This is a genomic window from Rahnella aceris, from assembly GCF_011684115.1.
Lineage (GTDB): Bacteria > Pseudomonadota > Gammaproteobacteria > Enterobacterales > Enterobacteriaceae > Rahnella > Rahnella aceris.
Genome location: NZ_JAADJV010000002.1, coordinates 1 through 57,671 on the forward strand (window position 1 = coordinate 1; position 57,671 = coordinate 57,671).

The window sequence follows — 57,671 nt, forward strand, 5'->3', positions numbered from 1 at the left end:
TTATGCGCTCACAATAATATAAACATGCGTAACCGGAGAGAGTAAGTAAAGTGCGGGGATGCGGGAAAGGGACGCGGATCACAAATTCCGCGTCAGTCAGTTCTTAAAAAAGATTTACAGCGCGCTGAGCTGACGTGCGATGCGGATCAGTTCCTGCGATAAAGTTTCCTGCGACACAGTGTCTGTACCCGGTCTGGCGGTTGTATGGCGTTCAACTAAAGAAGTGGGCAGTAACAATGAGGACTGCGGGTGATCGCCATGCGTATGCAGATGCTCTACCAGCCGGTTAATGCTCTCGTGACCGAGCAGGCGGAAATCCTGTTTGATGGTGGTCAGCGGCGGGAAGAAAAATGCGCTGTCTTCAGTATCGTCATAGCCCATCACCGAGATTTGCTCCGGCACCCGCAGGCCAAACTCATGGACAGCGCGCAGTACGCCCAGCGCCATCTGATCATTGGCGACCAGGATCGCCGTAGGGCGTGCGGGCTGATTGAGCAACAATAATGCCTGCTGGTAACCCGAAGCCGCGCTCCAGTCGCCATGCTGAACCGCGCACGGCGTAATATCGTGCAATGCCAGCGTATTCAGCCAGCCTTCATAACGTAAGCGTGCAGATATGGATTCGAGCGGGCCGGTCAGTACGGCGATCTGCTGATGTCCGAGCGCCAGCAGATGTTCGACGCCCTGCTCTGCCCCGCAGTGAGGATCGAACAGAATTTTAAACACATCGGCCTGCGGATCGACATCCAGAAACAGCGCCGGTAAATTGCCGCAAAGCTGTGCGATCGCGTCTGCGTCCTCATTCGACAACGGCACGTTAATCAGCACGCCATCGACACGCTGTGACATCAGTTCATTCACCGCCGTACGACACGCGGCAAGGCTCAGGTTATCAATCATCGATATCACGACGTTGAAACCTAGCTGATTTGCGCGGGTTTTCATTGCCGACGCGATTTGTGAAGGGGCGTGTAGCGCCAGCTCGGTGGTCGCCAGCCCAAGGGTGTAACTTTGTTTGCCCGCCAGTTGCTGGGCGACACGGTTCGGGACGTAATTCAGCGCAGCCATTGCCTGTTCGACTTTGTTGCGCGTTCTGACCGAGACGTGTGCAGCCTGATTCAGGACGCGCGAAACGGTCTGATAAGACACACCGGCGTGGCGCGCGACATCATCGAGGGTGACAGATTTTGGCTTCATGGCTCTCTCTTCGGGGATTCTGGCGAAACACGGATAACGGGCTATTGTGGCCGGAAAGCAGGCAATAAAAAAGGGGCCGAAGCCCCTTTGACGATTATCCTCACATTCCGGTGGTCAAGCACCGGAAGCGTAAGAATTACAGTACGTCGATTGCGTTCAGTTCTTTGAATGCCAGTTCCAGGCGAGTCACCATGGAAGACTGTGCAGAACGCAGCCATACGCGCGGGTCATAGAATTTCTTGTTAGGTTTGTCCGCGCCTTCCGGGTTACCCAACTGACCTTGCAGGTAAGCTTCGTTTTTCTTGTAGAACTGCAGGATACCGTCCCAGTTAGCCCACTGAGTGTCGGTATCGATGTTCATTTTGATAACACCGTAACCTACAGATTCTTTGATTTCTGCTGCAGTAGAACCGGAACCGCCGTGGAATACGAAGTTCAGGCTGTTGTGTGGCAGGTTATGTTTCTTGCACACGTATTCCTGAGAATCACGCAGGATAGTTGGAGTCAGTTTAACGTTACCTGGTTTGTAAACACCGTGTACGTTACCGAATGACGCAGCGATAGTGAAACGCGGGCTGATGGCGTTCAGTTTTTCGTATGCATAATCAACGTCTTGCGGTTGAGTGTACAGTGCAGACGCGTCCATATGGCTGTTGTCTACGCCATCTTCTTCACCGCCGGTACAACCCAGTTCGATTTCCAGAGTCATGTCGATTTTTGCCATGCGAGCTAAATACTTGCTGCAAATTTCGATGTTTTCTTCCAGAGACTCTTCAGACAGGTCGATCATGTGAGAAGAGAACAGTGGTTTACCGGTTTTCGCGTAGTGAGCTTCACCCGCGTCCAGCAGTCCGTCGATCCATGGCAGCAGTTTTTTCGCGCAGTGGTCGGTGTGCAGGATAACTGGCACGCCGTAATGTTCTGCCATCTGATGCACATGGTGTGCGCCAGAGATTGCACCCAGGATTGCCGCGCCTTGTGGCACGTCAGTTTTCAGGCCTTTACCGGCGATAAACGCAGCGCCACCGTTAGAGAACTGAACGATAACCGGTGAACGGACTTTCGCAGCAGCTTCGAGAACGGCGTTGATAGAGTCGGTGCCTACGCAGTTAACCGCTGGCAGAGCAAATTTGTTTTCTTTAGCAATAGCGAAAACTTTCTGTACATCATCACCAGTGATAACGCCTGGTTTTACGAAATCAAAAATTTTAGACATAGTTCTTTGTCCTGTATTCGTCGGCCGTAGATGGATTGAATCGGTTTGCTATGTCGCGCGGGCTCCACTGTGCAGCCCCCCGCGCGGCAAAGAAGAACGGACAGCATTATGCTCCCCGTTCAGGGTTCATTACTTCTTAGCACGCTCTTCCAGCATCACAACCGCTGGCAGTGCTTTCCCTTCAACGAATTCCAGGAATGCGCCACCGCCAGTGGAGATATAGGAAATTTTGTCAGCGATACCGAACAAATCGATAGCTGCCAGTGTGTCGCCGCCGCCTGCGATAGAGAATGCATCGCTGTCAGCAATAGCCTGCGCCACAATTTCGGTCCCTTTACGGAAGTTAGGGAACTCGAACACGCCTACAGGACCATTCCACAGAATGGTTTTAGCGTTTTTAATGATCTCAGCCAGGCGGTATGCAGACTCATCGCCCATGTCGAGAATTTGTTCGTCATCTTTGATGTCTTTAACAGACTTCACCGTTGCAACGGCTGTTTCAGAGAACTCAGTCGCCACGCGAACATCGGTAGGAACAGGAATGTCGCAGGTTTCCAGCAATTTGCTTGCGGTGCCGACCAGGTCTGCTTCGTACAGGGATTTACCGACGTTGTTGCCTTGAGCAGCCACGAAGGTGTTCGCGATACCACCGCCAACGATCAGCTGGTCAGCGATTTTAGACAGGGAATCCAGAACGGTCAGTTTGGTAGAAACTTTAGAACCGCCAACGATAGCCACCATCGGACGTGCCGGGTTACCCAGCGCTTTACCCAGTGCTTCCAGTTCTGCAGACAGCAGCGGACCGGCACAGGCGATCGGAGCAAATTTGCCCACGCCGTGAGTAGAAGCTTGCGCGCGGTGCGCGGTACCAAATGCGTCCATCACATAGATGTCACACAGGGCAGCATATTTTTTGGACAGGGCTTCGTCGTCTTTCTTTTCGCCTTTGTTAAAGCGAACGTTTTCCAGAACCACCAGCTCACCTTCGGCAACTTCAACACCATCAAGGTAATCTTTCGCCAGACGTACTGGGGATTTCAGATGCTCTTTCAGGTAATTAACAACCGGCAGCAGAGAAAACTCTTCGTTATATTCGCCTTCAGTCGGACGACCCAGATGCGAGGTAACCATCACGCGTGCGCCTTGTTTCAGGGCAATTTCGATGGTTGGTAAAGAAGCGCGGATACGTGCATCTGACGTTACTTTGCCATCTTTAACTGGCACGTTCAGATCGGCACGGATTAGTACGCGTTTACCCGCTAAATCCAGATCGCTCATCTTAATAACAGACATGGTGAATCCTCTCGTTGATTCTCTTTAAAGTTGCTTGAAGGCCGTTTCGGTCGGGAGACCGGAACAGCCGTACTAGAAACCGCTAGCGGACATTGCCAATGTTGTATCCAACATTCGGTTGGCAAAACCCCACTCGTTATCGCACCAGACCAGTGTCTTAATCAGGTGCTGTCCACTTACCCGCGTCTGCGTTCCATCTACGATGGCGCTATGGGGATCATGGTTAAAATCTGTCGAGACTAATGGTAGTTCGGTATAGTCAACAATACCACGAAAAGCACCTGTTGCAGCCTTTTGCAGCAACTGGTTAACCTCGCCTACCGTCACAGAACCCTCGACAAATACACTCAGATCAATGGCTGTGACATTGATTGTCGGCACACGCACCGAGATCGCTTCAAAGCGATCGCAGAATTTGGGCATGATGCGTGTGATCCCTGCGGCCAGCTTGGTATCGACCGGGATAATGGACTGGCTGGCGGCGCGCGTACGGCGTAAATCCGCATGGTACGCATCGATAACCGGTTGGTCATTCATTGAGGAATGGATGGTCGTTACCGTGCCGGACTCAATGCCAAAAGCATCGTCGAGCAGTTTGATCACAGGGATAATACAGTTGGTGGTGCAGGACGCATTGGACACAATGCGGTGCTGACGTTCGAGCAACTGGTGGTTCACACCGTAAACCACCGTGGCGTCAAGATCATGAGCGCCCGGATGCGCGAACAGAATTTTTTTGGCGCCAGCCGCAAGCTGGGCTTCACCGTCTGCACGGCTGCCATAAACGCCAGTGCAATCAAGCACGACGTCAATGCTCAGTTCGCCCCACGGCAACTGGCTGGCATCAGACTGATGAAGTAAACGGATGGAGTCATCGCCGACGTAAAGGTTTTCACCTTCCTGGCGGACATCCCAGGCAAAGCGCCCGTGGCTGGAGTCGTATTTAAGCAGATGTGCCATGCCTTCAGGACTGGCGATTTCATTGATGGCAATGACGGAGATTTCCGCCCGACGCCCGGATTCGTATAACGCGCGCAATACGCTACGGCCAATGCGACCAAAGCCATTAATTGCAATACGTATTGGCATACATCTCCCTGTTACACGGTTGTTACTCAATATCAGTAACACCTATAGTAATGCAGCGTGCGTTTACGGTGAATCACCATCATCATCTGTCCGCACAATGCATGCGGCAGAAAAGTTTCAGTTTCAGGCACGATAACAACCTGGTGACGATGTTAAGCTCAAATAGCCTGACTGAAACGGTTCAGCTGAGAATAAACCAAACGATGAATAAAAGGAATAATTCGTAGAACAACCCCGCATTAATCGCGCCGATCGCTGAAAAAAACACCAGTCAATTCTGTGTATTCACAGTGATTTTACTTTTTCGTCACCTTTTCGACAGTGATTTTTCGCAAAAAATGACCGAATGAAACATTTTCAGAATGCAGGCAGTGTAACCGAGTCCGCATCAGAAGGGTTTGACCTGCGTCATTTCGTACGAAACTGAGAACCGGCGCATGAAAATGCAGGCGAAAAAAAAGCACCCGAAGGTGCTTTTAAGCGGCTCTAAGAATGCGGGATTACTTCAGTAACGCCTGTGCCTGAGCAACAACGTTATCAACAGTGAAACCGAATTCTTTGAACAACAGTTCTGCTGGCGCAGATTCGCCGAAGCTGTGCATTCCGACGATAGCACCATTCAGGCCAACGTATTTGAACCAGTAATCAGCAATACCGGCTTCAACCGCAACGCGCGCAGAAACGGCTTTCGGCAGGACAGATTCACGGTAAGCCGCGTCCTGTTTGTCGAAGGCATCCGTGGACGGCATAGAAACCACGCGCACTTTAGTGCCCGCTGCAGCCAGTTTGTCTGCCGCTTCTACCGTGATACCGACTTCAGAGCCGGTCGCGATCAGGATCACTTCCGGCGTACCGTCGCAATCTTTCAGCACGTAACCCCCGCGCGCCACGTTGGCCAGCTGTTCAGCGGTACGTGGTTGCTGGGTCAGGTTTTGACGGGAGAAGATCAGGGTAACCGGACCGTCATTACGCTCGATGGCGTATTTCCATGCCACGGCAGATTCAACCTGATCCGCAGGACGCCAGGTGCTCATGTTTGGCGTAACGCGCAGGCTGGCGATTTGCTCAACCGGCTGGTGTGTCGGGCCATCTTCGCCCAGACCGATGGAGTCATGGGTGTACACGAACACGTTGCGGATCTTCATCAGTGCGGCCATACGCACGGCATTACGCGCATATTCCACGAACATCAGGAAAGTCGCAGAGTACGGCAGGAAACCGCCGTGCAGCGCGATACCGTTGGTGATCGCGGTCATACCGAATTCACGTACGCCATAATGGATGTAGTTACCTGCCTGATCGTCGCCGATAGACTTCGAACCAGACCACATGGTCAGGTTGCTTGGTGCCAGGTCAGCAGAGCCGCCCAGGAATTCAGGCAACACTTTACCGAACGCTTCCAGCGCATTCTGGGAGGCTTTACGGCTGGCGATGTTCGCAGGATTAGCCTGCAATTGTTCGATGAATTTCTGTGCTTCGGTTTCCCAGTTTGCTGGCAGCTCGCCGTTCACACGACGTTTGAACTCTTTTGCCAGTTCAGGGTGCGCTTTAGCGTAAGCGTCAAACTTGTCGTTCCACGCAGCTTCTTTGGCTTTGCCGGCTTCTTTCGCGTCCCACTGCGCATAGATATCTTGCGGGATTTCAAACGCAGCGTATTTCCAGCCCAGTGCTTCGCGGGTAGCTGCCACTTCGGCTGCGCCCAGTGCGGCACCGTGTACATCGTGAGTACCGGCCTTGTTCGGCGAACCGAAACCGATCACAGTTTTACACATCAGCAGGGAAGGTTTGTCGGTAACTTTGTGCGCTTCTTCAATAGCCGCTTTGATAGAGTCAGGATTGTGACCATCAACACCACGTACAACATGCCAGCCGTAAGCTTCGAAACGTGCCGCAGTGTCATCGGTGAACCAGCCTTCTACGTGGCCGTCGATGGAAATGCCGTTATCATCATAAAACGCGGTCAGTTTGCCAAGTTTCATGGTACCGGCCAGAGAACACACTTCGTGAGAAATGCCTTCCATCATGCAGCCGTCGCCCAGGAATGCATAAGTCTGGTGATCGACAATGTCATGGCCTGGTTTGTTGAACTGTGCTGCCAGCGTACGTTCTGCGATAGCAAAACCGACGGCGTTCGCGATGCCCTGACCCAGCGGGCCAGTGGTGGTTTCAACGCCAGGCGTATAACCGTATTCCGGGTGGCCCGGGGTTTTCGAGTGCAACTGACGGAAGTTAGCCAGTTCGCTCATCGGCAGATCATAGCCAGTGAGGTGCAGCAGGCTATAAATCAGCATAGAGCCATGACCATTGGACAGCACGAAGCGGTCACGGTCAGCCCAGTGCGGGTTAGTCGGGTTGTGATTCAGGTAATCGCGCCACAGCACTTCGGCAATGTCTGCCATGCCCATAGGGGCGCCAGGGTGGCCGGAATTCGCTTTCTGCACGGCATCCATACTAAGTGCGCGAATAGCGTTCGCAAGCTCTTTACGAGAGGACATGTTCTACTCCAGGTCGGATTAAAAAAGCAGTCAAGAAAGTCATTTTCTCAGACTCGGCATTAAAACGGCAATCTCTAATCACTCTCGTGATTAAGTTCACAAAATCCGCTTTTAAATCAGGGCGTTTTTTCGGACTTACACTATAGATCGTGCACTGCGAAAAACCTACCTTAACGCTATCCTTACAACCAGAGCCTTTTTCAGGCTACAGTTTCTGTTTTGTTAACTTTTTCTGGGAACACAAATTGATGAAATTTCACCCTCTTCTGTTAAGCCTTTTTACCGCGTCACTGGTCAGCGGTTGTGCGACCGTCAATACCGACACTTTAATGCAGTCCGGCGCGCAGGCTTATCAGGCGTATACCCTGAGCGATGCCGACGTCAAAACGCTGAGCGTGCAGTCTTGTGAAGAAATGGATAAAAAGGCGCAGATAGCACCCGACAGCAGCGAATACGCACAGCGCCTGAAAAAAATCTCCGCAGCACTGGGCGATAATATTAACGGCACGCCCGCCAACTATAAGGTTTACCTGACCAAAGACGTCAATGCCTGGGCAATGGCCAACGGCTGTATTCGCGTTTACAGCGGCCTGATGGACATAATGAACGACAATGAAGTGGAAGGCGTGCTCGGCCATGAAATGGGCCACGTCGCACTCGGCCACACCCGTAAAGCCATGCAGGTCGCCTACAGCGCCACGGCGGCACGTTCCGCGATTTCGTCACTCGGCGGCGTCAGCGCAACATTGTCACAATCGCAGCTGGCGGATCTGGGCGAGAAATACGTCAATGCGCAGTTCTCGCAGAAACAGGAATCCGAAGCGGATGATTACTCGTTTGATTTGCTGAAAAAACGCGGTATCGACCCGACAGGTCTGGCAACCAGTTTTGAGAAACTGGCAAAACTGGATCAGGGCAGCAGCATCGGCTGGTTTGATGATCACCCGTCTTCAGAAGCACGTGCTAAACATATTCGCGAGCGAATTGCTGCCGGGAAATAATAAAGAGATGCATAACAAGTCATCCTGCGGTTCGTCACTAAAAACGTCGGGCCTCTGACTTTTAATTTCCGTGCTAATCATCCAGGCACCTTCGGGTGCCTTAATATTTTTCCTTTCTGCCTCCCCTCCTCTTCAGCATGTCATTACGCCTGTATGTTATGTAAGCAAACAAAACCTGATTACCTTATCCACCTTCAATAGCACAATTTGTTTATCATTTTCACGGATTTTAAAACTAAATCCATCATATATTTTGATATATATTTCTATGCAGTTTTCCATTTCAATTAGAAAAATCGATCCTTGAGATCTCTTTATCTGATAATTAATAACTTCCCTAAAAATAAAATTCAATACTTAAAAAATAATTCTGGGGTTCATTACAGATCCCACAATGAAATATTTAGTTACATTCATATTGCAGTGTGTACAACTTGATATAAACAACAACGTAATTATAATTCCTCCTTAGTAAGTCTTTGAAAAAAGCTTATTTAATTCACTACTACTTTTACTTTACTATTTTGTTATTTTCATAATGAAAAGGACATTTCATGAAAAAAATTAAGACGCTCTTCCCTTTATCCGTCTTTTGTCTGGCATTCGGCAGCTTATCTGCCCAGGCAGCGGATTTGGGATTAATTACCTTTGATGGTGCGGTCTCTGACACGACCTGTGAAATCACCACTAACAACGGTATTGCAGCGAATAATGTCACTATCTCAATGCCTGTGGTGACGAAAGCGGCAGTGGATGTCACCACTCGCGCTGCTGGCGGTGTCGGTGCCAAAGAGTTCGAGTTAATGCTGAATGATTGCGCCGAATCAGTGAAAAAAGCCTCCGTCAGCTTCTCTTCACAGCAATTTGCTGAATTGTCCAGCGGTACGCTGAAACCTGATGCTACCGTCTCTGGTAGTGCGCAAAACGTCAGTGTTGCGCTTTACAACAACACAGCAACCAACGTTAGCCAGGTTCTGATCGGCGACCCGACTGATGTGGCACAAAGCGTGGCTCTGGTCGAAGGTCGTGGTGTGTTTGCCTATAAGGCAGCCTATGTACCTAGTGCTGACTGGTCTGCAACAAATAGTGTTCAGTCGGGTAAAGTGAATACTAACGTCACCTTTACTATGAACTACGAATAATATTCAACGTTAATTAATGATTAAGCGTACCCAATGAACAAACAGGTGCGCTTTTATTATAAAATTTAATAGAGGGAAATATGAATTTTATACCGACACCAAAAATTGTTTCATTCTGCCTTGCCGTTCTGGGATTTATTGCTTGTGATGTCTGCGCAGATGTTGTCATTTCTGGTACCCGGATTATTTATCCGGCTCAGGCGAAAGAGATTACGGTGAAACTGGATAACCGCGGTGAAAAAGCCTTGCTGGTTCAATCCTGGCTGGATGATGGCCGCGAGGATGTGAATCCGCAGGAGATGAAAATTCCTTTCCTTGTGACCCCCCCTATTTCACGAATGAACGCCAAACAAGGCCAGACAGTGAAAATTGCCAGCCTTGGGGGCGAATTACCCAAAGATAAAGAAACTGTATTTTGGTTTAACGTTCTTGAAATTCCGCCTAAAGCCAAAAATAGTACCGATGAAAATTTGCTTCAGTTGGCTTTTCGTACCCGCATAAAGTTGTTTTATCGTCCTGAGGGGCTGAAGGGTTCAGCTTCTGAAGCAGCGACGGCATTGACATGGAAAATAGTGAAAAATGGTCAACAGGTTTTTGCAGAAGCGAAAAATACCACCCCTTACTTTGTCACGGTGAATGAAGCTTTTCTGAATACGAATGGCCGCAAGTACGAACTGGAAACAAAAATGATCGCCCCCGATTCCACTCAGTTGATGAAAGTCGACGGGCTGACGACGACGGTAAACACAGGGAAGATAAATTATACCGCAATTAATGATTATGGCGGAAATATAAAATACGAAGCATCCCTTTAAATAAACCCTGACGCCATCTGATTCATAAAAAAAGCAATATTATGAAAAAAAATAAAATCACAACGGGATTATTACTGCTTCCATTGACTATAGGCGTCAGCGCTGTGTGGTCACCCAGGTCCGTGGCGGAAACTGCGGTTACCAATGATAAATCCGATGAGCAAGTTGGAGATGATGATGAAAATGTAGAGTTTGATAGTCAGTTTCTCTACAGCACAGCAAACAGTGAAAAAATAGACACCCGCCGTTTTAGCAAGGGCAATCCTGTTGTGCCAGGCGTTTACAGCGTCGGTATTTTTATTAACGGTTCATTAAAACTAAACTCTAAAGTCAATTTCGTTGATAACGGGACGAATATTGCCAGCCCGTGTCTCACGCAAAAATTGCTTGAGCAGTTAGATATCCTCATCGATATCGATAAAGAAGATACTGCAGATATTTCGCCGGAAGGCGGGGAAACAACGTGCATTAATCTGACCGAAAAACTCAGTCATTCAAAGGTCAAATTCAATTCATCGGAACAACGCCTGGATATTACTATTCCGCAGATTTATCTCGCAAAACGTCCTTCTGGTTATGTCAATCCGGCTCTGTGGGAAGAAGGCATTCCAGCGTTCATGCTGTCTTACGACATGAATGCCTACCGTTCAAGCGCTGACGGAGATTCTCGCGACAGCGCCTATGCAGGGCTGAATTATGGCGCGAACTTATCTGGCTGGCGTTTTCGTGCCAGAGGTTCAACCAACTGGGATCAGGAAAATGGCCTGTCCTATACCAGTCAGGATGCTTATATTCAGCACGATATCACCGGATTAAAAGCCCAGTTCGTTTTGGGTGATACTTACACTCAGGGCGATGCCTTTGATTCCATCAATCTGAGAGGATTCAGGGTGTTCAGTGACAGCCGCATGCAACCGGGTTCATCTAACAACTATGCGCCAGTGATCCGCGGCACCGCAAACAGTAATGCGAAAGTGACTGTCCGCCAGAGCGGTACGGTGATTTATGAAACCACCGTACCGCCGGGACCTTTTGCTCTTGATGACATTAACCCAACGGGTTATGGCAACAGTATAGACGTGACAGTAGAAGAATCAGATGGCACCCGGCGTTCTTTCTCAGTGCCCTTCTCCTCGGTCACACAGATGTTACGCCCCGGTAATAGCCGCTGGGATGTAGGCTTCGGCAAACTCAATGAGAGTTCATCCAGCAACTCCCCCGAGGTGGCGGTGCTGACTGGCTATTATGGGATCAATAATACCTTCACCGGCTATGCCGGTGCTGAAGCGATGTCATCGGACTACCTTGCCCTGCTGACAGGGGTTGCGATGAATACCCCGGCGGGTGCATTTGCCTTCGACATTACCCACTCCCGTGCCGATATCGACGACGACCGGTCACTCGACGGTCAGAGCTATCGAATCTCTTACAATAAGCTGTTGACTGAAACCAATACGTCGCTGAATGTTGCGGCTTACCGATTTTCGACACAGGACTATCTGAGCTTACGCGATGCCGCTTCACTTCAGGATGAACTCAGCCGGGATCCAATGAATGAAGAGGAAACTTTTAAAAATTACGACAGAATGAAAAACCAGATACAAATTAATGTTAACCAGCCTCTGGAATATCGTGAACAGAGTTATGGTTCTCTTTATATGACGGGCAGTTGGGAAACTTACTGGAATCAAAATAAGAAAACGTCTCAGTTTTCTCTCGGATATAACAATAGCTATCGTTGGGCAAACTATAGTATTTCCCTTCAGCGTGAGTATAACGAGAATGGCGACCAGGATAATCGACTGTATGTTAATCTGAGTATTCCTCTGGAAAACATTTTCACGCAGGGTAAACGTCCCGGTGGATTTACCAACCTAAATGCCGGCATAAGCACTGACTTTAAAGGCTCCTCGCAAATGGACATGAGTGCTGGCGGTTATAGCGAGGATAATCGCTACAACTACAGCGTTAATACGTCATCTTCACTCGCCGACTCAGAGAATTTAAATCAAATTGGCGGATACGGAAGCTATAACAGCGCTTACGGCCCCGTGAGTCTTTCCGCCTCTTTAACCGATGACGGAGGACGGCAGGCTTCCTTCGGCTCCAGCGGAGGTATGGTTATTCATGCTGACGGGATTACATTTGCTCCCGGAAACATCAATGACTCCGATACGCTGGCACTGGTCAGCGCCAAAGGGGCGAAGGGCACAAAAATGAGTACGGGTGAAGGTCGGATTGACAGTAACGGATATGCAATCACACCTTATCTTTCACCCTATCAGGAAAATACGGTGGGTCTGGACATCAGCACACTGGAGGCAGACGTTAATATTGTTAATACCAGCACGATTACCTACCCGCGCAGTGGTTCAGTGGTATTAGTTAATTTCGAAACCGATGAAGGCCGCTCAGTTATTATGGAGTTGCAACGTTCCGATAACGGATTCATTCCTTTAGGTGCTGATGTTTTTAATGATAAAAACATCCTCGTGGGAAATATGGGCCAGGGCGGAATGGCTTTCATTCGCGGTATCGATGATAAAGGGATACTGCATGTTGTCTGGGGAAGTCAGTCTGACCAATCCTGTCAGATTAATTATTCCATCCCGGAAACCCCGGAAAAAGTGAACATGACAATCATGTTAAAAAATATCCTTTGCACAATCACCCATTGATTTCCGGGTAAATAGAATAAACAGGAGAAAAAGAATGAGAAAGGGATACAGAATATCATTCTCGATATTTTCAGCTTTATTTATCAATATGAACATGACACCGACTTTCGCACAAAATGTTAACGTTACTTTTAGCGCTAATATTATTGAAACGACGTGTGAAATGAGACTGGAAGGCGGTTCAGGAAATGGCATTAACAATACCATTCCTGTTGGTTCGGGCGGAAAGGTGGGGTTAGATAAAATTATTGCCGGTGATAATGCTGCTACGGCAACCTTCAAAATAAAAATTGTGGAATGCCCGGCGGGAGTCACATCGATTAAAACCACCATAAGGGGCACGCAGTCAAATTATGCTGACACATTGATTACTAGTGGAATTACAGGTGAAGGGGCATCCTCCTTTTTGGGCGTTTCTATTGCACGTGCCTCGGCGTCAAACCAGCCTTTTGTGATTAATTCCACCAATGACAGCCAGCGGCTCAACTGGAGCAGCGCAGAAATCAATGCAAAAGAGGTCACCCTGATTTCACGCCTGCAAGAAACGCAAGCAAATAAAGGAACAACGGGGAATTTCAGCGCCGTTGCCACCTTTAACTTTAACTATGAATAAAATAGAAAAAACAGGTTATGAAAGATCTGCATGGAGAAAAATAACGTGAAACCCAAACAAATTTTACTGCTTTCAGCAGCATTCATCATGACGTGTTCAGCACATGCCGTTGAGCTCACGCCGACTGAAAATTTAACCGCTACTTTTACTTCTACTATTGAAGCAGGGACTTGTGCTGCCCAGATTCAAAACTCATCAGGGACACCGACATCCGCCATTAACTTTAATGATGTCTATAAATCAGAACTGAAACAGAAAAGTAAAATTCAGCCTTTTAAACTGGTTTTCAGCGATTGCTCCGGCGTTAAATCCGCCGAGATCACCGCCAACCCAACAGCAGGAGCCTGTTCCGGTACCGGAGCCAGTGGTGATTCATTTGCCAACAATGGCGGCACTGCAGCGGCGACTGCGGTTGAACTCTGGCGGAATGCACCTGACAGCGGCACTCAGTTCAGTTGTGTCGACAGAGCCACACCGCAAACGGTCACACTCACCACTGCGGGCACAACCCTGAATATGAATGCCCGAATGGTGATTGCAGCAGGCAGTACACTATCAAATGTTACCTCAGGGAACTTTATTGCACCGATCACGTTTGTGATTATCTATCAATAAATCGCCGAGCAAAGACTAATGGAAGGAATATGATAAATCACCCGGTGAATATGAATAATACATTATTACGTTTGTTAACGGTATTAGCCGTGGGGTTTCCTTTCGTCACCAGTGCGGAAAGTGATCTCAACCTGAATATACAAGCTAATATTCTCGAGACGACCTGCCAGTTAACCGTACAAAATGGCGGCGCCATTCATTTACCTACCGTTAGCGTCAATTATTTTGATGATCGCGGTTCCCCGCCTGCGCCAATATTACCCACCGATCAGCTGGGCGGTTATCCGTTCACTGTTAGCCTGAGCGAATGCACGGATGTGATAGAGAATGTTCATTTCAGTTTTGCCCCGCAATCAGGAAATTTCGCACCTGGCTCTAAACAGGTATTTATCAGCGAAACAGACGGTGCAGCAGATGGCGCCGATAACGTGGGCCTGGTGATATTTTCCCAGAAATACAACACCAATGTGCTGGAGGCAGACGGTTCTTCCGATGTGAATTTCCCGATAAACGCCGCAACACCCGTTGCTGAAATAACGGACTATCACTTCTATACACGTTATCAGAATACAGGCGCTGTCTCAGCAGGCCGGGTTACATCAAAAGTATTAGTGAGTGTTAGCTATGAATAATCATTTACCTTTTAATACAGTGTATATACGGTCGTCTCGTTTCATCCGTACATTCATTTTTACCGCTTTATTAGTACTAACGGGGGATTTAACCGTTAAACCGGCTGAGGCGGCAGTAGAATGTTATTTCAGGGATGCCCCCTACACCGCAACATTAAGCTTTTCCGGCTCTGTGGTTTCCCTGTTACCGCATGTGACCAGGACGCAAATGATTACGGACTTAAATCAAAAAGCAGCCACAACTAAGAATGCGCGTACCGATTGTAGCCCGGGTGATTCTGGTGAGATTTTATATGGGATCGCCGGCGCCATTCCTCAGGTTGACGATTACGCGGGTGCTTCCCCCAGTGCGGGATTATATGCCACCAATATCCCGGGGATCCTCTATTCAGTTCAAATCAGAGGCACCGGGGCCAGTTACAGAATTCAAGCTTTTATGCCTTATTTTTACCTTGAAAATGAAACCACGGCACAGTATACCAACAATATGGAAAGCTCAATGGATGGGGGTCAGTGGTATGATTACTATATTGTGCTTTTTCAGACCCCCCAGTTCACCGGTATACCCGCAGGTGTAACCTCCATTCGACCGGCTTCGGCGGGTTATATTGGTGGATTCAGGGTGGGTAAGGAGGACATTAACAACCATCATATTAGTCTGAATATGAGTACTTTCTCCTTCCCCGTGCAAACGCCAACCTGTACTGCGCTGGTCAGCAGTGCGGGCGGCGGTACTATCCCGCTGGGGGATTACAGTGCAGCAAAAGTCAATTCAGGGGCTACCAGCGTGACGAAATTCAGCCTGAATGCTTCCGGCTGTACGAATGTGAACATGTTTAAAACCCGGATGACGACGAATATTGTCGCGCCGGGGAACAATATGTTGTTGGGTAATTCAGTGACATCAAATGCGGCAACGGGTGTGGGTGTGAAAATTACCACAGGTTCTGGCAGCCAGTTGAAACCTAACGACACCAATTCCGTTTACTCAGTGACTGATTTGAATATGCCTTCATCTAAACAATTACAGTTCAACGCGCAACTGGTCGGCGATTCCAGGAGTATTTCGGTAGGACGCTTCTCTGCCACTGGTACTTTTGTTGTCAATTATGAATAGTAAAAAAATGGCGAAGGAGGACCCCTTCGCCATATTATTGTGACGGTAATACGACGTATTATTTCAACGAATTACTCATCTTCTTCCAGATACGTATAACCGTATAATCCGGATTCAAACTCTTCAACAAACTGCGCCTGCAATTCCGCATCCAGATCAGTTTCTTTTACCTGATCGCGGAAACGGGCCAGCAACACATTCGGGTCCAGTTGCACGTATTCCAGCATGTCCGCCACGGTATCGCCTTCGTCGGACTGCTGCACTTCAATGCTGCCGTCAGGGAAGACAAAGACATCTACTGCTGCAGTATCGCCGAACAGGTTATGCATGTTGCCGAGAATTTCCTGATACGCACCGACCATAAAGAAGCCCAGCACCGGCGGATTCTCAGGGTCGTACGGCGGCATCGGCATGGTTGTGGCTACGCCGTCACCGTCGATGTAGTGATCAATAGTGCCGTCGGAATCACAGGTGATGTCCAGCAGCACAGCACGACCTACCGGTGGCTTATCCAGACCTTCCAGCGGCAGCACCGGGAACAACTGATCAATACCCCACGCATCCGGCATAGACTGGAACAGCGAGAAGTTGACGTACAGTTTGTCCGCCATACGTTCCTGCAATTCGTCAATGATCGGACGGTGTGCACGGTTGCTCGGATCCAGCTGATCCTGAATTTTGTTGCAGATATTCAGGTAGATATCTTCCGCCCAGGCGCGCTGCGTCAGATCCAGAATACCGTGTGCGTATTGCGAATGGACATCATGCAAATCCATCTGGCTGTCGTGCAGCCATTCACGCAATGAGCGGCGGTTTTCCGGATCGTGCATTTCGTTCCAGGTATCCCACATGCTGCCCAGCGCGCGCGGTGCATCATCTTCAGGCGCAACCGGCTCTTTGAACTCGTTACGTTCAACACCAATCACATTGGAGACCAGCACGGTATGGTGCGCGGTCACGGCGCGGCCAGACTCGGTGATCACCGTCGGGTGTGGCAGGCCATGTTCGTTACAGGCATCGCCGATACCCCAGATGACGTTGTTAGCGTATTCATTCAGGCCATAGTTCACCGAGCAGTCAGACTGCGAACGGGTGCCTTCGTAATCCACGCCCAACCCCCCACCCACGTCGAAGCACTGAATGTTGACGCCCAGCTTGTGCAGTTCAACGTAGAAACGCGCAGACTCACGTACACCGGTCGAGATATCACGGATATTCGCCAGCTGTGAACCCAGATGGAAATGCAGCAGTTGCAGGCTTTCCAGACGCCCTGCTTCACGCAGCATTTCGACCAGTTGCAGAACCTGAGAGGCCGCCAGACCGAATTTGGATTTCTCGCCGCCGCTGGACTGCCATTTACCGGAGCCCTGCGAGGAAAGACGTGCACGCACACCCAGACGTGGGATCACGTTCAGACGTTCGGCTTCTTCCAGCACCAGTTTAATCTCAGTCATCTTCTCGATAACCAGATATACCTTGTGACCGAGCTTCTCACCGATCAGCGCCAGACGAATATATTCGCGGTCTTTATAGCCGTTACACACGATCACGGAACGGGTCATCCCGGCGTGCGCCAGAACGGCCATCAGTTCAGCTTTCGAGCCGGCTTCCAGACCCAGCGGTTCACCGGATTCCACCAGCGATTCGATCACGCGGCGATGCTGGTTAACCTTAATCGGATAAACCAGGAAGTAGTCACCCTCATAACCGAACGATTCACGCGCACGTTTGAACGCAGCGTTAATCGAACGCAGACGGTGCTGCAAAATTTGTGGGAAACAGAACAGTGCCGGCAGACGCTGACCGTCCTGCTCACGCATGTCTTTCACCAGTTGTGCCAGATCAACACGGGCAGAAGGCTCGTCAGGATCCGGGCAGACACTGATGTGGCCCAGTTCGTTGACGTCAAAATAGTTGTTACCCCAATAGGCAACGTTGTAAGTGCGCAGCATCTTGCTGGCATCACGATCGTTCACGGCAACCTCCTGCATGGAGCGCAAAGAAACAGTATCGCCCGCGTGTGACGGACGGTGGGACTGGATGTCATCAGACATAGGTAAATCCTCTTTCTATACTGACAACATGGCCAGCCACTATCGCAGTAACAACAGGTGAGAACAACCCGCAAGGCTGGCTTTCAGACAGGATAAAACCCTGCGAGCCACAGCCACGGGACTGTTTTCTACTCATATCATTGTAAAACACGTTTTTAGACTCCGTGTAACGAGTCGGGAGAAATCAGGGGTGGATGCCCCGGGAGATTGCAGGCTACATCAGTTATATGTCGGGAATGCGATGTTCACGCAGACCTGAGCTTACTGAGTAGCGTACCGATGTCGGTGACTGACCTGTCTGTAATCAGGCTGTCTGAAACATCGCAGAGATGACAGACGCTTTTCTGAATGAAGGTCTGAAAGAAGTGCTGCAGAACGCAATAAAGGCTGCAGGGGATGCTGTTGAAATGTTACAAACGGTAAAAAGTGGGTCATTAAACTAACCACCTCCACACGTGCCACGCATCACCCGCGGGCATTCGAGCTGAGAAAACAGTAATTACTGGAATACGCTGCTTCTGCAGGGCCTGCAGAAATGTGCATAGCGCGCGCCGTTTATACCGATAACACGCTGTAAATGCAAAATGAAAATGCAGTAGAAATAGTTTCAGACCGTGAAAATCACTGCAAACCCGCACAATAACACCCACTCCGTCACAAAAATGACTGGCATTCAGAACGCCTGCTATCCTAAAATAGCCATCCAGATGTTAATCCGTCCACACGCTTGGGTGGTTTAACGCGCAAACTGCTTCAAGGCTTTGCCTAATGGGGACATGCAGGACGCATTGCGACAATGGCGAGCTCTGCTCCTCATCTGCCAGTCTCCCCAGTGCTATGCAGTGATATCTAACCCGTCGTATGTAAGGTAAAGAACATAATGGCTAAACATCTCTTCACGTCCGAATCCGTTTCGGAAGGACATCCAGATAAAATCGCTGACCAGATTTCCGACGCGGTACTGGACGCAATTTTAGAGCAAGACCCAAAAGCACGTGTTGCATGTGAAACTTATGTCAAAACCGGCATGGTCCTGGTTGGCGGTGAAATCACCACCAGCGCATGGGTCGACGTTGAAGAAATCACACGCCAGACTGTTCGTGAAATTGGTTATATCCATTCCGACATGGGTTTCGACGCCAATTCCTGCGCAGTGCTGAGCGCTATTGGTAAGCAATCTCCGGATATCAATCAGGGCGTTGACCGTACTGATCCGCTGGAACAAGGTGCGGGCGACCAGGGTCTGATGTTTGGTTATGCGACCAACGAAACCAGCGTACTGATGCCAGCGCCTATTACTTATGCTCACCGTCTGGTGCAGCGTCAGGCTGAAGTGCGCAAATCAGGCACCCTGTCATGGCTGCGTCCGGATGCGAAAAGCCAGGTCACTTTCCAGTATGACGAAGGCAAAATCGTCGGTATCGATGCAGTGGTATTGTCTACTCAGCACTCTGAAGACATCTCGCTGAAAGATTTGCAGGAAGCGGTGATGGAAGAAATCATCAAACCTGTCCTGCCAGCAGAATGGCTGAACGCCGGTACCAAATACCACATTAACCCGACTGGCCGTTTCGTTATCGGTGGCCCGATGGGTGACTGCGGTCTGACCGGTCGTAAAATCATCGTGGATACCTACGGCGGCATGGCCCGTCACGGTGGCGGTGCGTTCTCTGGTAAAGATCCGTCGAAAGTTGACCGCTCAGCGGCCTACGCGGCACGTTATGTGGCGAAAAACATCGTGGCTGCCGGTCTGGCAGATCGTTGCGAAATCCAGGTGTCTTACGCTATCGGCGTGGCAGAACCGACTTCCATCATGGTGGAAACCTTCGGTACCGGTAAAGTCTCCAACGAACAACTGACCCTGCTGGTGCGCGAGTTCTTCGACCTGCGTCCGTACGGTTTGATCCAGATGATGGATCTGTTGCACCCTATCTATAAAGAAACCGCCGCATACGGTCACTTTGGTCGTGAACATTTCCCTTGGGAAAAAACCGACAAAGCCGCTCAGTTGCGTGAAGCCGCAGGTTTATAAGAAACCCACGCGTCATAAAATCTCTCAAACCCCGCCCCAGGCGGGGTTTTTTATTGCCCCTTATTCCCCTTTCGTTTCTTATTCCTTTCTTTTTCGCCATTTAAATACCCAAACAGCTTACAACAACCGTTAACCGAAGATGTTATATCTAAATGATTTTAATGGATAATTTCAAAATCACGTTTATATTCATTTAACTTAATACATCATGTAGATGTGCGCCAGTTTGAAATTAGCCGTCTTCATTTAGTTAACATTCACGATTATAAAAACAAAATAACGAATAAAATCCCTTCATAATCATGAAAGTGAAAATCATGCCAAATGTTATATTTATGTTGAATATCATTTATAGCCAAATAAATAACACAAATAGCTAATTTGCATGCCATTGACCTGAACATTCATTGAATCTATTATTCACCCCATCGAAAGCAACCAAACAAATATCAAGTAAAAGGAATTAACGAAATCTTCTTCAGGATAGCGACTTATTAAACATTGAGAAAATGACAATGCCATTAACAAAATTGAAATCATGGGTAATGATTTTAGCGGCTTCCCCATTACTTTTATCAGCATCATCATTTGCAGGAATAAGCGTCTACCCTATTTCGGTTCCTATGCAGAAAAGCGGTGGTGCACAAATTAGCGTAACAACAAACTCCGCCACCACGGAATATGTAAAAACGACGGTAAAGAAAATAAATAACCCGGCAACGCCGCAGGAAAATGAAACAACAATAACTCAGTCATCTGGTAACGGTATTGTTGTGACACCGGAGAAATTCGGACTGGCACCCGGCACCACCCGAATTATACGTCTGATTAATATTCAGCAACCGCAAACAGAAGAAGCCTATCGCGTTTACTTTGAAGGTGTTCCGGGGCTGAATAATAACGGTGGGAAAAGTGACCAGAAGAATCAGACCAAACTCGGCATCAGCATGATCTGGGGCGTACTGGTTACCGTCCCGCCTGCCGCACCGCGACTAGACTTCACGCTGGATCCGGCGACTCGCGTGGTGAGCAACACCGGCAATATTCATCTTAAAATTAACAGTATCGGCTTATGTCCTCAGCAACTCACTGATGACGGATGTAAATGGAGTAAACCGGTAAAAAATAGCATTTACCCTAATCAGCGCGCAACGTTATCTCCGGAATTATTTAAAGGAAATAATTACCGTGTGGTGAAAGTGAAATACTTCAACTGGACAGATAAAACCGTTGGCGTAAAAGAATTCAGCGCAAAATAGATCTCATTATTTTACGTAAAGAATAACTCTCGTTATAAACCCCGCATAGCAATATGCATCTTCTTAATTAGGAATTAAAAATGAAATCAATTATCAAACCACTGCTGGTCACTGCAATCATGGGCTTCGCTATTAACGCCTCTGCTGTACAGAAAGATATTACTGTGACTGCAAACGTTGACGCCACTCTGGATATGACCACTGACACTGGCGAAGTATTACCTTCTACGATGGAAATGACTTATATGCCTGGCGTAGGTCTGGAACCTGTTACACAGATGACCAAGATCTATTCTAACGATGCTGAAAAAGATGTGAACATCAACCTGGCAGGTACCCCGCAATTAATGGATACCGTGGGTACCAACCCAAATATCCCACTGACTGTTAAATACGGCGAACTGACCCTGACTCAGGCTCAGCAGACCATGGCTGCAACTACCCTGTTCCCGAACGGCGATACCACTAACGGTTCCATCATTCAGCCTCTGAAAGTCAGCCAGACCACTCAGGCACCTGTTGCTTCCGGTAACTACAGCGGCGTTGTCAGCGTGGTACTGACTCAGGCAACTGAAACGCCATAAGCGTTCATTCCACCTGAATCACTCCTCATCGGCCTGTTAATCAGGCCGATTCTTTTCACCTCTCAGATTTTTGAATAAAGGAAAAATAATGAAACCTAACTTGAAAGTGTCACTTTGCTTTCTGGCAATTCATTTTGCTTTATTCAGCAATCTTGCTTTAGCTGGCTCTGACGTTCCTCCGGGTTTCGAAGAGCTGGTCTCAGGTCAGAACGTCTGGCTGAACGTCAATCTGCTCGGCCAGTCTGCCGGCTTATTTGAAGCCAACGTCACACTGGAAACCATACAGTTTAAAGACCCGCAGGCGGTACTTACCGCACTGAATCTGCCGCTGAAAACTGGCACGCCGGATTACCAGAAAATGCTGGCGACCTTGTCTGCGCCGCTTCCCCGCCATGGCAACCTGGCCTGCAGCAGCAATGCCGACGCCAGGGGCTGTGGTTATCTGGAAACCGACTCGCTGGCGCTGATTTACGATGAAAACAACAGCGCCGCCGACGTCTTTGTCAGCAAAGCACTGGTGCCTGATGCTGATAAAAAAGCCCTTTATTACACCCCGACCGCGCAGACTGAAAATGCCTTAATTCATCAGCAAACCCTGAACGTGGCAGCGCAGGATCAATACCAGAGTCTGTCACTACAAGGCGCCGGCGCACTGGGCGTGCTGACCAGCGGCTATGTGGGTTTCGACTGGTCGCTTGATTCTTACAAAAGTGACGACAGTGACAGCCAGACAGTATCTGTCGATGATCTCTATTTCCGCCAGAGCTTAGGCAAGCGCCACTACGTGCAGGCCGGACGCATGGACTCACGCGACCTTTCCAGCAATCTGGGCGGTAATATCAGTTTCTCGCTGTTACCGCTGAATGCGATCGATGGCGTCCGTGCCGGGAGTTCCCTGAGCTACCTGAATCTTGATGAAGCCAGCAAAGGTTCACCGCTGGTGGTACTGCTTTCCAGCAAATCCCGCGTCGATGCTTATCGCGGCAATCAGTTGCTCGGCACGTTTTATCTCAATAACGGTTCAAATACGCTGGATACCGGCAACTTCCCGAGCGGCAGTTATGCCGTCACCCTGCGAATTTATGAGAATAACCAGCTCGTGCGCACCGAAACCCAGCCGTTTACCAAAACGGGCGGGATCAGTGACGGGCATATGCAATGGTTTGTACAGGCCGGTGAAACGGCAGATAACAAAGTCGTCAGCTCAACAGATGACGAAGAAAATGACAGCACATCACGCAAACCGGTGATGCAAGCCGGTGCGCGTCTGCCGGTGTTTGCCGAGCTGACAGCGACGGCAGGTATTGCCAATACCGATAATGAAAATTATGGCGAAGCGGGCCTGCAATGGACACACGGTTTTAACGGCAAAGTGATCGACGGCGTGCTGGATATGCAGACCAGCGTGTTTAGCGGCACCGACGGTTCCAAAGGTAACGTTGAGCAAATCAGCTACAACGACGGTTTTTCCATGAGCGTCTATCGCAATGCTGCATACGGTAAAAGCTGCACCAGTGCCGATGTCGGGGAAAATGATTATGCGGATATTGGCTGCTACGAATCAATTAACGCCACACTTTCCGTGCCGGTTAAGGGCTGGTCTGCCTCTCTGGGCTACACTTACAATAAAAATACCAGTCTCTCACCGGACTCTGCGACGTACGATCCTTCAAAACCTTTTGAAGACAACATGATCAACAATACCGAATCACAGAGCACATCCAAAACCTTGCAACTGAGCCTGAATAAAAGCTTCAACTGGAAACAGATGACGATCACCACGCGTTTTGGTGGCTACCGTCGTCAGAGCAGCAGTGACAGCGATAGTGACAAAGGTGTCTACGTCGGCTTCTCCCTGTCACGTAATACGCCAAAAGATGCGCTGCTTCGCAGCAGCAACACTTCATTCAGCACCGATTATCAGGGCAGCCAGAACGGCGATGCGCAGATGACGTATAACGCCAGTCAGAACTGGGACTGGGGCAGCAATAACGACCGCGAACTGGGTATTGATGTGGGCGGCACGGATACCGATAACGCTAACGCCTCGGTTCATGGCCGTCTCAATGGCCAGTATGGCGAAGGCGAACTGACCGTTTCCGACAGCTATGACAATGAGCAAAAAACCCATCAGGGCGCAGTGACCGGCAGCTACAGTTCTTCCGTTGCGGTATCTAAATCCGGCTTCTTCTGGGGGCCAGGCGGTACAGGCTCACCGGGTGCTGCGGTAGCTGTGAAGGTGAAAGGCAGTAATGAAGAAGAGGCGGATGCCGCAGATGACGCACTGATCGACGTTTCAGTTCAGGGCGGCGGCGCGGCCCACATGAAACAGAACAGCAAAGCGTTATTCCCGGTGACCGGTTTTGAAGAAGGCAAGGTGTCCGTTGATGAAAGCCGTGATGTCAGTTCAGGTAGCCAGGCCAGCATTACACAGGGCGCAGGCAGCCAGAAATTGTTCCTCCTGCCGGGGAAAATGAAAGTACGCGAAGTGACGATGGAATCGCATTATACCTATGTCGGACAACTGGTTACCGCCACGGGTGCCCCCCTCAATGGCGGCAACATGCTCAATGCCAATGCTTTCAGCAGTTCGGAAGATGGCGGCTTTACCGCAGAAATGACGTCATTAGCAAAAACGCTATATGTCAAAAACGGTGAGCAGAATTACCAGTGCGCAGTCACCGTGCAATCAAGCCGCGATGTCGTGCGTTATGTCGGTAAAACATTGTGTAAACCGGTTCAGCCTGCGGATTTACCTGCTGCGATTCGAGAAAAAAAATGAAACATAAACAACTTCTGACTGCTTTATTTATTTCACTGAGCACCCTGTTAGCCACGTTGTCCGATGCGCAGGCTGACACGGTTGCTCCGTTGGATCACAGCATCAATACAGAACTGAACATCGCGAAGGGTACCGCATCAACGGTAAATATCTGGACACAAGAAAGCGGCGGATACGACTCGACTAATTCCGGTCGCTGGGGCCTTAACTACTGGGCCTGCACGTCAAGCACCAGCGATGAAAATGGTAAATGCCCAACGGGTAAAGGCGGATATGCCGCCTATCTGCCGGTTTATCTTAAATTTACGGAAAAGCGCAGTGGCGCAACGCAGACTCTCGAATTGCAGGGAACACGCGAAGCCTACTGGTATAACGGAAATTGCGCGATGTATGGCGATCCTAAGCCCATGAATCAAAGCGCACAAAACTCCTGCAGCGGTGATTCAACAGATGGTGTTAACTTAACCCTGAAAATCCCTGCCGCCGAACTCAATAAGTTACCGGTTGGCGGCATCTGGACTGCTCAGCTAAAAATTCTTCTCCATAACAGCAGCGAAACCGAGGTTTATCACTGGGATTCCAACATCACAGTCAATCTCACCGACAACAATAACCAGCAAATCTATTTACCCGAATTTGGCGAAGCCGCACCGCGCGTTGACCTTAACCTGCGCCCGCTGCCCGGCACTAAAGGTAATCAAACGCAAATGAACGGCTCGGCTACTATAGATATGTGTTTGTACGATGGGTATGGCTCGAACAGTACCAGTTTCACCCTGAAATTTGACGATCAGCAGCAGGGGACAACCCAGCGCAATAACGGATACTTCTCTATTTATTCTGATCACGGCGACACTAATTTGGATTCAGGACGCATTGATTATTATGTGCGAATGCAGGCACCCGACGGCAAATACGTCAGCGTGATACGCGGTGATGATCTGGTGATTTCTGATATTCAGACCGCTCATATCCGGCCTGTACACCTGCCCGGGATCCCACAGGCAGTATTGTGTGTTCCTGCGCCACTGGAACTCAGCACCAAGACAATGGATATCAACAGTAAACAAGCCGGGAATTATACCGGACATCTGATTGTGAATTTTACACCGCAGCTTTAAGGAAAGTGGATATGTCCGTTAAAAGAGCATGTTTTTTTGCACTGTTTGCCACTCTGGCACCTGTGCTGACAATACTGCCAGCACTTGCAGAAAGCGTGCCTCCTGCCGGACGAGATACGCCTGTAAGCGCAACTTTTGACAGAGGAACACCGCCCAGTACACTCGGCATCTGGACGCATGAAAGTGGAGGTTATGACACCGAAGACCCGAGGTTATGGGGGAGAAATAACTGGCGGTGTTTATCAAATACGTCTCCGGAGACCGGGCAATGTAAAAGTGGCGAAGCCAAAAATGCGAATGGAGACTGGGGAGCAACAGGGGATACGCTTATTCCTACTCTCTTTACTGAGAAGAAGAGCGGCCTGCAAGCCGTTATTAATCTCAAAGGCTACCATTCGAGTTCGGCAGATGGCACGCATTTTTTAGTCACTGCGGGGGCTGACAACGGTGCCAAAGAAACCTTTCTCTATATGTTTATCAACGGGGATGAATTGAAAAAACTTCCGGTTGGCGGAGTCTGGGAAGGTACACTGGCGCTGGATCTGTGGCAGTGGTCCCCGGGTAAAAATCTGGCCAGATGGACAGCGCACATCACCCTCAACGTCACTGACAATAACAACCAGCAAATCTATTTACCCGAATTTGGCGAAGCCGCACCGCGCGTTGACCTTAACCTGCGCCCGTTGCCCGGCACTAAAGGTAATCAAACGCAAATGAACGGCTCGGCTACTATAGATATGTGTTTGTACGATGGGTATGGCTCGAACAGTACCAGTTTCACCCTGAAATTTGACGATCAGCAGCAGGGGACAACCCAGCGCAATAACGGATACTTCTCTATTTATTCTGATCACGGCGACACTAATCTGGATTCAGGACGCATTGATTATTATGTGCGAATGCAGGCACCCGACGGTAAATACGTCAGCGTAATACGCGGTGATGATCTGGTAATTTCTGATATTCAGACCGCTCATACCCGGCCAGTGCATCTGCCCGGGATCCCACAGGCAGTATTGTGTGTTCCTGCACCACTGGAACTCAGCACCAAGACAATGGATATCAACAGTAAACAAGCCGGGCATTATACCGGACATCTGATTGTGAATTTTACGCCACAGCTTTAGGAGATTCTCCTGGCAACGGATTGCACTTCATCACCGCATTCACGTAAGGATTTTTATGCGCAGATCACAAATACAAAGGCGGGTCTCAGACCTGAAACTGCTCCCGTTACTGATGCTGACCATACCTGTCCTGTGTTTTGCCAACATCACCGTTTCACCGATGAAAGTAACGCTTAACGAACAACATGCTGCTGCACTGGTCATCAGTTCTAAAAGCGAAACTACCCAGTATATTCAGGGAAAAATCACCGAGGTTCATAACCCCGGCACACCACAGGAAAGTGAAACGCCTGCACCACAGGGCGCACAAAACAGTCTGGTGGTCTCGCCGCTAAAATTTGGTTTGCCCGCCGGTAACAGCCAGCCGGTGAGGATCGTCGGCCTCGGTGAAAGCAACGAAGAAAAAATCTACCGCGTGCATTTTCAGTCAATGACTCCGGAAGAATTCAAAAACCCTGCCAGCAACAAAAATTTCACCAGCGAACTGAACCTGACCATTGTCTGGGGGGTCGTCGTCATGGTGCCGCCAGCAAAACCGGTCGCCAGACTGGGTTGGGATCCATCTACTCAGCAAATTACCAATACCGGCAATATCCATCTGCTGGTACAGCGTATTGGCCTGTGTGACAGCGATAAAAAGGAAGCCCGGTGCCAGTGGAAAGAGCTGAAGAAAAACGTCTATCCGGGCAAGCCATACACCCCATCGTTACCATTTTCGGCTTCAGCATCGTCTGAAAAAGTCCGAATTGAGTATTTCAACGATTACACTCAAAAGCAGGAAGCGGGAAGTTTTATGGCCAGATGATGGCTAAAATGAAAACGGTTACAGAAAATAATTTGTTATAAATTAATAAGTTATTTGTATATGTAAAAGTTTGAAACACTGTATTGATTGATATAAATCAATTTATGGGCTATTACTCTCAGGCACATCTCCTTCCTGTTACGCTATCCGTTTGAAACCCTTCAGAAACAAGATACCCAGCCACACCTATTAGTGTAAACGATTACAACACTGTGACCGGGTTCACGTTAAGCTGTGTGCAGGGTTAATAACATAACAGCCTAAGCATTATTACAAACTCAAAACGATTGCATTATTTTGGAGACCGGATGAACAACTCAACTTCGACCAAAGGAAAACGCTCGAACAAAAGCGTCACTTTCTTTGTCTGTTTTCTTGCTGCACTTGCCGGACTGCTGTTCGGCTTAGATATCGGCGTCATCGCGGGCGCCCTGCCCTTTATCAGCCATGACTTCCAGATTACTAACCACCAACAGGAATGGGTTGTCAGCTCCATGATGTTTGGTGCCGCCGTCGGTGCTGTCGGCAGTGGCTGGCTGAACTTCCGTCTGGGACGTAAATTCAGCCTGATGATCGGCGCAGTTCTGTTCGTTGTCGGCTCCCTGTGTTCCGCCTTTGCACCCAACACAGAAGTGCTGATTGTTGCCCGTGTTCTGCTGGGTCTGGCTGTCGGTATTGCCTCTTACACCGCACCGATTTACCTGTCAGAAATCGCACCGGAAAAAATCCGCGGCAGCATGATTTCCATGTACCAGTTGATGATCACCATCGGTATTCTGGCCGCATACCTGTCGGATACCGCGTTCAGCTACACCGGTGCATGGCGCTGGATGCTGGGCATCATCACCATTCCGGCATTGCTGTTGCTGGTTGGCGTCTTCTTTCTGCCGGACAGCCCGCGCTGGCTGGCCGCTCGTGGCGATGACGGTAAAGCACGCCGCGTACTGGAAAAACTGCGTGATTCCAGTGAGCAGGCAAAACATGAACTGGATGAAATCCGTGAAAGTCTGAAAGTAAAACAAAGCGGCTGGGGTTTGTTCGTTAATAACAAAAACTTCCGTCGTGCGGTTTACCTCGGCGTTCTGTTGCAGGTCATGCAGCAGTTCACCGGTATGAACGTCATCATGTACTACGCACCAAAAATCTTCGGCATCGCCGGTTTCGCCAGCACCTCTCAACAGATGTGGGGCACGGTGATCGTCGGGCTGGTTAACGTTCTGGCGACGTTCATCGCCATCGGTCTGGTTGACCGCTGGGGCCGTAAACCTACGCTGAAACTGGGCTTCCTGGTGATGGCAGTCGGTATGGGTGTGCTGGGTACTATGCTGCATATCGGTGTCGAATCCGATGCGGCGAAATACTTCTCCATTGCCATGCTGCTGATGTTCATCGTTGGTTTTGCGATGAGTGCTGGTCCGCTGATTTGGGTACTGTGTTCTGAAATTCAGCCGCTGAAAGGCCGCGATTTTGGTATCACCGTGTCTACTGCGACCAACTGGATCGCCAACATGATTGTCGGCGCAACCTTCCTGACCATGCTCGACAGCCTCGGCAATGCCAATACCTTCTGGGTGTACGCCGCGCTGAACGTGGTCTTCATCTTCATCACTATTGCGCTGATCCCTGAGACCAAAAACGTCTCACTGGAACACATCGAACGCAACCTGATGAAAGGTGAAGCCCTGCGCGACATCGGTAAGTAAGTTAGCAATAAATAAGCCTGCCATTCCTCCCCTGCAAAGGGGAGGAATTCCATATTGCATCTCTCCCCCGCCAGATTTATCCTTCGCCAGATGAAAACCTCACGTCTCCCCATCGCCCTGCAACAAGCCGTTATGCGCTGCCTGCGGGAAAAACTCCAGATGGCAAATCAGTTTTTTGGCACCGATTACACGGAGCCGGAAATCAACTATCAGCAACGCGGCACCAGCGCGGGAAGCGCGTATCTGCAACACTGGCAAATCCGCCTTAATCCGGTATTACTGCTGGAAAATCAGCAACCGTTTATCGATGAAGTGGTGCCACACGAGCTGGCCCATTTGCTGGTATACCGCCGTTTTGGTCGCGCTCCTGCACCGCACGGCAAAGAGTGGCGCTGGATGATGGAACATGTGCTGGGTGTCTCAGCGAGCAGAACCCACAAGTTCGAAGTGGCATCCGTGCAAAGTAAAACCTATCCGTATTTATGCGCCTGCCGCGACCACCTGTTGACCGTGCGACGCCACAATAAGGTGATGCGCAAGGAGTCGGAATACCGCTGCCGCCATTGCGGCGAACTGTTACGTTTTAACGCTAACGGCATCACTAATTGCTGATTTTTCAATCACTCATTAGCAGCAAAGTCCCATTGTCACATCGCGCCGCATCCGTTACCCTTCCGGCCTTTTAGTCCTGGGTCTTTCAGAAACATGTTTCATAAAACGTTCTTATCTTTTCTGTTTATCAGTGCGCTGACACCGCTGAGCGCCTTCAGCCAGTCCGGCAACGCCATCAATAACTTCAGTCAGGCCAAAGCCGCTGCCGTGAAAATCAATCAGGGCGCGCCAACATTTTACTGCGGCTGCGATATCAGCTGGCAGGGGAAAAAAGGCACGCCGGATCTGCAATCCTGCGGTTACGCGGTACGTAAAAGTGAACAGCGCGCCAGCCGGATCGAATGGGAACATGTGGTTCCCGCGTGGCAGTTCGGCCACCAGATGCAATGCTGGCAGGATGGCGGGCGCAAAAATTGCGCGAAAAGCGCCGACTATCGCAAGGTTGAAACTGACCTGCACAACCTTGAACCGGCCATCGGTGAAGTGAACGGCGACCGCAATAATTTCATGTACAGCCAGTGGAACGGTGGCGAAGGTCAGTATGGCAGCTGTGAAATGAAAATCGACTTCAAAGCCAAAGCCGCCGAGCCGCCAGCCCGCGCCCGTGGGGCCATTGCGCGCACTTACTTCTACATGCGTGACCAGTACAAACTGAATTTATCCCGCCAGCAGACACAGTTGTTTACCGCCTGGGATCGCCAGTATCCGGTCACTTCATGGGAATGTGAACGCGATAACCGCATTGCCAGGGTACAGGGGAATCACAACCCTTACGTTCAGCAGGCTTGCGTGCAAAGAAAAAGCTAACCTACTATAGGGCACAATAGTCAGCGACAGGGCTGGCAACAGTTGCCAAAATAGCCCACTTCACCACTTTAAGGACAGCAGCCGCACATGCGCATACCCCGCATTTATCATCCGGAAATCCTGACCGCTCACAGCGAGATTGCGCTGAGCGAAGATGCCGCCAATCACGTCGGGCGCGTTCTGCGTATGCAGCCGGGTCAGGCGATTCAGTTATTTGACGGCAGCAACCAGGTCTTCGAAGCCAGCATCACGCAGGTTGATAAGAAAAGTGTGCGTGTCAGCCTGAATCAGGGCGTGCTGGCGGATAATGAATCCCCGCTGAATCTGCATCTTGGTCAGGTGATCTCGCGTGGCGAGAAGATGGAATTCACCATTCAGAAATCTATTGAGCTGGGCGTGAATACGATTACTCCGCTGTTTTCCGAGCGCTGTGGCGTCAAACTTGACGGCGAACGTCTGGAGAAAAAATTGCAGCAGTGGCAGAAAATCGCCATTGCCGCCTGCGAACAGTGCGGACGTAACCGTATCCCTGAAATTCGTCCGGCGATGCAGCTCGAAGCCTGGTGCAACGAGCAGGACGACAGCCTGAAGCTGAACCTGCACCCGCGCGCCAGCCACAGCATTAACACCCTGCCGCTGCCGGTAAGCCATGTCCGCCTGCTGATCGGTCCGGAAGGCGGTTTATCCGCTGAAGAAATTGCAATGACCTCCGGCTACGGATTTACTGATATCCTGCTGGGACCCCGTGTTCTGCGTACAGAAACCACAGCACTCACCGCGATTACAGCCTTACAGGTTCGTTTCGGCGATCTGGGTTAAGAGGAAACCAAATGATTAAGCTTGGCATCGTGATGGATCCGATCTCTTCCATCAACATTAAAAAAGACACCAGTTTCGCTATGTTGCTGGAAGCGCAGAGTCGTGGTTACGAACTGCATTACATGGAAATGAATTCCCTGTATCTGCGCGGCGGCGAAGGCCGTGCGACCACCAAAAAACTCAGCGTGAAGCAGGATTACGATGGCTGGTATGAGTTTGGCACAGAGCAGGATATCGCCCTGCAGGAACTGGACGTGATCCTGATGCGTAAGGATCCGCCGTTCGATACCGAATTCATTTATGCCACTTACATCCTCGAACGTGCCGAAGAAAAAGGCACGCTGATCGTCAATAAACCGCAGAGCCTGCGCGACTGTAACGAGAAGCTGTTCACCGCGTGGTTCCCTGAACTGACGCCAGATACGCTGGTTACCCGCAATGCAGCGCAGTTGAAAGCGTTCCATAAAGAACACACTGACGTGATCCTCAAGCCACTCGATGGCATGGGTGGCGCTTCCATTTTCCGTCTGAAACCTGAAGATGCCAACGTCTCCGTCGTTATCGAAACACTGACCGAACACGGCAGCCGTTTCTGTATGGCACAAAACTACCTGCCAGCCATCAAGGACGGTGACAAACGCGTTCTGGTGGTCGACGGCGAACCGGTGCCTTACTGCCTGGCGCGTATTCCGGCGCAGGGTGAAACCCGCGGTAATCTGGCTGCCGGAGGCCGTGGCGAAGCCCGTCCGCTGAGCGAAAGTGACTGGGCAATTGCCCGTACCGTTGCGCCAATCCTCAAGCAAAAAGGCCTGATTTTTGTCGGTCTGGATATTATCGGCGATCGTCTGACGGAAATTAACGTCACCAGCCCGACCTGTGCACGTGAAATCGAAGCCGCCTTCCCGATTTCCATCACCAGCATGCTGATGGACGCCATCGAGAAACGTCTGGCTTCACGATAAGCACAGATTAAAATCGATAAACGGGTTGTTCAGCATTGCTGGATAACCCGCTTTTTTTGGCGAGCCTGACGTAATAAACTGGCCTGCCTGCACTGATTTCAATTCTGAGGTTAAACATCCTGCATACCATGAATCTACAACATCACTTTCTTATTGCGATGCCTGGCCTGGATGAACCCCAGTTCAAACGTTCGGTCGTGTACATCTGCGAACACAATGAAGACGGCGCCATGGGGCTGGTGATTAACAAACTGGTCGACGATTTCACCATTGAAAGCGTACTCGACAAACTCGACATCACCCCCGAACCCCGTGACCTGAGTATTCGTCTTGATCGCCCGGTTTTTTCCGGGGGGCCGCTGGCAGACGATCGCGGTTTCATTTTGCATACGCCGCGCGAAGGTTTTGGCTCCAGCATCCGCATCTCTGACTGCACGATGATCACCACCTCGAAAGACGTGCTGGAAACGCTGGGCACGCCCGATCAGCCAAAAGATGTGCTGGTGGCACTGGGTTATGCCGCATGGGAACAGGGCCAGCTTGAAAAAGAATTACTGGAAAACTCGTGGCTGACCATTGAAGCCAGCAGCGATATTTTGTTCCGCACCCCCATTGCTGACCGCTGGCGCGAAGCAGCGAAAATGATCGGCGTTGACGTCGGACAGCTCGCCACCCATGCGGGGCACGCATAATGGCAAACCGCACGGTTTTTGCTTTCGACTTCGGCACCAAAAGCATCGGTCTGGCTATTGGTCAGGAAGTCACCGGCACCGCCCGTCCGCTGACCTCGTTTAAAGCGCAGGACGGCACACCGGACTGGCAGAAAATTGAAAAACTGCTGAAAGAGTGGCTGCCGGATCTGGTGGTTGTCGGTTTGCCGCTGAACATGGACGGCACAGAACAACCCCTGACCGCCCGTGCGCGCAAATTTGCCAACCGTCTGCATGGCCGTTTTGGCGTTCAGGTTGAACTGCACGACGAACGCCTGAGTACCGTAGAAGCCCGCGCTGATTTGTTCGATCGCGGCGGTTTCCGTGCGCTGGATAAAGGCAGCGTGGATGCCGCTTCCGCCGTCATTATTCTGGAAAGCTGGTTCGAGAAACAGTGGAGTCAGTCCTGATCTTCCGCCAGTAATCCCGCACGTTGCCGCTGCTGACGGCTTTGTGCGAACGTCTGCATGCCGGCCTGCGCGCCGGTTTGCAGGATATCCGCCAGCTGATGCGTTTTCCCTTCACGAATTAAATTGCACACCGCCGGTGTGGAGGTCAGCACTTCAAAAAGCGCTACCCTTCCCGCTTTTCTCCCATCCTTTTCTTCAGTCACCGCCAGTTTTTGCGCGATCACGGCCCGCAGGCTACCCGCCAGTTGCGCGCGGACAAACGCTTTTTCTTCTGCCGGAAACACATCAACCAGCCGGTCAATGGCCTGTGTGGCGTTGCGCGTATGCAGTGTCGCGAGAACCAGATGGCCGGTTTCTGCCGCCGTCAGCGCCAGCCGGATACTGTCAGTGTCACGCAGTTCGCCCAGTAACAATACATCCGGATCTTCACGCAGAGCACCGCGCACCGCTTCACCAAATGAACGCGTATGCAGCCCGAGTTCGCGCTGCTGAATCAGACAGTGCCTGCCAGTATGGATAAGCTCAATGGGGTCTTCCAGCGTAATAATATGGCGCTTCGCATGGCGGTTGAGATGATCAATCAGCGCCGCCAGCGTGGTGGATTTCCCGCTGCCCGTCGCGCCGGTGACCAAAATCAGGCCGTCTTCCTGCATAATCACATGCTGCAAGATATCCGGCACCCTCAATGCAGCCAGCTCGGGGCAACGGGCAGGCACCGGTCTCAGCGCCGCAGACAACCCGTGCAGTTGCTGAAAGATATTGAGCCGCATCCGCACGCCATCACCCAATGTCAGCGCTTTATCCACCTGTCCGGCCAGCTGCAAAGTATGTTGTTCATTGGCATCCAGCCACGCATGGATCAGCCCCAGCATCTGCGAAGCCTCCACCACCGGCAGATCTTCACAGCGACATAATTCCCCGTCAATGCGCAACACAGGCGGATAGCCGGTACAAAGGTGCAGATCGGAGGCATTTTGCTTTACACTACGTCCCACTAATCCATCAATATCCATGTTGAAATCCTCCTGAGTCCCTATGAGCCTTAGTCAGCAAAACGCTATTGAGCAGAACTTACAGAATGTCCGCGAGAAAATCGCAGCCGCTGCACAACATTGCGGCAGGTCTCCAGAAGAAATTACCTTGCTTGCAGTCAGCAAAACAAAACCTGCGAGCGCTGTCGAAGAAGCGATTGCCGCCGGGCAGTTAGCGTTCGGCGAAAACTACGTGCAGGAAGGCGTGGATAAGATTGCCCACTTTGCCGGACATCAGCCTGCGCTGACCTGGCATTTCATCGGGCCATTGCAGTCGAATAAAAGCCGCCTGGTGGCGGAGAACTTTGACTGGTGCCATACCATTGACCGCCTGAAAATCGCCCAGCGGCTGAACGAACAACGTCCGGCCGGTTTAGCGCCTTTACAGGTGCTGATTCAGGTCAACATCAGCGATGAGGCCAGTAAATCCGGCATTGCAGTGGGCGATATCGCAGAACTGGCCCGACAGATTATGGCGATGCCCCGCCTGATACTGCGCGGCCTGATGGCGATTCCGGCAGTGGAAACGGATCACGCGCGACAGCTTGAGGTCTTCGGCAAGATGCGGGATGCGCTGAAAGATTTACAAAATATTTGTCCGCAGGCCGATACGCTGTCGATGGGTATGACCGATGATATGCCTGCGGCAATTGCGGCTGGCAGCACGATGGTTCGCATCGGGACCGCCATTTTCGGTGCCCGTGATTACAGCATAAAACAGTAACCTTTATCTTTGGGTTTACTGCTTTACTCTTGATAGGCTCAATTCAGCCCCCATTAAAAGCAAGGAGCATGAATGCAACATCGCAAAATCAGTTTTATCGGCGCTGGTAATATGGCGGGCGCAATTATTTCCGGCCTGGTCGAAAGCGGCTATCCGGCAAATCTCATCAGCGTTTGTGCCCCTTCCACCACGCATCGCGATGCGCTGGCTGATAAATATGGCGTGCAAAGCAGCAGCGATAACAGCGGCTGTGCAAAGGAGGCGGATGTCGTTGTTTTGTCGGTAAAACCGCAAATGATGGCCGATGTGTGTAAAGCACTGCAAAAAGACGTGGATTTTAGCGACAAGCTGGTACTGTCGATTGCCGCAGGCGTCAGTGTGGCGCGCTTCTGCGAGTTGCTGGGCGATAATCTGAACATCGTGCGTATCATGCCGAACACGCCATCTCTGGTCGGGAAAGGCATGAGTGGCCTGTACGCACCTTCTCAGGTTTCTCAGGCAGACCGTGATTACAGCGGCGAACTGATGACCGCCGTCGGGAAAATTTGCTGGGTCGATACCGAAGAAGGTATCAACCACGTAATTGCCGCCGCAGGCAGCGCCCCGGCGTATTTCTTCCTGTTTATGGAAGCAATGCAGGCTGAAGCGCAACGTCTGGGTTTCAGCGCTGAAACCGCACGGATGCTGGTTGAGCAAGCCGCCAGCGGCGCCAGTGCTTTAGTCGCCGCCAGTCCGGACACGCCATTGTCACAACTTCGTGAGAATGTGACGTCCAAAGGCGGCACGACGTTTGAAGCTCTGAAGGTTTTCACCGACCGTAAATTACCGGAGATTGTCTCCGAGGCCATGCAGGCCGCCATTACCCGCGCGCAGGAAATGGAAAAACTGTTCTAATAAGAGCAAATAATAAAATAACACTGCCCAAAATCATTCGTGTTGCGTCAAGACGACACGCGAAGGATGAAGGGCATAGGAGAATTATGTTAACGCTGACGTTTCTGGTTAAAACCCTCATAGATCTCTACGTGATGGTTCTGCTACTGCGCATCTGGATGCAATGGGCACGTACAGATTTTTATAACCCGTTTTCACAGTTCGTGGTGAAAATTACTCAGCCCATTATCGGACCACTTCGCCGGATTATTCCGCCGCTGGGCCCGATTGACAGCGCGAGTTTGCTGCTGGCGTTTATCCTTTGCACCATCAAATTCCCGCTGCTGTTGCTTATTCAAAGCGGCGCTATTTTCTTTGGTCTGAGCAGCCTGCTGATTGGCCTGATAGGGCTGGTTAAAGCCGCCGGTTATCTGGTGTTCTGGCTGGTGATTATCCGCTCGCTGATGAGCTGGGTGAGCCAGGGCCGCGGGCCGATGGATTATCTGCTGATGCAGCTGACTGAGCCGCTGATGGCGCCAATCCGTCGTATTCTTCCGGCGATGGGCGGCATCGATTTCTCGGCGATGGTGGTGATCCTTATCCTCTATATGCTGAATTATCTGGGGATGGATCTGCTGGGTGCGTTGTGGTTCCAGCTTTAAGCCCGGCGTTCTGGCAATCTGATGCGCTGGTTTTGCGGCTGGTTATCCAGCCCAAAGCCAGCCGCGACAGCCTGGTGGGTTTGCATGGCGACGAACTGAAAGTCGCCATCACCGCCCCGCCGGTTGATGGTCAGGCGAACACACATCTGGTGAAATTTCTCGCAAAACAGTTTAAAGTCGCCAAAAGTCAGGTCAGCATTGAAAAGGGCGAACTGGGCCGCCATAAACAAGTCCGCATTACACATCCGCAAAATATCCCGACTGAGGTCGCGGTACTGCTCGCAGAATAACGTTTACGTCAGGACTCTCCCATGCAGAAAGTCGTATTAGCTACCGGCAACGCCGGTAAAGTGCGTGAGCTCGCACATCTTCTGGCCAGTTTCGGGCTGGACGTGGTCGCACAAACGGAACTCGGTGTTGAATCTGCCGAAGAAACCGGGCTGACGTTCATTGAGAACGCCATCCTGAAGGCCCGCCATGCGGCAGCGGTCACCGGTTTGCCAGCCATTGCTGATGATTCAGGTCTGGCGGTGGATTTTCTCGGCGGCGCGCCGGGGATTTACTCCGCACGCTACGCAGGCGCTGATGCCAGCGATCAGCAAAACCTCGATAAACTGCTGGTGGCGCTGAAAGACGTGCCACAGGGTCAGCGCGATGCGCAGTTCCATTGTGTGCTGGTGTATATGCGCCACGCTGAAGACCCGACGCCGCTGGTGTGTCACGGCAGTTGGGCTGGTGAGATTACCTTTGCCGAAGCAGGCGAAGGCGGCTTCGGTTATGACCCGATTTTTTATGTTCCTGCGCTGGGCAAGACCGCCGCAGAACTGACCCGTGAAGAAAAAAGTGCGGTCTCGCACCGTGGACAGGCACTGAAACTATTGCTTGCCGCGATGAAAGAGGCTGTACAGAAGAATGCGTAAGTTACCGCCGCTGAGTCTCTACATCCATATTCCGTGGTGCGTGCAAAAATGCCCTTACTGCGATTTCAACTCGCACGCGTTAAAGGGTGAAGTGCCGCATGACGATTATGTCGCGCATCTGCTGGCTGATCTGGATGCAGACCTGCATCTGGTGGGCGGACGCAGTGTGGGGACGATTTTTATCGGCGGCGGAACCCCAAGTCTGCTGAGCAGCGAAGCGATGCAGAATCTGCTCGACGGCGTGCGCGCGCGTTTGCCGCTCGATGCTAATGCTGAAATCACCATGGAAGCTAATCCGGGCACCGTCGAAGCAGACCGCTTCAGCGGCTATCAGCGCGCCGGTGTGAACCGTATCTCCATTGGCGTGCAAAGTTTTGATGCGCAGAAACTGGAGCGTCTGGGGCGTATTCATGGCCCTGACGAAGCCACACGCGCGGCGCATCTGGCGACCGGCCTGAACCTGCGCAGCTTCAATCTGGATCTGATGCACGGCTTGCCGGATCAGACGCTGGAAGAAGCGCTGGACGATTTGCGTCAGGCTATTGCACTCAACCCGCCGCATTTGTCGTGGTATCAGCTGACTATTGAGCCGAACACAATGTACGCCTCGCGTCCGCCGACCCTGCCGGATGACGATGCACTGTGGGATATTTTCGAGCAAGGCGATCAGTTGCTGACTGCCGCCGGTTATCAGCAGTATGAAACCTCGGCGTATGCCAAACCGGGCTACCAGTGTCAGCACAATCTGAACTACTGGCGCTTCGGGGATTATCTCGGCATCGGTTGTGGCGCGCATGGCAAACTGACGCAGCCCGACGGGCAAATCCTGCGTACCGTAAAAACCAAACATCCTCGCGGCTATATGCAGGGACGTTATATGGACAAACAACATCCGGTCGAAACCGAAGATTTGCCGTTTGAATTCTTCATGAACCGCTTCCGCCTGCTGGAAGCCGCGCCGCGTGAAGAGTTTGGTCTGTATACCGGGCTGGATGAGTCGGTGATACGCGCACAGCTTGACGAAGCGATCACCAAAGAATATCTGGTGGAAACCGCCACGCACTGGCAGATCACCGGCAAAGGAAAATTATTCCTCAACTCACTGCTGGAGCTGTTTTTGGGGGAGTAAGGTGCAGTTCACAAAGGACGGTTCGTTTTCCAACAAAAAAACCGCGTAATCGCGGTTTTTTTGTGTCTGTCATTTAGCCGGTTACTTTTTCAAATCCGCCAGCAAGGCTTTGTGCTGAGTATCCAGATTCGTCACACGCTTACAGACGTCATCGCCAAAGGCTTTGAACTCTTTTTCCTGCTTGTTCCACTCTTCCTGAATGGCTTGCTGCAGCCCGCCAAGATTACCCATCATCGCCTGCAACGGATTCCCACCGCTGGTAGCCTGTTTGAGGCCCATTTCGTTGATGCTGTCCTGCATCACGCCGCCCATGGTTTGTTCCATCAGCTTCTGACCGTTTTGCTTAACCTGATCCACCGCTTTATGGTGGAAGGTCAGACCGTCGGCGCGGTGCTCAATGATCAGGTTCATTTGTTGCTTCAGTTGCTTGTCGAGCGTGACCAGACGGTTACGCACGTTGCTGTCGGTGCCCAGTTTCTCGACGATCACCCGATCTACCGCCACGCGGCCTTTTTCGAGATGCGCCGTCGCACCCTGATCAATCCACGGCAGGTCGCGGCGCAAACCGGCCTGATAATCGATCGCTTCCTGACGCTGTCTGGCGCTCAGGGTCATGTCTTTACCGTTGAGGGTCACGTTACCATTTGGCGTGATCAGCAAATCACCGCTGTTGCCGACCACCTGAACGGTCTGCGGCTTAATGATCACATCATCTTTAGGCTGTACGGCACACTGATAGTCCGCCTGTGCGCTCCACGCACTGAGAGCCAGCAACGCAGCAAGTCCGGTTTTTACCACTCCACTTTTTACTAACATGTACTCTCCCTTAAGACAGCAAACTCAAAAAATTGAACGGCCAATACGTTGCGCCAGTAGTTCTAAGGCAGCAATACCTGCCAAAGAGTTCCCTGCCGCGTCAAGTTCCGGCGACCATACCGCGATACACATCTCCCCCGGCACCACGGCAATAATACCGCCGCCGACACCGGATTTGCCCGGCATCCCGACGCGATAGGCGAACTCACCCGCACCATCGTACATACCGCTGGTCACCATCATCGCATTAATCTGCCGTGCCTGACGGGCATCAATGAGCGGTGTCTCGCTACCCAGCGGATGCCCTTTATTGGCCAGATACACAAAGGTGCGCGCCAGCTCTTCACAGCTCATGCGCAATGCGCAGTAGTGAAAATAGGTGTGCAAAACGGTGATGACGTCGTTGTCGAAATTACCGAAAGACTTCATCAGATACGCAATCGCCGCATTGCGGTCGGAGTGCTCAAACTCGGAACGCGCAACGTGCCGATCGTAGTTGAGATCTGCCGATCCGGCCAGCTGACGCACCACTTCCAGCATTCTCTGCTTCGGTGCCGAAAGCCGGGTTTGCAGCATATCGCAGACCACCAGTGCGCCCGGATTGATGAACGGGTTACGCGGTTTACCCTGTTCCAGCTCAAGCTGTACCAGAGAATTGAATGGCTGACCGGACGGCTCTTTGCCGACACGCTGCCAGATTTCGCTTTCCTGATAACGGGTCAGCGCCAGCGTCAGGCTGAGAACTTTTGAGATCGACTGGATCGAGAAACGAATATCGGCATCACCGGCACGAAAGATCTCCCCTTTCGTGGTACACACGGCGATTCCTAAATGATCGGGGCTGACTTCCGCCAGAGCAGGAATGTAACCGGCCACTTTACCCCGACCTATCAGCGGCCTGACCTGCGCAAGAATATCTTCCAGCAAACTGTTATCAAGTTCGGTACCCAACGTCCTGCCTCCAGATGTAACAAAGGTGCCGGAAGGCACCTTTATGAGATTCAGAGATCCTCAGGATCTGCCTAAATCATTCGAGTTGTATCAAGGCGACAACTGAACTTATCCCCGGGAGCTTACAAAAGTAAGTGACCGGGGTAAGTGAAGGCAGTCAACGCAGAGACAATTCGAAGGATGACGGCAGAATCAGTCCCACCAGATATCGAATAACTCAGAAACTTCCACGTCTTCCATTTTATGGTCTTCTAACCATTTTTTGACCAGCGCACGTTGTTCATCAGTGCAATGGCCGATGTCCTGACGGCAAACCAGACCTTCCCATTGCAGATAGCCACTGCCGTCGAAGGCCAGCTTGTTTGGCTCGATCACACCGTCAATGAATTTATCCAGTGATTCGTCAATGGTTTCTACCGCGGTACCTTCCGGGAAACGCCATTTTACAGAGAAGCCCAGTTCCTGGAACTCGGCAATGTGTAACTTCTTACGTAAACGACGACTGCGATTTGTAGCCATTATTGCTTCCTCTCAAACATCAGATCCCATACGCCGTGGCCTAAACGCTGGCCACGCATTTCGAACTTGGTCACCGGGCGGGATTCCGGACGCGGGACATAATTGCCCTCCTGCGACAGGTTCACCCAGTTTTCTAAACTGGTCATGACGTCAAGCATGTGCTCCGCATAAGGCTCCCAGTCGGTTGCCATGTGGAATACACCGCCCACTTTCAATTTTTTGCGCAGCTTCTCAACGAACTCCGGCTGCACGATACGGCGCTTATTATGACGCGCTTTGTGCCACGGGTCAGGAAAGAATAGCTGCACCATGTCAAGCGAGCCATCCGGAATCATTTTTTCCAACACTTCGACCGCATCGTGACACATTACGCGCAGGTTACTGACACCCTCTTCATGCGCGGTCGCAAGACAGGCACCGACGCCAGGCGAGTGAACTTCAATGCCGATGAAATTCTGGTCCGGGTTCTGTTTCGCCATCGTGACCAGCGAGGTGCCCATCCCGAAACCGATTTCCAGCACAACCGGTGCCGGGCGACCAAACAAGGCATCAATTGCCAGAGGTTCTGCCTGAAACTCCACGCCCATCACCGGCCAGAAATTGTCCAGCGCGAATTGCTGACCTTTGGTCAGACGGCCCTGACGGCGGACAAAACTACGGATACGGCGCATCGCGCGACCGTTCTCGTCGAACTCCGGTGAAATGACGTCGTTTTTCATGGTGTTTCCACTCCGATTGGCAAGACGCGGTACACGCGCGCGGATGCCTGTGCTTTGGTCACTGAATATAAGGAAAGGCGCATTATCCAAACTTACTCCCGATTAGCAAGGTTTGACGGCAGGAAATCCGTCAATACAGTGCGGAAAGTTCCGGTTTACAGCCAGACGGGAACTGTGATGTGATCAGCCCCGTCTTTTAACCCTGCCGGACTGTAATTCACCCATGATGGAAACCCCTGGTTTTATGGAAGCAAAAAGTTTTTCGCCGCTGGTGCTCGACTGGTATCAGCGCTATGGCCGCAAAACGCTGCCCTGGCAAATCGCAAAAACCCCCTATAAAGTCTGGCTTTCTGAAGTGATGTTGCAGCAAACGCAGGTAGCGACTGTCATCCCGTATTTTGAACGCTTTATGGAACGTTTCCCGACGGTGTCTGATCTCGCCGCCGCGCCACTCGATGAAGTACTGCATCTGTGGACCGGGCTGGGTTACTACGCCCGCGCACGAAACCTGCATAAAGCGGCACAAACTATCGTCAGCCAGCACAGCGGCGTATTTCCAACAACCTTTGATGAAATTCTTGCGCTGCCCGGCATTGGCCGTTCCACAGCGGGTGCCGTTTTGTCGCTGGCACTGAATCAGCATTACCCCATTTTGGACGGCAATGTGAAACGCGTGCTGGCCCGCTGCTACGCCGTTGACGGCTGGCCGGGCGAGAAGAAAACCGAAAATAAACTGTGGGCGATCAGTGAAGACGTCACACCTGCCGAAGGGGTCGCGCAGTTTAATCAGGCAATGATGGATCTGGGTGCGATGGTGTGTACCCGCAGTAAGCCGAAATGCGAGCTATGTCCGGTGAAGTCAGGCTGTGAAGCCTATGCACATCACAGCTGGGCAAAATATCCGGGGAAAAAACCCAAGACGACGTTACCGGAAAAAACGGCCTTTATGCTGATGATCCAGCAGGAGGATAAAGTCTGGCTGGAGCAGCGTCCGTCCGTCGGCCTGTGGGGCGGATTGTTCTGCTTCCCGCAATATTCGACCGAAGACGAACTCACGCTGGGGCTGCAAAAATACGGTGTTACGCAAAATGCGTTGCAGCAGCAGACCGCTTTTCGTCACACTTTCAGCCATTTCCATCTGGATATCGTCCCGATGTGGTTAAATCTGCGTTCTCCGGCAGGTTGCATGGATGAAGGTGCGGGTCTCTGGTATAACTTAGCGCAACCACAATCCGTCGGGCTGGCTGCGCCGGTTGAACGTCTGCTGATGCAATTAGCAAAACAGACCACTGGCAAATAACCGCCCCAAAAGAACGATCGATAAGGAATTAGCATGAGCAGAACGATTTTTTGCACCTTTCTCAAGCGCGATGCCGAAGGGCAAGACTTCCAGCTGTACCCTGGCGAGATTGGCAAACGTATTTTCAATGAAATTTCTAAAGAAGCCTGGTCACAGTGGATGGCCAAACAGACCATGCTGATCAACGAAAAGAAACTCAGCATGATGAACCCGGATGACCGTAAATTGCTGGAACAGGAAATGGTGAATTTTCTGTTTGAAGGTCAGGACGTTCATATCGAAGGCTACACCCCGCCATCAAAATAATCATTTGTAACAATGGTTGAAACATTAAGGCAGGCGCTCCGGGCGCCTGCTTCTTTCAGCAGAAACGGCTTGTAAGATGAAGAAAATTTTAGCTTTGCTGATTATCGCGCCAATGTTGATCTCCTGCTCCGGCAGTAAGAAAAACCAGTTCAACGAAGCTTATGTGAAAGATACCAACGGATTCGATATTTTGATGGGGCAGTTCGCCCATAACATCGAAAACATCTGGGGCATAAATGAAGTGCTGATCGCGGGTCCGAAAGACTACGTGAAATATAGCGATCAGTATTACACCCGCAGCCACATCAACTTTGATGCGGGTACCATCACCCTCGAAACCATTTCAGGCACCGATCCGGCCGCCAGCCTGCGTAAGGCAATTATCAGCACCTTGCTGGTGGGCGATGACCCGGGTAACGTTGATCTCTATTCAGACGTCAACGATATCCAGATCAGCCGTGAACCGATGTTGTACGGTCAGGTTCTCGACAACACCGGTCAGCCAATCCGCTGGGAAGGCCGCGCAGCCAGCTTTGCCGACTATCTGATCCAGAACAAGCTGATGCGTCGTCAGTCCGGTCTGCACGTGATTTATTCCGTGACGATTCAGATGGTGCCAAACCACCTGAATCAGCGTGCGCATAAATACCTGCCGATGATCCGGGAAGCGTCCGCGAAATATGGTGTCGATCAGTCGCTGATACTGGCGATCATGCAAACAGAATCGGCCTTTAACCCGTATGCGGTCAGTAATGCTGATGCGCTGGGTCTGATGCAGGTTGTGCAGCACACCGCAGGCGTAGATGTATTCAAATCTGAAGGGAAATGGGGCAAACCGAGTCGCAGCTATCTGTTTGATCCGCAGAACAATATTAATACCGGCACCGCGTATCTGGCGATGTTGCAAAACGTGTATCTGGGGAATATCAGCAACCCGACATCGCGTCGTTATGCGGTGATTACTGCTTATAATGGTGGGGCGGGCAGCGTGTTGCGCGTGTTCTCAAGTAATAAAACTCAGGCGTTTAACATCATCAACAATATGTCACCGGGCGATGTCTACACCACCCTGACGACCAAACATCCGTCCGGGGAATCGCGCCGCTATCTGTATAAAGTGAACAATACTCAGCGCAGCTATCGCCGCGTGGATTAGCATTTTGTCAGCAAATGGCCCTGAAACGGAGGCAGAATAGCCGCCGTTTCAGGGCAAGACTTGTTCGATCGCCTTCAGATAACGGGAAATAACGATCTTTTCATCGAACTCCCTGACCATCTTTTTCCTGCTCTCATTACCCATTTCCAGGCGTTGCACATGAGTCATATTAATGAGCCGCTCCATCGCCCGCGTTAAGCAGTCCGTATCTTGCGGCTCACACAGAAAGCCATTTATCCCGTCATCTACCGTATCCTGACAGCCAATATTACGGGTGGTAATCAGCGGCTTTCCCATCGCTCCGGCTTCAAGTAATGATTTCGGCACGCCTTCACGATAAAAAGAAGGCAGCACAATACAATCAACCTGCGCGATTTCCTGCTCAACATTATCGGATGTCCCCAGATATAGAATATTACCTTCCTCAATCCAGGCGGCCATACGCTCAGTCTTCACCGCTGCCGGATTGCTAACATCCAGAAATCCCAACAAGCGAAATTCGCAGCGTTGACCATGACGTTTCTTGAGTTTACGTGCGGCTTCAACATAATGCTCAACCCCTTTGGAATAAAGCATGCGTGCAATCAGGGTGAAACGCACGACATCATCGTCGGGTGCCGGTGTCACATTAAAACGAACCAGATCAACCCCAGAACCCGGTAACCGTTCGGTATGTAAGTAATCAGGTAGCATTTCAGTCAGGAATAATTCGCGGTCATCCTCATTTTGGAAAAATATTTTGGCCGCGTAGCGCTGGCTGAACCGATACAGGTGCTGACAGATTACCCTTACCATCCCTTTGCTCATGAAAACACTGCCCAGTCCGGCGATATTATTAATGGCTGGAATATTCAATACCTTTGCTGCGAGCGTAAAGTAGATATTATTTTTAGGTGTAAAATTCAGAATGACATCCACTTTTTCTTTACGTAACACATACCAGGACGAAAGCAGAGTAATAGAATCTTTAATAATGCTAGTCCCACCAGAGTCTATTTTCACTGAAACGGTTTTACATCCCAGTTCAGCAAGCCGGTGAGTATATTCATCCACAGGTGAGATGGCTATAACCTGATAGCCACTCTCTAACAGCGCAAGAATAGTATTTTTACGAAAATTATAAAGATACCAACTGGTGTTGGCGGTGATTGCGATGGTGTTTTTCTTATCGATTCCGTTCAAAATTATAGTTCCTTTTTGTGGCAGAAAATAACTTTCAACTCTTATTGCAATACATCCTGATTTATCCTTAAAGATTTCCAGCATGAATCAGAATACTTTTCTATTGCAGGAAGATTGTTACCTGTCGCAGCATTGACATTACAAATGCTGTAATCTCCTTTACTTGCAGATGAACTCCGATTATCAAAAATGTGAAAATTATTATTAACATGAATTTTAGGAATTGCCGATTTGATGAGAATACCTCTGACAACCTTGTCGAAGATATTACCTTTGATCGTGACGTTATCAGGAACAGTCCCTCCCGCATGCCTCAGGCTTATCACAATAGCAGCCATTCCATGCACATCAGTGAAATGATTACGACTGATCATAATGTTATAAATGCGCTGAAGCGAAGTGTTAGGTTCCAGATCAATGCTGCCTGGCATTCCTTTACGTGAAATACGGGTAAAGCGATTTCCATCAATAAGGATATCATGCCCGTCAATAATACTAATGCCATTACGGTTACTGAAGTTAACGCCGTCAAAGATGACGTTTCTTATCACAATATGGTGGTTTGAAACAACATTCCCCTGCCCGACATAAACTCCATCGCCACGAAACCCTGTGAGGTTTAAATTTGAAAGCGTAACATCGTGCGCATTGAATATACTGATCAGAGGATTATGTTCTGCAAAGCCGTTTTTTTCTGCGCCGCCAATAAAAGAAATCCCCGAAATTTGCACATTACTGACAGCCCTTGTGCTATCGCCCGAAGAAATATTTATCACGCCAACAGTATCCGGTAAGGTAAAAGTCTGTTGAATTTGCGCACCTTTTTCACCGGAAAGCGAGGTATTGCTGTCAATGAAGAGAGGATGACTGAGGAAACAGCCAGGGTGAATTATTTTAATCTGCGTATTTTTTATTTCCCTCTCTTTAAAAAAGTGATAAATGTCAGGCGTAATCAGGCAGTCAACGATGACTGTCTCAGCCCGACATAAAGAGCCGCTCATCAGCACTATCAGTACGACGCAACAAAAACAAAGAGGATGTTGCACCCTAAGCGCTCCTGCGGGAAAGCAAATAATCTTTATAGTGGCTGAAGAAATCAAAGCGAATTCTTTCTAATAACTCAGGTTGATAAAAACGCGCCTTATTAAACGAGTAGTGCGCCATCATTAACATTTCATGACGGTTATTCAGTAATTTCTCAATGTTTTTTGCCAACCCATTGGCATCATCGGGCTTATGCAAATATTCGCTTTGACATAACTCAGGCATTCCTCCGGCAGAACTGGTGATCACGGGGCAGGCTCGCGACATGGCCTCTATCACAGCCCGTGGCAACCCTTCCTGATTACTCGGCTGCACATAGAGATCGACAGTATCAAGAAATGAAAAAATGTCTTTCCCCGGCGTCCTTGGTCCGGAGAAAATAATATTGTCACGCAGGGATAATTCATCAATCATTTTAATATTCTTGAATTTACTTCCCGCACCCGTGATTTCAAGAACGATCGAAAAACCTCTTTTTTTTAGCCGATAAATTGCTTGATAAAGGGTATTAAAACCTTTGTGTGGACTGTCAAGAGAAGCAATCATACCTATTTTGAAAGGCCCGCTGGAAGACGCAGTGATTTTATGCAGCCTTTGATTAAGAACATAAGCCGAAGTCGGCAATAATTCTACGTTAGAAGCAGACACTACATGATGTCTGTTGGGATAGCGTTTTTGCAAAAAACTGCCTGTCACATAAATAGCACCCCAGGCTTTTTTAATCGCCTGCTTCACTCGCCAGGTTAATACCGGGGCATAGAGTAATCCTTTCAATGAGCCGTATCCGACCATCGCATCCCAGGGGCATGCGACCACCTCAACGACATAAGGAATATTCATCTGCCGCGCAAGCTTTGCGGTAATAAGACCTGTTTCGCTGGGTAACCTGATCACAACGCCATCACAGCCCCTGAGAGCCTCTTTAATTGCGATGACATTTTTACGGGAGGGTAATAACACAGACTTCAAAGAGGAATGATTTTCTATTTTTTTGAAAACCATTCCGTTGCCGCTGGCCAGAGTCCAGTGCGGCGAAAATGAGGAATCACTTTTATAACGGGATAAAACTATTATTTCATCAAAATGATGCAAATACCGGGCAAAAGCAGAATAAGGAAGTTTACCAGGAGAATATACTTTCTCATCGTGATGAATAAAATAGTGGTCATGCGCAAAAACCATTTTCATGGTAATTCCTTAACTTTCATTGCAGGAGATCCAGCATACACCCCCGCAGTCAGGTGTTTTTTGGTAACAGAATTCGCCGCTACCACGACGTCAGAATCAATGACCGAACCTGCCAGGATCCTTACTCCGCATCCCACCCATACATTTGAAGCAATACAAACATTTCTCAGGTCGAGCGACTGATATTTAAAGGGCTGTCCGCACAATTCGTAACGATGTTCAAAGGAGATGATCGAAACAGAATGTGCAAACGATACATCACTGCCCACAGAAATATTTCCGGCAGCATCAACATAAGCGCGTTCATGAAAACTGATATTACTACCCAGTGAGAGGTTTTGCGGATTTTTGAATACGCACCATCGTCCGATATAGACATTCTCTCCGCACGTTTTTACCAGCGTACGAATAAGAATATAACGGATCCCTACCCCGATTCCTCCGGGAAAACCGGAGAAGACATCCAGAAGATAAGCGCGGAAAATTTGCGGTAAAAGAGACGTTATGGCACATAAAACGAGAATAACTCCCCGCCAGCGACGAAAAGACGCACGGCCAGTTTTAATATTTTCAGGCATATAACCTCAATATTTCTGTCGCATTCTGCCCGATTGAAAAACGGCCTGTTATAACATCAGTATTAATTTTTCTCGTTGCTGACTGAGTCATCAATACATCAATCTCTGACGTCCATGCGCAGAGATCGCTGAGTGACTGATGGGAAATACGCTCAGTCACATCAATAAGCCGCGGAACGTGCAAGGACGCGATGACCGGCAATCCGGCAGCCTGAGCTTCAATAGCCGCAAGCCCGAGACCTTCGTGCAGCGACGGGAACAGGAACACATCCATAACATCGCGTAAAATTAACAATGCATCGTTTCTTGCGCCGGTCAGGATAACTTTGTCAGCAAGACCCCGCTCAACGGCTCTTTTGTGTAAGTCTTTTCGCAAACTTCCTTCACCGACAATCAGTAAACACACATCTTGATCCCGGTATTGCGACAGTATTTCAAGCAGGAATTTGTGATTTTTGACGGATTCCATTCGCCCGACGGTTCCCAATACGAACGTGCTTTCAGCAATGCCCAGATCATGTTTAAGGCTGGTGGGAGCAGTAGACACAAGACGATGGAAATCTTTACCACAGGGAATAATATTGACCACAGGCGCCCCTGTTTTATAGTGGCAACGCGCTGAATCTTCACTTACCGCGACGCAACAGGTTGAATAACGCTTAGCCAGGAAAATTTTGAAACTGATTTCAACGCGTTTTATCGGACCAGCATTTTGGTAGTGCAGCGTTCGATCTGAATGAGCATGGGAAATAATCCGTCCTATTCCACACCTTTTAGCAATGTACGCCACGAGACCATTATTGAAGCTGACATGACTATGACAGACGTCATATTTGTTCTTCCTGAAAACGGAGAATAAGGCAGCCAGGTATTTCAGCGGTTTTTTATAAGAAGGAATATGTATTATTTTGCAATCCATAGCTAATAAAGCATCTTCGTAAAACCCTTTATGGGGCTTATCGACGATAAAGGTGTGTTGAATACTTCCTGAGGTTTCTATCGCAAAATCAAAAAGCCAGCTTTCAATCCCACCGATATCCAATTGACCTAACAGGTGTACAACTTTAATTTTCTTCATCTGATGTCCCTGAGGCATAGGTTCTTAAATAAAGGAGTATGGAGAAAATAACCAGTGGCATAATTAGCAATTGTTTTCTGAAAACGGCATCCCCCACGCTTCCAAAAGTATAATCGGTACGGATAGCGTAGAACCCAACCAACGTCATTACGGCAGAATAAATCAGGACACACATAATCGATGACATCAGTCTGGAGTCCAAAATGAGTGTGGTATATTTTATTGTTCTGATAAGCACAAAAACTATAGTCACAATGACACAGAGCGCAGGTAGTAATGTAAACCCTTCATAATTCATCCACTGCGCAGGGTTAGGGGCCATATACATAAAAGCAAAAATCATTGGCCAGTTAATAATCAGCAGAATAGATTTGAAAAATGCGGCCAGCATGAGAATAAAAAAAGCTCCTAACGTGATGAACTTCATTGCCCGGTAATATTCCAGAGTAAAAACCACATACAGAAGTGCCGTTACGGGAGAATAAGGTCGGAGCAGGAAACAATAGCCAGCCAGCATCAGTATCACAACGGCCTTGAATAATCGCATCACTTTCCCCTGCGTCTTACAAAAATCGACTAACGCCAAAGCCAGAAGGATTGTCAGAAAGAGAATGAATATATCTTTACCAAAAACTGAAGAGAAATAATTAAACGTCGGAGAAACAATAATCAGGGATATCAGAACACAGCGAAAATCAACTGAACTCACATTAGAAAACAATCGACTCATTGCCGCGATGCTCATCAATTTAAACATAAAATTGAAAATAACAATATAAAATGGATCTTTGGCAGGCATCAAACTATAAAATATATGAACTGGCACCCCGAAAATAAAGAAAGATCCCGGCCCTTCAGTCATGCCGTTCTCATGCATTGCGGCCATTCTCGCCACAGCACCGGATAAAATTTCACTCAGCGAATTATTTGACAGTAAAAAATTATAATATCGTACGGCATCTATTCCGGGGAAAATATTAAAAACATTAATACAATAAAAAGTATAGATAGCAGAAAATAATAATGCCGCAATGATCAAATAATTATACCGGGCCCCAGGAATGGTAATCGCGGGAATGCTCAACGCGGTCAAAGTAAAAATCACCCCGCCTGCAGCATCACGGGCATCAAAAATAAGATGTGTTATACACACAGAAGTGAGCATCATCAAACAAAGGTAAATAACACCACGTTTAAAATCAATATTCACTGTTACCTCACTGGTCGCTTTCTGTCACAGGCCTGAACACAGTTATATACATCAGCAAAGCAACAAAACTATTTGAGAAAAACAATACCCATGGTACAGAAAACACATTCATAAACTTACAGACCAAGAATAATATGACACAGTGAATAACCCCACCTGTAAAAGTACAATAAGAAATTGCTTTACTCTTCCCATAAAAAAAACAAGTCGATGCCATAATCAGATAGAACCCCTGCGATAAAAATGCAGGAACCATAATGACTACAAATCGTTTAACGTCCTTATACTCCTCACCCGCCACCAGATTGTATATTCCCTCGGGAATTAACTGTGCCAAAATGGTTACCAGTGTGCTCAGAAAAAAATACCCAACGAAGATCAGCGTAAAGTGTTTACGGCTGATTTTATTATTTTTCAACTGACTGTACAGGTGAGGTGTTAATGCTTTATTCAGGGCCATCAGCACCACAGTAATAATTACGCTTAACTGAAATGATGCAGAGTAATTTCCCAGCGTGGAACTGGAAAAATAGTTACTGATCATAATCCTGTCCAGTCCTGACCGGGCCAGGAAGCTCATATTATGAATAATGAGTGGAATACCAAAAAGTAGCAATTGTGATGATGTTTTTTTAACGGTATCAAAACAAAAATCAGCCTGCTTCAGCCAGTTTCTGTTGGACCATGAAGAAATAAATATTGAAATCAGGAAACCAAGAATAATCGCGTAAACCCTGATTTCATAGCTTACCTTAAAACAGTACAGGAACAATAATGTGATAACGAATGACATTGCTGCATTAAGGACTTGAGCAGTCATGTATTTCTTCGCTTCTTTCCTGGACTGATTAATCGATACGAGGTTTGTATAAATACATTGAAAATATCCCGCAATCGCGGCAAGAATAATTATATCACTCGGATAAAAAGCATATACCCCAGCAACGCAAAGGATAAAGGCAACGGATGATATAATGACAGAGGAGAAGAAATAGTCTGCCGAGTTGTAATCTTCTTGCGTATATTCGTACTTAATTATTGCGGCAGATGCGTTTAGTCCAATGAAGACAAAGAAGACCGCAACATAGGCATTAAATAAGGATATTTTCCCATACTGCTCAGGGCCTAAAGCACGTGAGAGAACAGGGAGAAGAAGGAAGGGGAAGATTTTTACAATCAGTTCCCCTCCGACATAAATAATACTATCACTGAATATCTTTCTCATTATTTTTCACTAACTGGCATGATAAGCATCGTGATTCAGTCTTGATTGTCAAAAATAAGAATCTCTGTTAACCCCTGCAATATCAAAACTCAGTGGTAAACTCTCATGTTTCAGGCGAATGATATTCATAAATTTCTTTTTTCCCATAGTTATAAAAACCAGAAGGTTTATTAACTACTGCGTTGAGTATCACTCCATTAATATCAATGTTATTTCTGTTAAATACTCTGATTGCGGATTCTATTTCACGCACTGTGCTCTGCTCAAATTTAGCGACCAGCATAGAAATACCTGCGTACCTACCTATAATAACGGCATCGCTTACCGCAAGGACTGGTGGCGCATCAAGTATGACGAAATCATAATTGTCTGAGGCCCAATGAATAAGATCGTGATACTGCTTACGCAGCAAAAGCTCTGAAGGGTTTTTTGACCACTTCCCGCGAGTGATAATATCCAGTCCGGGGATTTTAGTACTCTGAACAGCTTCCTGACACGTGATTGAACCCGTAATCGCATCGGTTAACCCGACGTTCTTAACATCGAAGATCCGATGCGCATATCCTTTTCGCATATCACAGTCAATATATAAGACCCGCTTGTCAGCCTGACTCACCACCACTGCAAGGTTGGAGCTGATGAATGTTTTCCCTACCTCCGGAGTGGCACCGGAGATCATCAACACATTTGAACGAGCTTCCATCATCGAGAAATACAAACTGGTTCTTAAATTCCTCAGAGCTTCTATCGCAATATCTGATGCTTTTTCAAGTGCTAACAAACTAACAGGCCGAGTATCACTCATAGAATGAGAATAGTGATCATTCCTCCACTCTGACAGAGGCACATTTGAAACGACATTAAGACCGATATCTTCAAGTATTTCTGCGGAGTCGATACCCTGCTGTAATGAGACCTGTGCCAGTATAAATCCAACTGATGAAATCAATCCCAGGCAAGCAAAGATAAATATTACCAGGACTTTATCAGGCTTAACCGGTTTTAATCCTGTGACGGCACTGTCGATAATTCTGACAGAGCCAATAGTACTTGCCTGGCTGATTTTAAGTTCTTGCTGCTTATTCAACAACTGCATATAAACGAGCTGACCCGATTGGACATCACGCGTCAATCTGACGACTTCCTGTTGCGTCAGAGGTAAGGTGCTGACTTTTTCATTCAGATTTTTCTTTTCATCTTTCAGAACCTGGATTTTTTCAATCAATGCTAAATAAGCCGGATGTTGTGTTGTATATAACTTTGAAATTTCGGTTTCTTTAAGGATAAGCTGATTAATCTGACCATCGAGTTGCACCATGCTATCGAGAGTTGATTTTGCTTCCATCGGTAAATCTACGGAATTGTTACGGCTTCTGAAGGCGTTTAATTTCGTTTCCGCGATTCCGAGATTGTTTTTTACCTGCGGAAGCTGACTCTTAATAAATCCCAGACTTTTCTCCGCTTCTTCCGCTTTTCGGTGAATACTTTGACGAGCATAGCAATCAATGATTGTCTGAAGGATGCTCTTAATTTGTTTACGATCCCTGCCATTGTAGCTAATAGTCAAAATACCGGTATCTTTGCCCTGATCGATGACGTTGACATTGGCTCGTAACTCCTCAATGACCTTGAGTGTTTCAACTTTGGTAACAGAAAACTTATCTCCCTTAAGAGCATGTATTTCGTTCACTTCAATACGAAATTCAGGAGTTTCCAGCATCTTCCCTGCCGTTCCAGATACGGTAGTACCGGACGGTGACGTTATCTGATACTCAGCATCATTGAGAATTTCAAGCGTATAAGAACCTCCGATAACACCTCTGCGTGGCTCAAAGATATCCACCGCGATCCGCGGTACTCCAGGCTGTGAGTAACGTCGTATCGCCTCTCCAATGATGGGGAAACTGATAAAACGAACTTCAGTATCCAGATTCAGTTTAGCAACCGTTTCTCCAAGGATTGCCCGGGAGGTAACCAGTTGCATTTCTGTTGCAGAAACAGGCGATTTCGCCGGCAATAATTGCGAGATATTACTCATCATGTCGATTTCACCTGAGTGATCGACCTGAACTAAAGCGTCAGCATGATAAACCGGAGATGATAAAAAGGCATATAACAAACCGATAAAGACAAAAATAAAGGTAATCACAATAATAATGTATCTTTTATCAATGATAGCGCCCATATTTTTACGTAAATCAAACTCGTCCGGGATACATTTATTTCCTGACTGACCCGTCATTTTTCCAATCATTTTAAACCCTGATAATTTAAAGCAGCCTTCCAGCCAGATACTGACTCTTTTATAAGAGAGAATATATAATCAAATGCTTCCATATCTTTTCCATAAGGATCGGGAATTTCTTTCCGCTGATTCCAGTGGCCCAGCAGCATAATTTTCCCTCTGATTTCGGGTAAAGAATGAGTGATGGCACTGATATGTGTCCGCTCCATCACCAGAATAAGATCAAACTCCTTACCCCTTTCTGGTGTGAACGGCTTCGCCTTATGATTTTCCAGTGATATCCCGTGGCGTTCTGCCACCATTTTTGCCATGTGATCAGCCCTTTGTCCGTTAAGCGCAGATAAGCCTGCTGACTGTATATTTTTTTCAGGCAGACATTGTTTCATCAAGGCTTCGGCAATCGGTGAGCGACATATATTCCCCACGCACACCACCAGGATAGAATTAAATATCACCTTTTCTTACCAGTTTCGAATATAACGGGCAGTTTCGGTCAGATCATGAACCCCGGTAATGGTTGGCAATAATTGTCCGATAATACGGTTCCATTTAGCCAGCGGAGCTGTCGTCACATAAACAATATCGTAAGGCTCAAGCTGGAATTCGGTTCCCAGCACCAGTGCCGTAGCATCGCTTGCATTCAACTGGTAGATGTTCGCTATTTTCTTTTTAGCATCCCCTTTCAGGGTTCTGATGACAAATACCCCTGTGGCATCCGACGTTAACGGATCCATGCCTTCGGCATTAGAGAGGGCTTCGGTCAGTGTCATGCCGCTACGATCCATGCGAAGTGTCGTTTGCTTTTTCACTTCGCCCATCACGAACACTTTCAGCTCGTCGTTTCTCGGGACATAAAGGATATCTCCCGGCTCAAGCAAACGGTTCTGCCGCATATCTCCATGCTTCATTAAAGACTGCAGTGAAATGAGAGATTTCTCGCCATTATGCGACAACACGATATTATTCCAGTCCGCATTTTCACTTAATCCCCCCGCCAGATTAATTGCGTCCATGATGGTCATGGGAACGTTAGTGACAGCTAACTGACCGGATTTTTCCACCTCACCGGTGACATAGACTTTCTGCGAGCGGAACGTCGCAACATTGACATCGACCTGCGGCGATTGAATATATTGGGTGAGCCTGGCGGTAATATCACGACGAATTTCAGAGGTCGTTTTGCCTGCCACGTTGACCATCCCTATGTAAGGGTAAAATATGGCACCTTCGGCGTTAACCCAGTTCCCGGCATCGCCGGCACTTCGATACTGACCGGCAGGTGTCGTCAGTTCAGGATGATCCCATACCGTAATTGTTAATATATCGCCGATGCCAACATAGTACTGGTACTTGTTAACACGTGAATCAAGGTCGCTATTGACTGTCGCAATGGCAGGGTGACGAACAAGTGACTCCACCAGTTTAGGCGTGATGGGATAAATATCGACCATTGCATTAATATCCTGATAAGGGCCGTTTTCTTCCACGACATTTTTACCCGAAGTACTTATACCGATACCAGGCGATAACGAACATCCACAAAGCGATACTACAAATATGATGAGTGGAATAGTAACAATCTTAACTTTCATAACGTTTTAACCGTTTATTTTCATGGGGAGTAGATTTAATGGTGTTGTTTTTAGCAAAATCTTCACAAGGAGTCTGGAGGGAATATTGTTACTCAATTTAGGGATCGATAAATATTGCGATAGCATTGAGTATTTTTTCACGCTACCGCCCATGGATGTTGTAGACATCCATTAGAATAATAAAATCACCAATAAGTCCTTTACAAAAAATTTAATATTAGCCAGTCTCCGCTTAAAAAAAGCAGAATTTAAACATATCTATAAATTAGTATAAATGCCGACGACAATAACAGATCGTTTATCGTCGTGTTTATTGTACTGATATTTCTATGGTTTCATTATTATTCTCATCTCCCGGGGAGACTTCTGAATATTTTGTATGAATCGCCAGCCAGTGACGAACAAAACAATAGATGACAAAAATCAGGCAGAATAAAAATAAAGACAGCAGTTCATTTACTTTAAGAATATTTAATCCGATACCAAATGCATTCATCAAAAAAGAGCCAAGAAGAATAATACTGAGAGTTTTTTTATTGGAGAAACCATAATTTATGAGCAAGTGGTGCAGATGCGTTCTGTCTGGCTTGAAAGGAGAATGTCTTCGGATGAGACGCCCAAACATCACCGCAACCAGATCCATCAGTGGGACAGCGATCAACCAGATTGCGGTTGCAGGTGCCATCACGGCGTTATATTCCCCGGTGGCCAGCATGATAGCCCAGATAACCGTAAACCCAAGGAATGTACTCCCCGCATCTCCCATAAAAACTTTCAACCTGGAACAGCTGACATTCAGGATAATGAAAGGAACAATTGCCGCAATAAAAAGCTGACAGTACAGCGCCATAGGTATTTTCCCTGCCACAGCAAAGCAGATTGCCAATCCCGTAAATGACAGAATACTTAACCCGCCTAACAGCCCGTCAATTCCGTCTATCATATTGAAAGCATTAACTGATGCCCAGACAGCCAGCAATGAGACGGGGAAACTTAAGATCCCCAACCTAAGCTCGTAATTGTTCCACAAATTGCCGAAAGAGCTAATATATACGCCGTCAGACATAATGATAATTGCACCTGCCGCCTGAACAATCACGCGAAGAAATACTGAAAGAGCATAGCGATCGTCAAGAACACCGATACAAACCAGAAGGAAGCTACTCATCAGAAAAGCATTATTGTGCGCAACGGAAGGAAAAAAAAGTAAATTTATTACTACCACCGTGAGATAGATAGCAATGCCGCCTACCAGCGGAATATTACTGCTGTGTTTTTTTCTGTAATCAGGCTTGTCGACCAGTTTTAATTTAATACTTACAGCCCTGGCCGCCAGTAAAAAAATAAAACAAATGATAGGGGTGACAAATAAAAATCCGTACATCCCGTTAACATCCTTTTCCATGGAGTTTTTATTTTAACAGTTGAAGTAAGCTTGGCAATTTATAGGAACGGAAAGTAAAAAGCAACATCTGGAAACAAGTTTGATTTGAAAGTTGAGAGGGAGAACATGAAAATAACACGTACAACTAA

At 48.9% G+C, this 57,671-nt stretch carries 53 protein-coding genes; 31 read left to right on the plus strand and 22 right to left on the minus strand.

Annotated features, from left to right (window positions below):
• Positions 1 to 114: 114 nt before the first annotated feature.
• The 5 genes from GW591_RS12485 to tkt form a co-directional block, all read right to left on the minus strand.
• Positions 115 to 1,197: a LacI family DNA-binding transcriptional regulator gene (locus GW591_RS12485; RefSeq protein ID WP_013576801.1), complete on the minus strand. Its 1,083-nt coding sequence runs from the start codon at positions 1,195 to 1,197 to the stop codon at positions 115 to 117.
• Between the two features lie 136 nt (positions 1,198 to 1,333).
• Positions 1,334 to 2,413 (minus strand): class II fructose-bisphosphate aldolase, encoded by a 1,080-nt coding sequence (gene fbaA / locus GW591_RS12490; protein ID WP_013576802.1) that lies wholly within the window; start codon positions 2,411 to 2,413, stop codon positions 1,334 to 1,336.
• Positions 2,414 to 2,542: 129 nt separating this feature from the next.
• Entirely contained in the window at positions 2,543 to 3,706 is a 1,164-nt protein-coding gene (gene pgk, locus GW591_RS12495; RefSeq protein WP_013576803.1) for a phosphoglycerate kinase, read from the minus strand.
• Between the two features lie 72 nt (positions 3,707 to 3,778).
• Complete coding sequence (gene epd / locus GW591_RS12500) at positions 3,779 to 4,795, minus strand: erythrose-4-phosphate dehydrogenase (protein WP_013576804.1); 1,017 nt, start codon at positions 4,793 to 4,795, stop codon at positions 3,779 to 3,781.
• Between the two features lie 500 nt (positions 4,796 to 5,295).
• Positions 5,296 to 7,290, minus strand: a complete 1,995-nt coding sequence (tkt, locus tag GW591_RS12505) for a transketolase (RefSeq protein WP_013576805.1) — start codon at positions 7,288 to 7,290, stop codon at positions 5,296 to 5,298.
• A 248-nt stretch (positions 7,291 to 7,538) separates the two neighbouring features.
• On the opposite strand from tkt, the gene loiP reads away from it, so the two are divergent.
• From loiP to GW591_RS12545, 8 genes are all read left to right on the plus strand, one after another.
• Positions 7,539 to 8,291 carry a metalloprotease LoiP gene (gene loiP, locus GW591_RS12510; RefSeq protein ID WP_013576806.1) on the plus strand — a complete coding sequence of 251 codons (753 nt, stop codon included), beginning with the start codon at positions 7,539 to 7,541 and terminating at the stop codon, positions 8,289 to 8,291.
• A gap of 554 nt (positions 8,292 to 8,845) precedes the next feature.
• A complete protein-coding gene (locus GW591_RS12515; RefSeq protein WP_013576807.1) occupies positions 8,846 to 9,433 on the plus strand; it encodes a fimbrial protein in 588 nt (195 codons plus the stop codon).
• An 80-nt stretch (positions 9,434 to 9,513) separates the two neighbouring features.
• Positions 9,514 to 10,248, plus strand: coding sequence for a fimbrial chaperone (locus GW591_RS12520; RefSeq protein ID WP_112197173.1), 735 nt, complete (start codon positions 9,514 to 9,516; stop codon positions 10,246 to 10,248).
• Between the two features lie 41 nt (positions 10,249 to 10,289).
• Positions 10,290 to 12,926 (plus strand): outer membrane usher protein, encoded by a 2,637-nt coding sequence (locus GW591_RS12525; RefSeq protein WP_166860728.1) that lies wholly within the window; start codon positions 10,290 to 10,292, stop codon positions 12,924 to 12,926.
• Positions 12,927 to 12,960: 34 nt separating this feature from the next.
• On the plus strand, positions 12,961 to 13,539 hold the full coding sequence (locus tag GW591_RS12530) for a fimbrial protein (protein ID WP_013576810.1): 579 nt from the start codon (positions 12,961 to 12,963) through the stop codon (positions 13,537 to 13,539).
• 30 nt (positions 13,540 to 13,569) lie between these two features.
• On the plus strand, positions 13,570 to 14,154 hold the full coding sequence (locus tag GW591_RS12535; protein WP_112150881.1) for a fimbrial protein: 585 nt from the start codon (positions 13,570 to 13,572) through the stop codon (positions 14,152 to 14,154).
• Positions 14,155 to 14,183: 29 nt separating this feature from the next.
• The gene (locus tag GW591_RS12540) at positions 14,184 to 14,786 is read left to right on the plus strand and encodes a fimbrial-like protein (protein ID WP_013576812.1); all 603 of its coding nucleotides are present in this window, start codon (positions 14,184 to 14,186) and stop codon (positions 14,784 to 14,786) included.
• On the plus strand, positions 14,779 to 15,903 hold the full coding sequence (locus tag GW591_RS12545) for a fimbrial protein (protein ID WP_013576813.1): 1,125 nt from the start codon (positions 14,779 to 14,781) through the stop codon (positions 15,901 to 15,903). The genes GW591_RS12540 and GW591_RS12545 overlap by 8 nt, the downstream gene beginning before the upstream one ends.
• A gap of 71 nt (positions 15,904 to 15,974) precedes the next feature.
• On the opposite strand, the gene speA is transcribed toward GW591_RS12545, so the two are convergent.
• On the minus strand, positions 15,975 to 17,957 hold the full coding sequence (speA, locus tag GW591_RS12550; protein WP_013576814.1) for a biosynthetic arginine decarboxylase: 1,983 nt from the start codon (positions 17,955 to 17,957) through the stop codon (positions 15,975 to 15,977).
• An 880-nt stretch (positions 17,958 to 18,837) separates the two neighbouring features.
• On the opposite strand from speA, the gene metK reads away from it, so the two are divergent.
• The 14 genes from metK to ruvX all read left to right on the plus strand — a co-directional run bounded on the left by metK (position 18,838) and on the right by ruvX (position 33,690).
• Positions 18,838 to 19,989, plus strand: a complete 1,152-nt coding sequence (gene metK, locus GW591_RS12555) for a methionine adenosyltransferase (RefSeq protein ID WP_112150883.1) — start codon at positions 18,838 to 18,840, stop codon at positions 19,987 to 19,989.
• A gap of 623 nt (positions 19,990 to 20,612) precedes the next feature.
• Complete coding sequence (locus GW591_RS12560) at positions 20,613 to 21,248, plus strand: fimbria/pilus periplasmic chaperone (protein WP_223509085.1); 636 nt, start codon at positions 20,613 to 20,615, stop codon at positions 21,246 to 21,248.
• 80 nt (positions 21,249 to 21,328) lie between these two features.
• On the plus strand, positions 21,329 to 21,832 hold the full coding sequence (locus GW591_RS12565) for a fimbrial protein (RefSeq protein WP_013576817.1): 504 nt from the start codon (positions 21,329 to 21,331) through the stop codon (positions 21,830 to 21,832).
• A gap of 88 nt (positions 21,833 to 21,920) precedes the next feature.
• Entirely contained in the window at positions 21,921 to 24,614 is a 2,694-nt protein-coding gene (locus GW591_RS12570; protein WP_013576818.1) for a TcfC E-set like domain-containing protein, read from the plus strand.
• Positions 24,611 to 25,735 carry a CfaE/CblD family pilus tip adhesin gene (locus tag GW591_RS12575; RefSeq protein ID WP_166860730.1) on the plus strand — a complete coding sequence of 375 codons (1,125 nt, stop codon included), beginning with the start codon at positions 24,611 to 24,613 and terminating at the stop codon, positions 25,733 to 25,735. Before GW591_RS12570 ends, GW591_RS12575 begins: the two co-directional genes overlap by 4 nt.
• A gap of 11 nt (positions 25,736 to 25,746) precedes the next feature.
• The gene (locus GW591_RS12580; RefSeq protein WP_112197168.1) at positions 25,747 to 26,862 is read left to right on the plus strand and encodes a CfaE/CblD family pilus tip adhesin; all 1,116 of its coding nucleotides are present in this window, start codon (positions 25,747 to 25,749) and stop codon (positions 26,860 to 26,862) included.
• Positions 26,863 to 26,917: 55 nt separating this feature from the next.
• Positions 26,918 to 27,667 (plus strand): fimbria/pilus periplasmic chaperone, encoded by a 750-nt coding sequence (locus tag GW591_RS12585; RefSeq protein ID WP_166860732.1) that lies wholly within the window; start codon positions 26,918 to 26,920, stop codon positions 27,665 to 27,667.
• Positions 27,668 to 27,975: 308 nt separating this feature from the next.
• Positions 27,976 to 29,370 (plus strand): sugar porter family MFS transporter, encoded by a 1,395-nt coding sequence (locus GW591_RS12590; protein ID WP_013576822.1) that lies wholly within the window; start codon positions 27,976 to 27,978, stop codon positions 29,368 to 29,370.
• A 90-nt stretch (positions 29,371 to 29,460) separates the two neighbouring features.
• Positions 29,461 to 29,982, plus strand: a complete 522-nt coding sequence (locus tag GW591_RS12595) for a SprT family zinc-dependent metalloprotease (RefSeq protein ID WP_119261932.1) — start codon at positions 29,461 to 29,463, stop codon at positions 29,980 to 29,982.
• A gap of 93 nt (positions 29,983 to 30,075) precedes the next feature.
• On the plus strand, positions 30,076 to 30,789 hold the full coding sequence (endA, locus tag GW591_RS12600) for a deoxyribonuclease I (protein ID WP_119261933.1): 714 nt from the start codon (positions 30,076 to 30,078) through the stop codon (positions 30,787 to 30,789).
• Between the two features lie 87 nt (positions 30,790 to 30,876).
• Positions 30,877 to 31,608 (plus strand): 16S rRNA (uracil(1498)-N(3))-methyltransferase, encoded by a 732-nt coding sequence (gene rsmE / locus GW591_RS12605; RefSeq protein WP_112150887.1) that lies wholly within the window; start codon positions 30,877 to 30,879, stop codon positions 31,606 to 31,608.
• Between the two features lie 11 nt (positions 31,609 to 31,619).
• Positions 31,620 to 32,570, plus strand: coding sequence for a glutathione synthase (gene gshB, locus GW591_RS12610; protein ID WP_166860734.1), 951 nt, complete (start codon positions 31,620 to 31,622; stop codon positions 32,568 to 32,570).
• Positions 32,571 to 32,698: 128 nt separating this feature from the next.
• The gene (locus tag GW591_RS12615) at positions 32,699 to 33,262 is read left to right on the plus strand and encodes a YqgE/AlgH family protein (RefSeq protein ID WP_013576827.1); all 564 of its coding nucleotides are present in this window, start codon (positions 32,699 to 32,701) and stop codon (positions 33,260 to 33,262) included.
• Positions 33,262 to 33,690 (plus strand): Holliday junction resolvase RuvX, encoded by a 429-nt coding sequence (gene ruvX / locus GW591_RS12620; protein ID WP_013576828.1) that lies wholly within the window; start codon positions 33,262 to 33,264, stop codon positions 33,688 to 33,690. The genes GW591_RS12615 and ruvX overlap by 1 nt, the downstream gene beginning before the upstream one ends.
• Here the strand turns inward: ruvX and GW591_RS12625 are convergent.
• On the minus strand, positions 33,681 to 34,703 hold the full coding sequence (locus tag GW591_RS12625; RefSeq protein WP_119261934.1) for a type IV pilus twitching motility protein PilT: 1,023 nt from the start codon (positions 34,701 to 34,703) through the stop codon (positions 33,681 to 33,683). The genes ruvX and GW591_RS12625 overlap by 10 nt on opposite strands.
• Positions 34,704 to 34,725: 22 nt before the next feature.
• Between GW591_RS12625 and GW591_RS12630 the strand changes: the two genes are divergently transcribed.
• From GW591_RS12630 to hemW, 6 genes are all read left to right on the plus strand, one after another.
• The gene (locus GW591_RS12630) at positions 34,726 to 35,445 is read left to right on the plus strand and encodes a YggS family pyridoxal phosphate-dependent enzyme (RefSeq protein ID WP_013576830.1); all 720 of its coding nucleotides are present in this window, start codon (positions 34,726 to 34,728) and stop codon (positions 35,443 to 35,445) included.
• 72 nt (positions 35,446 to 35,517) lie between these two features.
• Positions 35,518 to 36,339, plus strand: a complete 822-nt coding sequence (gene proC, locus GW591_RS12635) for a pyrroline-5-carboxylate reductase (RefSeq protein ID WP_013576831.1) — start codon at positions 35,518 to 35,520, stop codon at positions 36,337 to 36,339.
• An 86-nt stretch (positions 36,340 to 36,425) separates the two neighbouring features.
• Positions 36,426 to 36,980, plus strand: coding sequence for a YggT family protein (locus tag GW591_RS12640; protein ID WP_013576832.1), 555 nt, complete (start codon positions 36,426 to 36,428; stop codon positions 36,978 to 36,980).
• A complete protein-coding gene (yggU, locus tag GW591_RS12645; protein WP_013576833.1) occupies positions 36,965 to 37,270 on the plus strand; it encodes a DUF167 family protein YggU in 306 nt (101 codons plus the stop codon). The genes GW591_RS12640 and yggU overlap by 16 nt, the downstream gene beginning before the upstream one ends.
• Before the next feature lie 21 nt (positions 37,271 to 37,291).
• Positions 37,292 to 37,900: an XTP/dITP diphosphatase gene (locus GW591_RS12650; protein ID WP_121019746.1), complete on the plus strand. Its 609-nt coding sequence runs from the start codon at positions 37,292 to 37,294 to the stop codon at positions 37,898 to 37,900.
• Positions 37,893 to 39,029 (plus strand): radical SAM family heme chaperone HemW, encoded by a 1,137-nt coding sequence (gene hemW / locus GW591_RS12655; RefSeq protein ID WP_013576835.1) that lies wholly within the window; start codon positions 37,893 to 37,895, stop codon positions 39,027 to 39,029. Before GW591_RS12650 ends, hemW begins: the two co-directional genes overlap by 8 nt.
• A gap of 81 nt (positions 39,030 to 39,110) precedes the next feature.
• Here hemW and GW591_RS12660 read toward each other — a convergent pair whose 3' ends face one another.
• From GW591_RS12660 to trmB, 4 genes are all read right to left on the minus strand, one after another.
• Positions 39,111 to 39,845: a YggN family protein gene (locus tag GW591_RS12660; protein ID WP_013576836.1), complete on the minus strand. Its 735-nt coding sequence runs from the start codon at positions 39,843 to 39,845 to the stop codon at positions 39,111 to 39,113.
• Positions 39,846 to 39,869: 24 nt separating this feature from the next.
• The gene (gene glsB, locus GW591_RS12665) at positions 39,870 to 40,796 is read right to left on the minus strand and encodes a glutaminase B (protein WP_013576837.1); all 927 of its coding nucleotides are present in this window, start codon (positions 40,794 to 40,796) and stop codon (positions 39,870 to 39,872) included.
• Positions 40,797 to 40,988: 192 nt separating this feature from the next.
• Positions 40,989 to 41,315 carry a YggL family protein gene (locus tag GW591_RS12670; protein ID WP_013576838.1) on the minus strand — a complete coding sequence of 109 codons (327 nt, stop codon included), beginning with the start codon at positions 41,313 to 41,315 and terminating at the stop codon, positions 40,989 to 40,991.
• Positions 41,315 to 42,034 (minus strand): tRNA (guanosine(46)-N7)-methyltransferase TrmB, encoded by a 720-nt coding sequence (gene trmB, locus GW591_RS12675; protein ID WP_013576839.1) that lies wholly within the window; start codon positions 42,032 to 42,034, stop codon positions 41,315 to 41,317. The genes GW591_RS12670 and trmB overlap by 1 nt, the downstream gene beginning before the upstream one ends.
• Positions 42,035 to 42,278: 244 nt before the next feature.
• Here trmB and mutY point away from each other — a divergent pair, with 244 nt between their 5' ends.
• The 3 genes from mutY to mltC all read left to right on the plus strand — a co-directional run bounded on the left by mutY (position 42,279) and on the right by mltC (position 44,796).
• Complete coding sequence (mutY, locus tag GW591_RS12680) at positions 42,279 to 43,334, plus strand: A/G-specific adenine glycosylase (protein ID WP_205569711.1); 1,056 nt, start codon at positions 42,279 to 42,281, stop codon at positions 43,332 to 43,334.
• A 33-nt stretch (positions 43,335 to 43,367) separates the two neighbouring features.
• Positions 43,368 to 43,640: an oxidative damage protection protein gene (locus tag GW591_RS12685; protein ID WP_013576841.1), complete on the plus strand. Its 273-nt coding sequence runs from the start codon at positions 43,368 to 43,370 to the stop codon at positions 43,638 to 43,640.
• A 76-nt stretch (positions 43,641 to 43,716) separates the two neighbouring features.
• Positions 43,717 to 44,796: a membrane-bound lytic murein transglycosylase MltC gene (gene mltC, locus GW591_RS12690; protein ID WP_013576842.1), complete on the plus strand. Its 1,080-nt coding sequence runs from the start codon at positions 43,717 to 43,719 to the stop codon at positions 44,794 to 44,796.
• Positions 44,797 to 44,844: 48 nt separating this feature from the next.
• Here the strand turns inward: mltC and GW591_RS12695 are convergent, their stop codons facing one another.
• From GW591_RS12695 to wecA, 11 genes are all read right to left on the minus strand, one after another.
• Complete coding sequence (locus tag GW591_RS12695; protein ID WP_013576843.1) at positions 44,845 to 45,978, minus strand: glycosyltransferase family 4 protein; 1,134 nt, start codon at positions 45,976 to 45,978, stop codon at positions 44,845 to 44,847.
• Positions 45,979 to 46,019: 41 nt separating this feature from the next.
• A complete protein-coding gene (locus GW591_RS12700; RefSeq protein ID WP_013576844.1) occupies positions 46,020 to 47,024 on the minus strand; it encodes a right-handed parallel beta-helix repeat-containing protein in 1,005 nt (334 codons plus the stop codon).
• 1 nt (position 47,025) lies between these two features.
• Entirely contained in the window at positions 47,026 to 48,210 is a 1,185-nt protein-coding gene (locus GW591_RS12705) for a glycosyltransferase (RefSeq protein WP_013576845.1), read from the minus strand.
• Positions 48,207 to 48,788, minus strand: coding sequence for an acyltransferase (locus tag GW591_RS12710; protein ID WP_013576846.1), 582 nt, complete (start codon positions 48,786 to 48,788; stop codon positions 48,207 to 48,209). Before GW591_RS12710 ends, GW591_RS12705 begins: the two co-directional genes overlap by 4 nt.
• A complete protein-coding gene (locus GW591_RS12715; protein WP_013576847.1) occupies positions 48,781 to 49,866 on the minus strand; it encodes a glycosyltransferase in 1,086 nt (361 codons plus the stop codon). The genes GW591_RS12710 and GW591_RS12715 overlap by 8 nt, the downstream gene beginning before the upstream one ends.
• Entirely contained in the window at positions 49,853 to 51,076 is a 1,224-nt protein-coding gene (locus GW591_RS12720) for a hypothetical protein (RefSeq protein WP_013576848.1), read from the minus strand. Before GW591_RS12720 ends, GW591_RS12715 begins: the two co-directional genes overlap by 14 nt.
• A 7-nt stretch (positions 51,077 to 51,083) precedes the next feature.
• Positions 51,084 to 52,301 carry an oligosaccharide flippase family protein gene (locus GW591_RS12725; protein ID WP_013576849.1) on the minus strand — a complete coding sequence of 406 codons (1,218 nt, stop codon included), beginning with the start codon at positions 52,299 to 52,301 and terminating at the stop codon, positions 51,084 to 51,086.
• A gap of 103 nt (positions 52,302 to 52,404) precedes the next feature.
• Positions 52,405 to 54,555, minus strand: coding sequence for a polysaccharide biosynthesis tyrosine autokinase (locus GW591_RS12730; RefSeq protein WP_015690352.1), 2,151 nt, complete (start codon positions 54,553 to 54,555; stop codon positions 52,405 to 52,407).
• Positions 54,552 to 55,001 (minus strand): low molecular weight protein-tyrosine-phosphatase, encoded by a 450-nt coding sequence (locus tag GW591_RS12735; protein WP_081481103.1) that lies wholly within the window; start codon positions 54,999 to 55,001, stop codon positions 54,552 to 54,554. Before GW591_RS12735 ends, GW591_RS12730 begins: the two co-directional genes overlap by 4 nt.
• Positions 55,002 to 55,007: 6 nt before the next feature.
• Entirely contained in the window at positions 55,008 to 56,138 is a 1,131-nt protein-coding gene (locus tag GW591_RS12740; protein WP_041673164.1) for a polysaccharide export protein, read from the minus strand.
• A gap of 310 nt (positions 56,139 to 56,448) precedes the next feature.
• Positions 56,449 to 57,543 (minus strand): UDP-N-acetylglucosamine--undecaprenyl-phosphate N-acetylglucosaminephosphotransferase, encoded by a 1,095-nt coding sequence (wecA, locus tag GW591_RS12745; RefSeq protein ID WP_223509105.1) that lies wholly within the window; start codon positions 57,541 to 57,543, stop codon positions 56,449 to 56,451.
• Positions 57,544 to 57,671 lie beyond the last annotated feature (128 nt).

Coding starts and splice junctions, on each gene's coding strand:
- GW591_RS12565 (WP_013576817.1), top strand. CDS start 21,329: ATGAAATCAATTATCAAACCACTGCTGGTCACTGCAATCATGGGCTTC.
- endA (WP_119261933.1), top strand. CDS start 30,076: ATGTTTCATAAAACGTTCTTATCTTTTCTGTTTATCAGTGCGCTGACA.
- GW591_RS12520 (WP_112197173.1), top strand. CDS start 9,514: ATGAATTTTATACCGACACCAAAAATTGTTTCATTCTGCCTTGCCGTT.
- GW591_RS12615 (WP_013576827.1), top strand. CDS start 32,699: ATGAATCTACAACATCACTTTCTTATTGCGATGCCTGGCCTGGATGAA.
- GW591_RS12630 (WP_013576830.1), top strand. CDS start 34,726: ATGAGCCTTAGTCAGCAAAACGCTATTGAGCAGAACTTACAGAATGTC.
- GW591_RS12530 (WP_013576810.1), top strand. CDS start 12,961: ATGAGAAAGGGATACAGAATATCATTCTCGATATTTTCAGCTTTATTT.
- GW591_RS12710 (WP_013576846.1), bottom strand. CDS start 48,788: ATGCCTGAAAATATTAAAACTGGCCGTGCGTCTTTTCGTCGCTGGCGG.
- wecA (WP_223509105.1), bottom strand. CDS start 57,543: ATGGAAAAGGATGTTAACGGGATGTACGGATTTTTATTTGTCACCCCT.
- speA (WP_013576814.1), bottom strand. CDS start 17,957: ATGTCTGATGACATCCAGTCCCACCGTCCGTCACACGCGGGCGATACT.
- GW591_RS12515 (WP_013576807.1), top strand. CDS start 8,846: ATGAAAAAAATTAAGACGCTCTTCCCTTTATCCGTCTTTTGTCTGGCA.
- GW591_RS12545 (WP_013576813.1), top strand. CDS start 14,779: ATGAATAATCATTTACCTTTTAATACAGTGTATATACGGTCGTCTCGT.
- GW591_RS12625 (WP_119261934.1), bottom strand. CDS start 34,703: ATGGATATTGATGGATTAGTGGGACGTAGTGTAAAGCAAAATGCCTCC.
- rsmE (WP_112150887.1), top strand. CDS start 30,877: ATGCGCATACCCCGCATTTATCATCCGGAAATCCTGACCGCTCACAGC.
- epd (WP_013576804.1), bottom strand. CDS start 4,795: ATGCCAATACGTATTGCAATTAATGGCTTTGGTCGCATTGGCCGTAGC.
- GW591_RS12540 (WP_013576812.1), top strand. CDS start 14,184: ATGATAAATCACCCGGTGAATATGAATAATACATTATTACGTTTGTTA.
- GW591_RS12650 (WP_121019746.1), top strand. CDS start 37,292: ATGCAGAAAGTCGTATTAGCTACCGGCAACGCCGGTAAAGTGCGTGAG.
- proC (WP_013576831.1), top strand. CDS start 35,518: ATGCAACATCGCAAAATCAGTTTTATCGGCGCTGGTAATATGGCGGGC.
- ruvX (WP_013576828.1), top strand. CDS start 33,262: ATGGCAAACCGCACGGTTTTTGCTTTCGACTTCGGCACCAAAAGCATC.
- GW591_RS12595 (WP_119261932.1), top strand. CDS start 29,461: ATGAAAACCTCACGTCTCCCCATCGCCCTGCAACAAGCCGTTATGCGC.
- GW591_RS12585 (WP_166860732.1), top strand. CDS start 26,918: ATGCGCAGATCACAAATACAAAGGCGGGTCTCAGACCTGAAACTGCTC.
- GW591_RS12660 (WP_013576836.1), bottom strand. CDS start 39,845: ATGTTAGTAAAAAGTGGAGTGGTAAAAACCGGACTTGCTGCGTTGCTG.
- GW591_RS12590 (WP_013576822.1), top strand. CDS start 27,976: ATGAACAACTCAACTTCGACCAAAGGAAAACGCTCGAACAAAAGCGTC.
- GW591_RS12740 (WP_041673164.1), bottom strand. CDS start 56,138: ATGAAAGTTAAGATTGTTACTATTCCACTCATCATATTTGTAGTATCG.
- GW591_RS12725 (WP_013576849.1), bottom strand. CDS start 52,301: ATGAGAAAGATATTCAGTGATAGTATTATTTATGTCGGAGGGGAACTG.
- GW591_RS12685 (WP_013576841.1), top strand. CDS start 43,368: ATGAGCAGAACGATTTTTTGCACCTTTCTCAAGCGCGATGCCGAAGGG.
- fbaA (WP_013576802.1), bottom strand. CDS start 2,413: ATGTCTAAAATTTTTGATTTCGTAAAACCAGGCGTTATCACTGGTGAT.
- GW591_RS12525 (WP_166860728.1), top strand. CDS start 10,290: ATGAAAAAAAATAAAATCACAACGGGATTATTACTGCTTCCATTGACT.
- metK (WP_112150883.1), top strand. CDS start 18,838: ATGGCTAAACATCTCTTCACGTCCGAATCCGTTTCGGAAGGACATCCA.
- GW591_RS12715 (WP_013576847.1), bottom strand. CDS start 49,866: ATGAAGAAAATTAAAGTTGTACACCTGTTAGGTCAATTGGATATCGGT.
- hemW (WP_013576835.1), top strand. CDS start 37,893: ATGCGTAAGTTACCGCCGCTGAGTCTCTACATCCATATTCCGTGGTGC.
- GW591_RS12485 (WP_013576801.1), bottom strand. CDS start 1,197: ATGAAGCCAAAATCTGTCACCCTCGATGATGTCGCGCGCCACGCCGGT.
- GW591_RS12580 (WP_112197168.1), top strand. CDS start 25,747: ATGTCCGTTAAAAGAGCATGTTTTTTTGCACTGTTTGCCACTCTGGCA.
- GW591_RS12570 (WP_013576818.1), top strand. CDS start 21,921: ATGAAACCTAACTTGAAAGTGTCACTTTGCTTTCTGGCAATTCATTTT.
- mltC (WP_013576842.1), top strand. CDS start 43,717: ATGAAGAAAATTTTAGCTTTGCTGATTATCGCGCCAATGTTGATCTCC.
- GW591_RS12560 (WP_223509085.1), top strand. CDS start 20,613: ATGCAGAAAAGCGGTGGTGCACAAATTAGCGTAACAACAAACTCCGCC.
- GW591_RS12575 (WP_166860730.1), top strand. CDS start 24,611: ATGAAACATAAACAACTTCTGACTGCTTTATTTATTTCACTGAGCACC.
- GW591_RS12670 (WP_013576838.1), bottom strand. CDS start 41,315: ATGGCTACAAATCGCAGTCGTCGTTTACGTAAGAAGTTACACATTGCC.
- trmB (WP_013576839.1), bottom strand. CDS start 42,034: ATGAAAAACGACGTCATTTCACCGGAGTTCGACGAGAACGGTCGCGCG.
- GW591_RS12730 (WP_015690352.1), bottom strand. CDS start 54,555: ATGATTGGAAAAATGACGGGTCAGTCAGGAAATAAATGTATCCCGGAC.
- GW591_RS12705 (WP_013576845.1), bottom strand. CDS start 48,210: ATGAAAATGGTTTTTGCGCATGACCACTATTTTATTCATCACGATGAG.
- loiP (WP_013576806.1), top strand. CDS start 7,539: ATGAAATTTCACCCTCTTCTGTTAAGCCTTTTTACCGCGTCACTGGTC.
- gshB (WP_166860734.1), top strand. CDS start 31,620: ATGATTAAGCTTGGCATCGTGATGGATCCGATCTCTTCCATCAACATT.
- mutY (WP_205569711.1), top strand. CDS start 42,279: ATGGAAGCAAAAAGTTTTTCGCCGCTGGTGCTCGACTGGTATCAGCGC.
- tkt (WP_013576805.1), bottom strand. CDS start 7,290: ATGTCCTCTCGTAAAGAGCTTGCGAACGCTATTCGCGCACTTAGTATG.
- GW591_RS12640 (WP_013576832.1), top strand. CDS start 36,426: ATGTTAACGCTGACGTTTCTGGTTAAAACCCTCATAGATCTCTACGTG.
- pgk (WP_013576803.1), bottom strand. CDS start 3,706: ATGTCTGTTATTAAGATGAGCGATCTGGATTTAGCGGGTAAACGCGTA.
- GW591_RS12535 (WP_112150881.1), top strand. CDS start 13,570: ATGGAGAAAAATAACGTGAAACCCAAACAAATTTTACTGCTTTCAGCA.